Genomic DNA, 56351 nt, shown 5'->3' with positions numbered 1-56351 from the left:
AACCGCTTGATGTGGCGGTCTTCGGCATAGGCATTGATCTTGGCGACTTCCTTGGCGCCGGCGAAGACCTCGGTCTCGACGGTTGCCGACTGGCCGGCCTCGACATTGATCGGGTCGGTGAGGAAGTCGGACTGGTAGCGGTGGCGGCCGTCCACGAAATAGCCGAAGCGCGGCTGAAACGGCTGCTTCTCGCTCGGAACCACCGTCACCGCCCAATATTTGTCGGTAATGCCAAGCCAGCCGTCCGTCGACTTGCCCGGCTTGACTTCCTTGTCCTTCTCGATGGACGCGTATTTGTGTTCCTGGAGGCCTTCCGCACCGGTGAAGCCGATCAGGCCTTCATGCAGCACGTAGGTGCTGGCGACTGCCGGCTTGTCGTAGCGCGTGACGCGGCCGTAATTCGACAGCGTAACCGGGGCCGAACCCGAATTGCGCACCTCGTCGGAAACGGTGAACATGTAGTCGCTGTCCACAGAGAAGGTGCGCTTGAAGGTCAGCCCCTTGTCACTGGTGTAAGTCAGCGTCACCGGCGTCGACGGGGTCAGCGTCGGATTGCCTTCGACGTTCCACACCGTATCCGCGCCCGGTACCGTGCCCGTCTTGTCGTTGCCGACGAAGCCGATCTCGGCGAAGTAGCCGCTGGGCAACTCCGAAGGGTTGAGCAGTTCGATCTCGGGCGAATCCTTGTCGACGGTTTCGGTGTAGTGCTTGAGCTTGAGGTCGTCGAGACGGGCGCCGGTCAGGTTGATCGAGCCTTCGAGGCTCGGCGTGTCGATCTTGACGCGCTTCGAAGCCGCCAGCGCCTGGTCGCGGCTGGCCGCGGTGACGGTGTCGCCGCCGGGCGCGTTGGGGATGGCACCGGGAGCGGTGCCGGCCGGTGCCGGCGTTGCCGCGCCCGGATTGGCTGTCTCTGCCGCCTTCTTCTGCTCTTCCACGCGCTGCTGCTCGACGCGCGCCGCCTCGCGCTGCTGTTCGACGCGCGGGTTCATGTAGAAGACCTGCCACAGGGTCAGGATCAGCACCGACAGCGCGATGGTGATGAAGAAGTTTCGGTTGTTTTCCATCGAGAGCCCTTGGCCTATCGTGTTCCGCGAAGTCGGCGGGAGAGTTCGACCTTCAACTGGCCGAACGGGGCGCGGAGCGCATCATCGCGCCCGACGATGACATAATCATTGCCGGGCATCATGTCATCGGCCGCATGGGTGCGCACGGCCTCTTTCAGCCGCCGCCTGACGCGGTTGCGCACGACCGCGTTGCCGACCTTCTTGGTGACGGTGTAGCCGACGCGCGGCGCGCCGCCGTCGCCGCGGTCGAGGACCTCGACGAGGAAAAACCGCCCGCGACGTTTTTCACCACGGCGGACGGCCAGGAATTCCGCGCGTTTCAGAAGCCGCTTGGGATTTTGTCCCACTGGCTTGCCGGTTGCGGGCAACGATCTTGTCTCGCTCAGGCGCTGAGCCGCTTGCGGCCGCGGTTGCGGCGAGCTGCGACGACGCCGCGACCACCCTTGGTGGCCATGCGGGCACGGAAACCGTGCCGGCGTTTGCGGACGAGTTTGGACGGTTGGTAGGTACGCTTCATTTGTTTTAATACCGCGGGGTGCGGCCCTTCTTGATTCTGTCACTCTGTAACAGGAGCTTTGCCGGGCCGGCTTTGGCGCGATCGAAACCGCGCCGGGACGAATGGCCCGAGCGTGAGCGGGCTTATAGAAAGAAGGGTTTTGGAAGTCAATCCGGTGCCGGGCCGGTGCCGGGCCGGTGTCGCCGGGCCCGGGATGCGCACTTTCGGCGGCAATTATATCTCTCCGACCAAGGGGGAAATTGGCAAAAAAGCCGCAATCGCCTAATCTGGGCTGATCAAGCGATTGTGAAGACAGGACCGCATGAGCGAAACCACGCACGCCGAGGAAGGGACAGGACCAGCGCCAGCCGCCGTCCGCAGCGTACCCTTGTCGCGCGGCCTGTCGACAAAACTGCTGCTGTTGACCATCGTTTTCGTGCTTTTGGCCGAGGTGCTCATCTTCCTGCCCTGGATCGCCAGCTACCGGCTGGCCTGGCTCAAGGAGCGGCTGAGTACCGCCGCGGCCGTATCGATCGTGCTGGTGCAGGGCGAACCGACCTCGCTGTCGCGCACGGCGCAGAACGACGTGCTTATGGCGATCGGCGCCAAGGCGATCGCGGTGCGCGACGGCGGCGTGTCGCGGCTGCTTGTGGTGGCCGACATGCCGCCGCAGGTCGACGAGCACATCGACCTCGCCAGCGTCGGCATGGTCAAGGGCATGACCGGCGCGCTCGACACGCTGTTTTTCGGCGGCAACCGGATGCTGCGCGTCTTCGGGCCGGTCGGCGACAGCGACAAGGAGTTCGAGCTGATCATGCCGGACTACAGCCTGCGCAAGGCGATGCTTATCTATTCGCGCAACGTCGCCTTCGTCTCGCTGCTGATCTCGCTGTTCACGGCCATGCTGGTCTATGCCGCGATCGACCTGATCATGATCGGACCGATCCGCAACATGACGCGCTCCATGCTGTCCTTCTCGCAGGCCCCCGACGACCCCAGCCGGATCATTCATCCCGCCGCTCGCGCCGATGAGATCGGGGTGGCCGAGCGCGAGCTGTCGCAGATGCAGGAGCGGCTGCAGAAGATGCTGACCGAGCAGAAGCACCTGGCCGACCTCGGCCTCGCCGTGTCGAAGATCAACCACGACATGCGCAACATCCTGGCCTCGGCGCAGCTAATTTCGGACCGCCTGCGCCAGGTCAAGGATCCGACCGTGCAGGCCTTCGCGCCGAAGCTCCTGCGTGCGCTCGACCGTGCGGTCTCCTACTCGGAAGGCGTGCTTCATTACGGCCGTACGCAGGAGCCGCCGCCTTCGCGCCGGCGCGTGCGGCTGCGCCAGCTGGTCGAGGACGTGCACGGCCTGCTCGACATCGAGGAAGGCATCGAGTTCATCAACGCGGTCGAAAAGGCGTTCGAGGTGGACGCCGATTCCGACCAGTTGTTCCGCGTGCTCACCAATCTGTGCCGCAACGCCGTGCAGGCGATGGCGGCGGACACGGAGAGCGCCGTGGTGCGCCGGCTGGCGGTTTCGGCCGAGCGCATGGGCAGCGTCAGCCGCATCGTCGTGACCGACACCGGTCCCGGCCTGCCGCCGAAGGCGCGCGAGAACCTGTTCGCGGCGTTCCGCGGCTCTGCGCGCAGCGGCGGCACCGGGCTTGGCCTGGCGATCGCGCATGAACTGATCCGCGCGCATGGCGGCACGGTGGAGCTGGTCGAATCGATCGGCGGGCGCACCACCTTCGCCGTCACCATTCCCGACCAGCCGGTGCGGCTCGACCAGGCCCGCAACGGGCTGCGCCGCCCGGCCTGATAGGCTTGGGCGCTGTTTCGCCCGCAAACCGGTCCGGCCCCCTTCGCCCTGAATGCCGCTTCGAACAACCCGATTTCCGGCCGGATCCAGCGGATGACGCATCGACGACAAAACTTTTGCCGGATCGGCTTGCTTTTCGCGAATTCAGTCGCTAGGGAACTGCACACATTCGCGGCCGGTCCTCGAGGATCGGATCGCGGGGTCATGGAAAGCATGACCTGATGCGCGCCCGTAGCTCAGCTGGATAGAGCACCAGACTACGAATCTGGGGGTCAGGAGTTCGAATCTCTTCGGGCGCGCCATTTTACCCTATTGAAATCAATAGACTTCCAGGCGTTTCCAGCGCGACGCCACTGGCTCGATTTTCGGAATTCAGCCGGTTTTGGCAAGACGGCGGCAGCCGGTGCCAAAATCGCACTATGGGCTAAAGTGCCCTACTTGGAACGGCACAGTCTCTGCCAAGCATTCGAATTTGCTGAGTCTCCTGGCGGTGCACCGTGACAGACTCACATTCCGGGGCCGCGCAGGCGTAGTCGGGATTTGAAATCATTATAGTTCTCCTTTCCGATGGTTCAGTGCGCACCACCTGCCTCGACATGGCCCGGGTTGCGCAACAGCAGCGTGGCGAAGAACGCGACGACAAGGGCTGCTCCGAGCAGATAGAACGCGTCGCTGAAAGCCATGATGAAAGCCTGCTTGCGCACCATCTGTCCGATGGCGATGACGGCCTTGTGCATCGCGGCTGCGCGATCGCCGGCGCCATGCGCCAGGAAGTACCGGGTCAGATGCTCGATGCGCGCGCGAGTGCTCTCTTCGAACAGCGACACCGACCGCACCAGCACGTTGGAGTGGAACTGCTCGCGCTTGGTCAGAAAAGTCTGCAGCATGGCGATGCCGACGGCGCCGCCGAGATTCCGGATCATGTTGAACAATGCGGAGGCAGAGCCGGCGTTCTCCTGCTCGATGCCGGCCGTAGCGACCGCAGCCAGGGGTACCATGACCAGCGCCTGACCGACGGCTCGGACGACATTCGGCCAAAAGAACTGCTCCGACGCGTAGGCCGCCGTCATTTCGATGTTCATGAAATTGCTCGCCGCGAACAGCGCAAAGCCGAAGGCAACGATAATGCGCATGTCGAAACGCTTCATCAACTGCGGCACCAGCGGGATCAGCACCAGTTGCGGCAGGCCTGTCCAGGCCAGCACCATGCCGATCTGCTGAGCGTTGTAGCCCTGGATGCGCGCGAGATAGACGGGCAGGATGAACACCGCCCCGTAGAGCGCAATTCCGAGCAGGAAGCTGGCCAGGATGGAGAACCCGAAATTCCAGCGGGCGAACAGTCTGAGGTTAAGCAAGGGCCTTTCGCTTCTCAACTCGATCCACAGGAAAAGCGAGAGGCTGACGAGGGCGATCATGGACAGCCGCACGATGAAAGGCGAGCCGAACCAATCGTCCTTGTTGCCCTCCTCGAGCACAGTCTGCAAGGAGCCGAGCCCGATCGCCATGGTGATGATCCCGGCCCAGTCGCCCTGGCGCAGCAGCGAGAGCTGCATCGGCGCCCTTTCGAGCGACATCCACAGCATGCCGACCATCAGCGCGCCGGGGACCAAGTTGACATAGAAGATGAACTGCCAACCCCAGTTCTCGGTGAGATAGCCACCGATTGTCGGCCCGATGGCTGGTGCGAAGGTCGCCGACAGCGCGAACAGGGCGAATCCGATCGGCTGCTTCGCCTTCGGCAGGAGGGTTATGGTGATGGTGAAGGCGACCGGAATCAGCACGCCGCCGCAAAAGCCCTGCAAAGCACGCAGAACAATCATCTGCTGAAGGTTTTGCGCGAAGGCGCAGGCAACCGAGAAGGCGAGAAACAGGATTGCATTGGCCAGAAGATAGACGCGGATGGAAAAGACCCGCGACAGCCAGCCGGTGAGCGGAATGACGACGATCTCGGCCACCAGGTAGGCGGTCGATATCCAGCCGCCGTCATCGATGCCCGCGCCGATGGCGCCCTGAATGTCGGCTAGCGATGCGTTGACGATCTGGATGTTGAGGACCGCCATGAAGGCGCCGAGCGTCGAGCCAATGACGGCGATCCAGGTCTTGAGCGGGGCGGAAGAGGCATCGGTCGGCGCCAGGCTCGATGCTTTGGCTGCCATCGGCGCAGGCGTGGGGTTGGTGGTGAGGGTTGCGGGCACGGCTGAATTCCTTGTTTGACGAAGCGCGCGTGAGACACTGGCGTGGCGGCCACCATGCGAGGTCTCGGAGAACCTCGCGCAGCCGCTACGAGTTACCAGCCGGCGATGATCCGGCGGCCGCTGTCCGGTTCACCCCGTTCGGCCAGGATGGTTGCCTTCGTGTCGATCGTCGGTTCCGCCGACATGCCGGCGCGCAGCTTGCCGGCGAGCCTGCCGTCGTTGATCGCGATCTTCACCGGGATGCGCTGCACGATCTTGGTGAAATTGCCGGTGGCGTTATCCGGGGGCAGCAGCGCGAACTCGAGACCGCTGGCCGGCGACACACTGTCGACGCGGCCCTTGAGTGCCACGCCGGGAAAGCCGTCGACGGCGATCTCGACCGGCTGTCCGCTCTGCACATGAGTGAGCTGTGTTTCCTTGAAATTGGCCACGACATAGACCGCATTCAGCGGCACCACCGCCATGAGCAGCGTGCCGGCCTGCACATACTGGCCGACGCGAAGCGAACGGGCCCCGACGGTGCCGTCGACGGGCGCTGTGATCGTGGTGTAGGAGAGATTGAGTTTCGCCTGACGCAGGGCGGCCTGGCTGCTGTCGCGCTCGGCCTCCGCCTTGCCGCGCTCAGTCGTGAGCACGTCGATTGCTTTGCGGGCAGCAACCAGTGCGGCGCGATCCCTCTGCAGTTGGGCTTCGTTTTCGCCAAGGGAGGCTTCGGCCTGCTGGGCGCGTTGGCTGGTGCCGTAGCCGCTTTTCAGCAGGGTTTTATAGCGGTCACCCTCCTGCTGCGCGAATTTGAGCTTCGCCTCGGTTGCGGCGACGTTGGCCTTTTGCTGTTCGACCACCGAATGCTGCAGGCCGATCTGGGCGTCGAGGTTATGCAGCGTCGCTTCGGCTGCTTCGACATTGGCTTGCGCTTGGTCTAGCGCGGTCCTGAAATCGCGATCGTCGATGCGGGCCAGAACCTGGCCCGCCTTGACGTGAGTGTTGTCCTCGACCAGCACCTCGGCGATGTGGCCCGAGATCTTCGGCGCGACAGCCGTATAGTCGGCCTTGACATAGGCATCGTCGGTCGATTGCAGATACTGTCCGACCGTCCAATAGTCATAGCCGTAGAGCGCAGCCGCGGTCAGGCCGGCCACCAGACCCAACCCGATAACGGTGCGTTTGATCATCGTCTTGCGGGACCGCCGCGCGGGTTTTACCTCAACCGGGTATTCCAAGGTGGCGGGGTTGACGCTTACCGTCATCGTAATCTCCTCTCACGGTCGGGCCGAGTGGCCGATTGGTGCAAGGACGATGCAACGGCAATCTTGATGTGATAATCGAGGAAAGAACGGAAGGATCATCCATTAAGAGCGGATAATCGAAATGGACAGGCTCACGAGCTTGACGGTGTTTGGCCGCGTTGTGGAATGCGGAGGCTTTTCCGCGGCGGCCCGACGCCTCAACATGTCGACGACGATGGTCAGCAACCACGTCCAGGCGCTGGAGGAAAGGCTCGGCGTTCGGCTTCTCAATCGCACCACCCGCAAGGTGAGCCTGACCGAGATCGGCCAGGCTTACTATCAGCGTTCCTCGCAGATCCTCGCCGATCTGGAGGAGGCGGACCGCGTCGCGGGAGCACTTCAGGCGACGCCGCAAGGCACGCTTCGCCTTCATTCCAGCATGAGCGTCATCCGTTTTCTGGCGCCGATCGTTTCCGAATTCGTCAACCTTTATCCGGCTGTTTCGGTCGATCTCACCGTCGGCGAAAGAATGGTCGACATGGTGGAGGAGGGCTTCGACCTTGACGTGCGTTCGCTGCCGCTTCCCGATTCAAGCCTGATCGTCCGGCGGCTGACCTCATGGCGCAACATCGTCTGCGGTTCGCCCGGCTATTTCGAACGCCATGGAACACCGCGTCGGCCCGATGACCTCGCACGCCACAATTGCATGCGCCATGCGTCATATCCTTTCGGTAACGAGTGGCGTTTCGAGGACCCCGACGGCGAGCCCGTTTCCGTCCGCGTCGATGGCAACTTATTGACCAACAGCCAGGAGACGCTCAGACGCCTTGCTCTCGACGGCCGCGGTCTGTTCATACCGCCGCCCTTCCTCGTGGCCGACGACCTGAGCGCCGGGCGCCTTGTCCGGGTGCTGGAGGAATATTCAGGAGTCGAGTTCGCGATCAACGCGTTCTATCCGCATCGTCACCATGTCTCGGCCAAGGTCAGGACTTTCATCGATCTGTTGGCCGAGCGCTTTGCCGAACACCGCAGATGGATGGAATTGAAGTACTGAACAGCAGTCCACCGTCCGCGCCGGAAAGTCGGCGGGCTGATGTCTCTTCTGATCTTCTGGCCGGCCACATGCGGGCAAGGGCCGGAGCGATTGCCAGCACCGACATGGCAAAATCCTCGATCCGGGGAGGGGTCAGCGCTGAGGCAGCGCGCCCGCTCATGATCCTATTATCCGCTCTTGGCGGATGATCCTTCCCAATCTTCGATGATTATCATGAGTGGGCCCAAGATGCATCGTCTTGGCGAACAGGCAAGGACCTGTTCTTGAACCCAAGTCCAGAACTCAACCTTAGGAGATTTCCATGAAAAAGATCGCTCTTGCCACCGCCGCGTTCCTGGCCATCACTGGCGCCGCACTCGCCGAGAACCCGAATGTCGGCGGTTCCGACATCAATGCGATTGCCCGGGAACAGCTCGACAACACCCACACGTCCTCGATCGCGCATAGTGCAGCCTACGAACTGCTCAATGCGGGCTCCAATGCGGCCATCGCGCAGGATCAGGCGGTCGAGCGTCGCCGGGACCTTTTCGGCAACCGTTAGACACCGGCTCCGGCCGCCGAACCCCCAAAGCAGCGGGCTCATTCGCCGCCTTCGCCTCGGGGTTCGACCGGTCGCGAAAAAAAGGAGAAATGCGATGGACGCAGTCGTCAACGGCGCCGCCTTGGAGCGGGCCGAAACAAGGAGTGCACCGCAGCGGCGTGGAGTCGAGGCTCTACAGATTCTGATGGCGCGCGTCGCGGCGATCTTGGTCTGGGTCGAAGCCGGTATGGAAAGGCGCCGGAGCCGCCGCATGCTGATGGAACTCACGGACTCGCAATTGCAAGACATCGGTCTTTCTCGCGCCGACGTTGCCGGCCGAGACTGGAAAACCGATCCTTTCCGCCCTGTTCCAGCCGATGGTCGCTAAATAACCATGACAGGCATCAAGCACCCACCGGGACAAACCGGAAAGCCTTACCTTCATCAACAGGAGAAAGAACATGCAGTTCATGGTCTTGACACGTCGGCGGACGGAAAGCTTCAACGACGCGGACTACACGCCCGAGAGACTGGAAGCCGAAGCCGAAGGCGTTCGCCGACTTTTCATGGCGAGCACCGTGCGACAAATCTGGAACCGCGGCGACATGGGCGGCGCTTGTCTTCTCATGGAGGCCGAAACGGAGGAAGAGGTTCGCTCGGTGCTCAATGCCCTTGCGCTGTTCAAAAGCGGCATGCAGGAAACGGCCTCCATTGTTCCGCTACGGCCATATAGAGGCTTTGGGCCGCAGCAATAGAAGATGTCACAAGGCATGCATGGCATATGGGACCTCGGCCAAGCGATCCCTGGCTCCGCAGAGCTTCATTCCCCGCGCGTGCCTGGGAAAAGAACCGTCAGTCTTTGCTCGGCCGCCGCCCAAGCCCGCAGGTGGTAGCTGCGCAGCACGAACACGCTTGCAGCGAAGGCGAGCATCCCGGCTGCCACACCGAGAGCCATTCCGGCGCCGGCTGCCGCTGTGGCGGCTATGCCCGTAAAGACACCTGCGATGGCGCTGCTGATCACGCTCACCATTCCGGCCGTGGTCATGAAATACTGCAACGGCGATGGGCTGAGCCCCTTGTCCACGAGCACCGCCGAGCGATCGTCATGCGTGGAATGAACGAGGTAGCTTTGCATGGCGGGCGCGACTTCGACGTAGTAGTGCCGGATCCGCGCCATTCCACGGGCGTGCACCATGTCCTCGATGGCGACCTGCACGGCGCGGACGAAGGTGACCAGGCCGATGAAGAAAACGCAGGGCAGCAAGATCAGGCTGAACAGCACGAACGGCGTACCCATTTTCGTGACTTGCGCCACGAATGACAGCGCGATCGCCGCGCTTGAGACCGACGTGAGGAACAGATTGGCGCGCTGATTTGCCTCCTGAATGGTGGCCGCGCGAGCGGTCTGCAGCACAAAGTGCTCGGTTGTCATGCATTGCAGGACTACCCGCGCGTCGTTGTCTTCTTCCGCCATCCCATCCGTCCTCCGGTCGGCTCGACCACAGCGCCGCCGAAATCGCTCAGGATCGGCAAGCCGCCTTCAGTCGCGCATATGCGGGCCTGGCGGCCTTCCGTAGCCGCCCATGGAGCCACGCCGGCCCGAGAGGCTGGGTCATTCCACGCGCTCGAACACATCCAGGCTGGTCCCGAAGGCGCGCCATGCCCCAACTCTGACCATCCTGGCAGGCGCCCCTTCCGCCGATGCGGTAAGGGTCTGCCCTGCAACGGTATGCCAAAGCATCTCGAGCTTACTTTCCCGCAGAATACCGGTGTAGCTCACGGCCGCAGGCCCGGCCTTGCCCTGTCCCGCAGCCGTGAAGCCGATTACGTCGCCGCAAGCAGCGCCATGGATCGGAAGTTCCTGACCAAAGAAACTGCTGTCTTCCAACGCCGTCCTGAACGTGCCGCGGATGACGCCTTCCGCATCGTCCTCGATGATGACGGTCGAGCCGTATTGGTTTCGCCAAGTCCCGATCCAATCTGGCATGGAGCACTCCACGAGCGGTTCGGGATCAACGTGCAGGGCCCGCACGCGTTCCGAGGCTGCCTGCGCCGCTCGGCGTCGAGGCCAACCTCTGGGCAGCCGTCGCCGGGCCGAGTGCGGCGCTGATGCCGCAACAGCGCCAATTCCGGCGCCCGCGTCAGCTGACGTCGATGACGACCATCAGCCCGCCGCCGCCCTTTTGCTCGACATTGTTGTTCGTCGTGTGGTGCGGAATGTGGCAGTGGATGAGCCATTTGCCGGGTCGCCGCGCCGTCCAGACGACATCATAGCGCTGGCCCGGACCGACATTGATGGTGTCGGCGAGGAATGGTCTCGCCGTCGCGCGCGACGACCTCGAATGGTCCGCCATGAATGTCGATCGCCGGACCACGATGGGATACGCAGTAGACCGACAATGTGGATCATACTTGAACGGATGCCACTTTCCGGCGCCGCGAATGCGAGACGGTGAGCCAAAGGGCTGAGACGAGGAAATAGAAGGCGCCGAAGCCAGCGTAGCCTGCGATGTTGGCGATCGAGGGCGGTGCGGGCATCTGCGCTTGCGCGATGAAGAATGCGCCGGCGACAGCCGATTGGCCTCCGCTCAAGATCATGGCCCATTGGCCTCCGGCGGTTTTCCAGCGCCGGATTGCGGTTCCGAGCTGCAGCAGGCCGGAGAAGATTGCCCACGCGCCGAAAACGCCGAGAACCCAATTCATGTTCATCGCCAGCGCCATGATGACTGCAAGGGCGACCACCGAACTGACTGCAACGTTGAATGCTTGCGTAGGATTGACGGCAAGCCCGCCGTTGCGGGAAGCATCGACATAATTGGCGGCTGCATCCCAGGCAGGATAGGCAACAAGCAAGACAGCCGCGATGGACGCCGACTGCCGGCCGACCGTCAAAGCGACCACGACCCAGACCACAGAAAAGGCCGTACGGGCGAGGTAATACAGCTTGAGCCACTTGTGCTGGTCATTTGAAGCAACCTCAACGCGATCGCGTCTCATTGGATATCCTTCGGGTATGGTTCAATGTTTGTCCGATGCACCTCGGCGACCACAGGTGGCCGAGGCGCTTGTCAGCCTGCGAACGAGCGGCGACCTGGCTCACATGGGCGGGACCACGCCATTTTTGCCAACGACGACCTGATGACCGATCGTTTCGCTTGCGGCCTTCTCGCCTGTTATGAAGACGACGGCACCCGGGACCAGTTCATCCTGGGTTGCCGGAGCGAGGGTCACGACAGGGGTACCATCCGGGATCGCGATCTTCTTTTCCTTGCCTTGGTAGGACACTGTCACGGTGCGCCCGTCGACGTCCTTGACGGCATCGGCGACTGTTGCGTTGGTCATGCTGCTGTCAGGCTTCAGATCCCACCCGTAGCTTCCCTCACCTGCGCCTTTCAGCGCGGGCGGGAAGATCAGGACTTCCAGAGCGCCGTCACCGCCCTTGTCCTTCGGCAGCGAGGCAATTCCGACGAAGTCGCCTGGCTTGATATCGGCCACCTTCGCAGCAGCGACGCCGGAGATCTTCCAGCCATCAGCCAGCGCAACGTCAACAGTCTCGCCTTCCCGCGTGTTGACCTTCAGCGTCGAAGCGTTGAAGGTCGCCACGCTGCCCCTGATGTGGATCTGCTCGGCCTTCCGGCTTTGAGCCTGAACGGGCGCCGTGAGGGCTAAATTTGCCGGAATACCGACGACCAAGAGAGCCGAGAGGAGTTTGTGAAACATAGGGAATTCCTTTACCTACTAGTTGGCAGTTTACTGCGGCGCATTTATCGATGCTCTGGTCGGGGCGACCCATCGCTTAGCCGCCGGGCACTGATATCATTCGGGCTTCAGCCTCCGCAGGGTCGGGTCGAGAATTGTAGCGAAGACGCCAGGCTGTCCGTATGCCCGAGCCGATAGCATGGCGCCATGAACAGTGGCCATGAGCGCCTCTGCCTCTATCCGCGCCGGGCCAGAGATTTTCAGGGAGCCTTGCTGTTCGCCGCGTTCGATGACCGACGTCAGCCACGCCGAGAGAAACTGAAAATAAGCCCGTACCTCCGAGACGACCTCGTTCGGAAGCGCTGGAAGTTCGCTTGCCAGCAGCGCACATACGCAGAACGGGATGCTTGCATCCTCGATGCATCTGGCCCAATAACCCGCGTAGGCCTGAACGAGTTCGAGCGGTTCAGGCACGCTGCGCTCGAGATCGGCCATGCCGGCTTCGGCGTTCTCGCGGTAACGCGACACAAGCGTACGCACCAGATCGACCTTGCTGGGGAAGTGGTGGTGGATGCTGGCCTTGCGTATGCCGACCAGGGCCGCGATGTCTGCGTAGCTGAATCCATTATAGCCGCCGGCGATGATGAGCTTTTGTGCGGAGGCCAAAATCTCGTCAGATGTCGTTGAAAAGTTGCTCATGCGATCTGTCTACCTTCTAGTAGGCAGACTGTCAAGCGGACGGATACCCCGCGCAATTAACGGGAGTGCGTCGCGCGGCTATCCCGAGCTTTTCCTGCAAAGCAGTCAACCAGCAGGCTACCCGGCCGGCTGAGGATCAACGGCTATTTCGCAATTTTTCGATCAGGGTCGAGCATTAATGTTTTCGGCAACACGGGACACTGCCCGGCCGCCCTCGTACCAGCCTTTGGAGCGGTTCACGATCCAGACCACGGTGAGCATGACCGGCACTTCGATCAGCACGCCGACGACGGTGGCGAGCGCCGCCCCCGACTGAAAGCCGAACAGGCTGATGGCGGCGGCGACCGCCAGTTCGAAGAAATTCGAAGCGCCGATCAGGGCCGAGGGGCCGGCGACGCAATGCTGTTCGCCCGAGACACGGTTGAGTAGGTAAGCGAGCCCTGAATTGAAATAGACCTGGATCAGGATCGGCACGGCCAGCAGCGCGATGATCAGCGGCTGCGCCAGGATCTGCACGCCCTGAAATCCGAACAGCAGCACGAGCGTGGCAAGCAGGGCTATGAGCGAGAGCGGCTGAAGCCGCTCGAGAAATCGCTTCAAGGCGGCTTCGCGGCCCGCGGCGAGCAGCCGCCGACGCAGGAGTTGGGCGCCGATGACCGGCACGACGATGTAGAGCGCGACGGAGAGGACGAGGGTATTCCAGGGTACGGTGATGGCCGAGAGGCCGAGCAGCAAGCCGACGATCGGCGCGAAGGCGAAGATCATGATGGTGTCGTTAAGCGCGACCTGGCCCAGCGTGAAATGCGGTTCGCCTTTCGTCAGGTTCGACCACACGAAGACCATCGCCGTGCAGGGCGCGCCCGCCAAGATGATAAGGCCGGCGATATAGCTGTCGATCTGGTCGACCGGCAGATAAGGCCGGAAGAGATATCCTATGAACAGCCAGCCGAGCGCCGCCATCGAGAACGGCTTCACCGCCCAATTGACGAACAGTGTCACGCCGATTCCGCGCCAATGCTCCTTCACATGGCCGAGCGCGGCGAAGTCGATCTTGATCAGCATCGGCACGATCATCAGCCAGATCAGTGCCGCGACCGGCAGGTTGACCTTGGCAATCTCGGCCTCGCCGACGGCGTGGAAGACGCCTGGCATGAGATGGCCGAGCGCGATGCCGGCGACGATGCACAGCGCCACCCACACGGTCAGGTATTTCTCGACGAAACCAATGCCGCCGCCCGCGCTCAAAGCGTGATCGTTCATGATACTTTCCTTGCTCAGCCGGCTTTCGGAAGGTTGATTATCGCCCCGGCGATGATCGACCTTGCCGAATTGCCCGTGCAGAGGAAAAGAACGTTGTATGGCTCGCTCATGGCGGATGCCTCCTTCTAACACTTGCAGGTGACCGCCTGGATCACGGGCCGACAGAGTTCCGGCGCGCCATTGCAGCAGTCTTCCATAGATAGGCGAGCAGATCGCGGAATCCGGTCATGTCGGCAACATAGCGGATTGTGCGACCATCGCGCTCGGCGCGGACGAGGCCGGCATGGTCAAGAACCTTGAGGTGCGCCGACATCGTGTTCTGCACGATGTCGAGGCGGGAAGCGATCTCGCCGGCGGGGGTCCCCCCGGCGCCCGCCTGGACAAGCAGGCGAAAGACCTCGAGCCTTGTATCCTGGCCGAGTGCCGCCAAAGCGAGGAGAGCTGATTTTTTATCTACGTATCCATAAATCCAGAACTAAGGCTTCGTAGTGCCGACATATGACAGCCGGATGACAATAGGCAAGCGCGCTCATCGCGTTTGAAGCTGGGGCAGAAGTTCGGGAACCGCAAAGCGGGCGCCGACCGAATCTCGGATATTCATTGCCGCGATCACTCCTGAGACCGGCGACAAAAGATGCGTGACCTTCGGGACAGGCATTCGGTTCGCTCAACCCTCTCGTTGCGGCGTCCGCCGCCAGCCGTTAAACAGAGACTGACACACGAGCGTGAGAAGCAGCCGTGAGCGAGCCGACGCAGCGAATGGTCGAGACCAACGGCATCTGCCTCAACGTCGCGGAGCAGGGCGATGGCCCTTTGGTGCTCTTGTGCCACGGCTTTCCCGAATCCTGGTATTCCTGGCGCCATCAATTGAGTGCGCTCGCGGCGGCGGGCTTTCACGCCGTCGCCCCCGACATGCGGGGCTATGGCAAGAGCGATCGGCCGGAGGCGGTCGAACAGTATACGCTCTTCCATCTGGTCGGCGACATGGTGGGCCTTCTTGACGCCCTCGAAGCGCCGACCGTCATCATCGCCGGCCATGACTGGGGCGCCGTCGTCGCCTGGCACGCGGCGCTGATGCGCCCGGACCGATTCCAAGCCGTCATCGGCCTCAGCGTGCCGTTCCGGCCGCGGGCCAAGGTGCGCCCAACCAGCGTGATGCCGCGAACGACGGACTCGCAATTCTACCAGCTCTATTTCCAGCAACCCGGCATTGCAGAAGCCGAGCTGGAGCGGGACCCCCGGACCACGGTGCGGGCCATGCTTTCCGCCGCATCGGGGGATTCCTCGGGCACGAGCGCGGGTGGAATCGGCATGGTTCCACATGATGGAGGTTTCCTGCAAGCCGTCGAGGCACCGCCGGGCCTACCGCCCTGGCTCAGCCAAGGCGACCTCGATTTCTACGCCGGCGAGTTCCAGCGCACCGGTTTTGCCGGAGGTCTCAACTGGTACCGCAACATCGACCGGAACTGGGAGCTGATGGCGCCCTTTGCGGGCGCGCGGATCAAGGTTCCCGCGCTCTATATAGCGGGCGACCGCGATCTGGTGGTCGCCTTCCCCGGAATGGACCAGTTGCTGGCCAATCTCGGAAATTTCGTCCCGCAACTCCGCGACAAGTTGATGCTGCCCGGCTGCGGGCACTGGACCCAGCAGGAACGCCCGGACGAGGTCAACGCCGCGATGATCCATTTCCTCCGGAGCGTGCGGGAACAGCGCTGATCCGAGGACACGACCGGAGCGGAAATCATGGAGATGAGCGTAAAGAGATTTTTTGAACGCTATCAGCGGTTTTTCAAGGAGTCGCTTGGCGGCGGCATGGATATGGATGAGGCCGCGTCGCTCTACACGTCGGAGTTCATAGCCGCCTCGCCTGCCGGCGTCGTGACCGGAAAGAACGACGATCAACTCAAGCAAGTCATGGCTCAGGGCTATGCTCACTACCGGGCAATCGGAACGAAAGAGATGCGGATACGCGACATCGGCATCTCGCCGATCGACGAGCATCATTGCGTTGCCCATGTTGCGTGGACCGCGACCTATGCCCGCGAGGGCCAAGCGGACGTCGGGATAGATTTCGACGTTCACTACCTTGTCCGGAAACTCGACGGGGAGCCGAAGATATTCGGATGGGTGGCGGGCGATGAGCAGGCGCTGTTAAGGAAGCACGGCATCATCTGAGGTCCGCCGCTCCTATTCCCGGTTGTGCTCAGCCCCCTCCTCGGCTTCTGTGTGGTGGCCATCATTGGCTGTGTTTTCGAAGCGCGTCGACAATGACCTTGAAGGCCGGCGAGTTCTGGCGACTGCTTGGATAGTATAGGTAATAGCCGGCGAATTTCGGCGCCCAATCGTCGAGCACGAGTTGCAGCCGGCCGGCGGCAACATGCGCCGTGACCAGATCCTCGGGCACATAGGCAAGCCCGTAGCCGGCAATGGCGGCGTCGACCATCGGCAGGGTCGAGTTGAACACGAGCTGGCCATCGACGCGGACGCGCAGAGCCTGGCCGGCCTTCTGGAATTCCCAGGCATAGAGGCCACCGGCGCTGGTCATGCGCAGGTTGATGCAATTGTGGCCGATCAGGTCCTGCGGCGCCTTCGGCACGCCACGTCCGGCGATGTAGGCCGGCGAGCCTACGGCAACAAGTCGCCAGTCCGGCCCGATGCGCACGGCGATCATGTCCTTCTCCACGCTTTCGCCAAGCCGCACGCCAGCATCGAAACCATCCTCGACAATGTTGCGCAATCCGTTGTCCCGGCTGAATTCGAGCTTGATGTCGGGATAGTCGGCAAGGACAGGCCGCAGTTTCGGCCAGACCAGCTGCTCGAGCGCATGATCGGAGACGGTGATGCGCACGGTCCCCGAGGGTTTGTCGCGATAGGCCGTCAGCGCCGCGATGTCGGTTTCGATATCGACGATGCGCGGCGCCAGGGATTGACGTAACCGCTCCCCCGCCTCGGTCGTCGAGACACTGCGCGTCGTTCGCGCCAGCAGCCGCAGGCCCAGGCGCGTTTCGAGCCGCTTGATGGTGTGGCTGAGGGTCGATTGGGTAATGCCGATCTTGGCGGCGGCCTTGGTGAAACTGCGCTCCTCGGCCACCATCAGGAACCACAGAAGATCGTTGAAGTTTTCGCGCATGGCCTTCTGCCCCGCTGAATACGGCCCGACGTTATTTATGGCCTGCATCGATAAGTTCAAGCGACTTTCAGCCGCTAGTCATTCCAATAGTCCGGCGCTATCTCCTGTCGCGAACAGGCCGCCGATGCGTTTTCCGGCGGCCGGCTTTTTGTGCGTGGTGACGGCTGATGGAAACGACTTACGACGACAGGCTGGTGAAGCCTCGGGCAGCATGGGGTGCGGTGTTCTCGATGACGCTTTGCGTCGCCGTCCTCATCGCTTCCGAGTTCATGCCGGTCAGCTTGCTGACGCCGATCGCCGACGGGCTCGGCATCACCGAAGGCCGGGCGGGACAGGCGATCTCGGTCTCCGGCATCTTCGCGGTCCTCACCAGCCTGTTCATCGCCGGCCTGACGCGGCATATCGACCGCAAGCTGGTGCTGACGTCGTTCTCGCTGCTGCTCGCCGTGTCCGGCTTGGTGGTGACCTTTGCGCCCAACTATGCCGTGCTGATGATCGGCCGCGTCTTGCTCGGCATTGCCATCGGCGGTTTCTGGTTGATGTCCACCGCGATCGTGATGCGCCTCGTGCCGGAGGACTCCGTGTCCGAGGGCTTGGCGATGATCAACGCCGGCAACGCCATCGCGGCAACCATATCGGCGCCGCTCGGAAGCCTGCTCGGCGATTATGTCGGCTGGCGCGGCGCGTTCTTCCTCGTGGTGCCGCTGGCCCTCTTTGCCCTTGTCTGGCAAAGCTTCAGCCTGCCTGCGCTGCCGCCACGCGGCCGCAAGGCGTCGGGCAATGTCCTCCGGTTGCTGCTGCGCCGTCAGGTCGCGCTCGGCATGACCTCGATCCTGTTGCTCTTCATGGGCCAGTTCGCGCTCTTCACCTATCTCAGGCCTTTCCTGGAAACCGTGACCGGTGTCGGCGTTTCGGCGCTCTCGGCGATCCTGCTCGTGATGGGACTAGCAGGCGTCGCCGGCACCTGGACCATAGGCCGGCTGCTCAAGACGCGGCTCTACAGCATCGTCATCATCATTCCGCTGGCCATGGCGCTGTTGGCGGTCGCATTGATCGTGCTTGGATCGATGCCGGTGGCCGTCACCGCGTTGCTCGTCGGCTGGGGCTTTTTCGGAACCGCGGCGCCGGTCGGCTGGGGCACCTGGCTGAGCCGCGCGCTGCGCGACGATGCCGAAGCCGGCGGCGGCTTGCAGGTCGCCGTCATCCAGTTCGCCATCACGCTCGGCGCGGCGGGCGGCGGCCTGCTGCTGGACACGCTCGGCTGGCGAAGCCCCTTCGCACTCGGCGCGGTGCTGCTTGTGGGATCCGCGCTGGCCGCGGCGGCAGCCGCCCATGATCATGGCAAGGACGCGCCATGACACGCAGCCACATGACGCGCCGCACCGCGGTTGCCGCCGCACTGGCAGCCGCGTTCGCGCCCTCCGCCGCGCCAGGCCAAGCCCGCGGAACGGACGGACAGGAGAAATCGTTGATGAGGATTGCTATTGAAGTGGACGCGATGCGCCTGACGGCCTTCCTGTTCGACAATCCGAGCGCGCAGGATTTCGCCGCGATGCTGCCGTTGGACCTGACACTGGAAGACTATGCATCCGTCGAGAAGATCGGCTACCTGCCGCGCAAATTGCGGATCGAGGGCAGCGGCCCGTTCGACAACGAGGCCATCGGCGACATCGCCTACTACGCGCCCTGGGGCAATCTCATCTTCTTTTATGGCCCCTACCGGTATTCGCGCGGCCTGATCCGGCTCGGCCGCGTCGACAGCGGTATCGCGCCGCTGCTGCGCGGCGGACGCTTCAACATACGCATAGAACGCCTGACATAGGCTCAAGGAGAAAACCATGCTCGGAACAGTTCTTTACGGTGCCGGCGACATCCGCTGCGAGGAAGTGGCGGAGCCCGAAATCCTTCATCCCACCGACGCCATCCTCAAGCTCTCGGCCACCTGCATCTGCGGCTCCGACCTGTGGCCCTATCGCGGGCTCCAGCCGCTGAACGAACCGATGCATATGGGCCACGAATATTGCGGCGTGGTGGTGGAAGTGGGCAGCGCGGTGAGAACGGTGAAGCCCGGCCAGTTCGTCGTCGGCTCGTTCTGCACCTCCGACAACACCTGCCCGCATTGCCGCTTCGGCTTCCCCTCGTCCTGCGAGCAGCGCGAGTTCATGAGCCGGGCGCAGGTGCCGATGCTGCGCGTGCCCCTTGCCGACGGCACGCTGGTCGCCACCCCCGGCATGCCCGAGGACGATCTGATCCCGAGCCTGCTGGCGGCATCGGATGTGCTTGGCACCGGCTGGTATGCCGCCGACGCCGCGCACGTCGAGCCCGGCGCGACCGCGGTCGTCGTGGGTGACGGCGCGGTCGGGCTGATGGGCGTGCTTGCGGCCAAGCAGATGGGCGCTGAGCGCATCATCGCCATGAGCCGCCACAAGACGCGCCAGGATCTCGCGCTCGAATTCGGCGCCACCGATATCATTTCGGAGCGCGGCGATGACGGCGTGGCGCGGATCAAGGAGCTGACCCACGGCGTCGGCGCGGAATCCGTGCTGGAATGCGTCGGCACGCAGGAATCCATGATGCAGGCGATCAACTGTGCCCGCCCCGGCGGCTCGATCGGCTTCGTCGGCGTGCCGCATGGCGTCCAGCTCGAAGGCCAGGGCCTCTTCTTCGCCCAGAAGAGCCTGCTCGGCGGCCCCGCGCCCGTGCGCCGTTTTCTTCCGCATCTGATGGATCTGGTGCTGGAGCGCAAGATCAATCCCGGCAAGGTCTTCGACCTGACCCTGCCGCTGGCCGATGTCGCCGAGGGCTACCGCGCCATGGATGAGAGGCGGGCGATCAAGACGCTGCTTCGTCTGTAAGCGCCGCACTGGGTTCAGCCCACAAATGCAGGGGAGCAAACCTTAAGGAGACCAAAATGAAGAAAATCCTGATAGCAACGGCCGCGAGTGTGGCGGGAACCATGCCCGTCCAAGCGCAGGGGATCGAAATCCGGACAAACGGCAGCACGCCGGCGATGATCGGAGCGGCAGAAAACTTTACCGGGCAAGCGGTCATCACTGCGCTGTTTCCCGCCACCGAGATAACGCGCGCAAGCACAGGGCTGGTGAACTTTGCTCCCGGAGCGCGCACCGTCTGGCACACCCATCCTGCCGGTCAGTTGCTGATCGTCACATCAGGCCAAGGCTGGATTCGCGAAGACGGCAAGGAGGCCCGCGTCATCAATCCAGGCGACGTCGTCTGGATTCCCGCCGGGGTGAAGCACTGGCATGGCGCAACCGCCACCAGCCCGATGGCCCATATCGCGTTGAGCTACATGCATGACGGCAAGAATGTCGACTGGCTGGAGGCTGTCTCCGACGAGCAATACCGCTGACCGTACGCAGGAACGAAAGGCATTATCATGAAACCTTCAACCATTCTCGCACTCGCTTTGTCGATGGGGGCTGCCGACGCTGCGGCGCAGACTGGGTCGCAGACCGGCAGCCTGCCTCCAGAGGATTTGCAGGCCGTCTCGCCCGCCCTTGCGCGCTATGCGACGGACAAGCTTGCCAATGACGTTTGGAAGCGCCCCGGCCTGTCGCGGCGCGATCGCAGCATCGTCACCATCGCGGCGGTGGTCACCCGCAACCAGGGCATACTCCTGCCGGAGCAGTTGAGCCTCGCCCTCGACAGTGGCGTGAAGCCGGCCGAGATCTCGGAGATGATCACGCATCTTGCCTTCTATGCCGGGTGGGGCAACGCGATGGCAGCCACGGCCATCGCCAAAGCGGTGTTCGAGGCACGCGGCATCGGGCCGGACCAGCTCCCCAAGGCTGTCGTCGATTTGCTGCCGCTCGACGAAAAGGCGGAGGCCGATCGTGCCGCACGGGTCGAGCAAGGCACGGGACCGGCGTCGCCGGGCCTGGTGCGCGACACGACGGAAGTGCTGTTTCGCGACCTGTGGCTGCGTCCCGACCTCGCGCCGCGCGACCGCAGCCTGGTGACGGTCAGCGCACTGGTCGCCGCCGGTCAGGTGGAGCAGATTCCCTACCATCTCAACAGGGCCATGGATAATGGACTGACGCGCGCCGAGGCCTCGGAGGTGATCAGTCATCTCGCCTATTACGCGGGATGGCCAAACGCTTTCTCGGCAGCCCCGGTCGCACGCTCCGTATTCGAGAAGCGCTCCGCCGACTGACCGTTTTCGACCGTAACGACCCTGCCGTTCGAGCCGCGCGGCCTGACGCGGCCAAGTGGCGATGCGGCGAGCATCTGGAGAACTGCCCAGCGCAAATTCAGGGCGGTCTGGCGGATCGAGGCCGAAAGCCGACGCGGGCGGCATGACCTGACATTGCGCTCAGCCGGCGCGCGATCCCGGCGCTCCCGGCCGGAGATAGACCGTCAGGCAGCAGCAACAGATCGCCAGTCCGGCGATCGGGTATTTCAGGGCGACGACCGCCGCAAAGCCGAAAAGGCACAGCGTCACGATCGAGCGGATGCGCATGACCTTGCGCACTTTGAGCGGAACGGTGTCGGCCGGCATCGGGTCGATGAGTTCCCGGATCAGGAGAATGTAGGTCAGGTTCACCAGGAAGAAGACGACCGCGTAGAACGCCACCGGCTGCGGGGCCAGCTCGCTGACCGCCATCCACGCGGTTGCCAACGGGAGCAGCGACACCGAAAACAGGTGCGCGAAATTGTACCACATCAGGCTGGTCGTCGCCGCCGTGGCGTGGCGCAGGAGATGATGGTGATTCGCCCAGACGATGGCGATGAAGAGATAGCTCACGCCGTAGCTCAGCCATGTCGGCCACAAGGCCAGCAACGCGGTGAAGGTCGGCACCTCCGGTGGACGCAGGTCAAGCACGAGCACGGTGATAAGGACGGCGAACACGCCATCCGAAAATGCGCTCAATCGCTCAAGGCCTGTCGAGGGAAGCACCTGGAGTGTCCTTGTCGAGGTTCGTCCGGCCTATGGTAGCATCGCCACCCGCAATATCCATGGCTGCCCAGTCGAGATCGCTAACGCGTTGCTTCGCGCCAAGTCCAACCCCGCTCACGACGCCTTGGCTAGAAAGCTCTGGTAATCCGATTTGGCCTGCAACGCAGGCGCAGCACGTTCTCGCGCGAGCCGCGCACATGGGCGCGCGCCAGGGCGCCGGCGCGCTTGGCGTCGCCGGCGCAGATCGCCTCGACGATCTCGGCATGCTCGTCGCGGGCGATCTTCCATTCGTCGAGCCACAGCAGTTCCGTCCAGACATAGTGCTGGCACTTGTCGAGGATGCCGCACAGCATGCCGTGCAGCATGGCATTGCCGCTGATTTCGGCGATGACGCGGTGCAGATCGATGCCGACTTCAAGCTCCTGGAATTTTTCCCTTGTGGTTCGATCCGCAATGGCGGCCAGCCTCTCGCATTCGGCCAGCATGGCGCGCAGCCGCGCCTTGTCTTTCTCGGTGGCCGCAGCCGCCGCCAGTTCGGTGGCGTGGCCGTCGAGCAGTTCGCGGATGTCGAAGGCCTCGCGGAACATGTTTATGTCGAACTCGGTGACGGCGTAGCCCTGCCGCGGCCGGCCGGTGACCAACCCGTCGCGCTCGAGGCGGTTGAAGGCCTCGCGCACGGGCGTGCGGCTGACATTCAGCTTTGCCGCAATGTCGCTCTCGGTGACGCGCGCGCCCGGCGGGATCTGACCGGTCACGATCATTGCCTTGAGCGCGGAATAGACCGAGTCGCGCAGCGTGTTTTTTGTTTCCTTCGCCAAGTTCCGTATCCTGTCTCCGGTCCGTGCCGGAAATCGCTGTCTTTCGCGCGTAGCTGTATTCAAAATCGGCGCGTTTTGCCATTCCCCGGCCCGGGTCGGTGGCCCCAAGGCCCCGCCGAGCGGTGTTGACTTCGCTGATCCCCAAGCTACAGCGGGCCTCATGGCAGCGGTCACGGCGCCCGCCGTGGCAGGCGACGCCATCACCGTCGCCTCATGGGGCGGCACCTATCAGGAGGCGCAGGCCAAGGCCTTCTTCAAGCCGACCGCCGATGCGCTCGGCATCACCATCAAGGAAGACACCACCAACGGCCTCGACGACGTGCGCCTGCAGGTGACAGGCAACGCGGTGAAGTGGGATATCACCGAGCTCGGCGCCGACGAATGCGCGCGCGGCTCGAAGGAAGGGCTTTTCGAAAAGCTCGACTACAACCTCATCGACAAGAGCGGCATCGATCCCAAGCTCGTGCATGACGACTGGGTCGGCATCTCCTACACCTCCGTGGTACTCGTCTACCGGACCGACGTGTTCGGTGACAAAGGCCCCAAGACCTGGGCCGATTTCTGGAATGTGGAGAAGTTTCCCGGACGGCGCGCACTGAGCAGCAGCCAGGCGACGGAGACGCTTAGCGTTGCAGCCCTCGCCGAAGGCATTCCGATCGACAAGGTCTATCCTGTCGACATCGACGGCGCGCTGAAATCGGTCGACAAGATTCGTGACCATGTCGATGCCTGGTGGACTTCCGGCGCGCAGGCCATGCAGCTGGTGAAGGACGGCGAGGTCGACATGGCAAGCATCTGGAACGGCCGCGCCGGCACCTTGAAGAAGGAAGGCGCGCCGGTCAGCTTCTCCTTCGACCAGGGCGTACTCACCGCCGACTGCATGGTCATTCCCAAGGGCGCCAAGAACAAGGAGGTCGCGATGAAGGCGCTGGCGATGTTCGTCAGTCCGCAATTGCAGGCCAATCTGCCGCTTTATGTCGACAACGGACCGGTCAACGAGAAGGCGTTCGAGACCGGGAAGATCCCGCCGGAGCGGATCAAGGACATCAACTCGTCGCCTGAGAACGTCAAGAAGCAGGTGCTGCAGGACGCCGAGTTCTGGCGCGACAACCTCGTCGAGGCGACGGAGAAGTTCAACAATCTGATCCAGCAATAGACCGGAAACCCTGACATTGCGGGGCCGCCTGGCCCTGCTTCTTGGAGTCCTGCCTAGGAGAAAACAATCTTGTCCATTGCGCCATCCGCGCTGCCGATCGGCATGCGCGCGATAGAGAAACGTTTTGGCTCCGTATCGGTGCTGCGCGACCTCAATCTCGACGTCGCGGCCGGCGAATTCCTGACGTTGCTCGGCCCTTCCGGCTCCGGAAAGACGACGCTGCTGATGATCCTGGCGGGATTCGTCAGGGCCAATGCCGGCTCAATCAAGGTCGGCGACGAGGAGATCATCACCACGCCGCCGCACAGGCGCAATATCGGCATGGTGTTCCAGAACTATGCCCTGTTCCCGCATATGAACGTCTTCCACAACATCGCCTTTCCGCTGAAGCAGCGCCGCGTTCCGGCCGCCGAGACGGTGGAACGCGTCGAGAAAGCGCTGGAGCTGGTGAAGTTGCAGGGCCTCGGCGAACGGCGCGTCGACCAGCTCTCCGGCGGCCAGCGCCAGCGCGTGGCGCTGGCGCGCGCCCTCGTGTTCGAGCCGCCCATCGTGCTGATGGACGAGCCGCTGTCGGCGTTGGACAAGGGCCTGCGCGAGCACATGCAGATCGAACTGCGCGCCCTGCATCGGCGGCTTGGCATGACGACTGTCTATGTCACGCACGACCAGCGCGAGGCGATCACCATGTCGGATCGTATCGCCGTCATGAATGCCGGGCGCATCGAGCAGCTCGACAAGCCCGAAATTCTCTACGCCGCGCCGCGCACGCGGTTCGTCGCCGGCTTCATCGGGGAATCGAATTTCATTCCCGTCGAATGCCGCAGCGGTTCGGTCTGGTACGAGGACAGGCAAATCCACACCGCGGCGCCGGCGCCGGCATCGGGCCAGCAGCTGATGGTGGTGCGGCCGGAAAAGCTGCGGCTGCTGGCAAATGCAGAGCCGGCCAAGGGCGTCAACGTGCTCAGCGCGACGCTCAGTGACGTGATCTATCAGGGCGACAGCTTCGTCTGCTACGCCGTGCTGCGCGACGGCAGGCAGCTGACATTGCGCGACTATTGCCGCAGCGACGTGCTGGCCAGGTTGCCGGCCGCCGGGCAGCCGATCGCGCTTGGCCTCGATGCGCAGGATACGATCCTGGTGGCGGCGGACTGATGAGCGTGCAAACCGCCACGACGGACGAGGCAATTGGCGCCATGACCCAGGACCTGAACGCGCATGCGTTGCGCGCCGATGCGCGGCGCGAGCAGTTTCGGCTGCTGGCGCTGCTGGCGCCAAGCCTGTTCCTCGTCTTTGCCATCATCATCGTGCCGATCGGCTGGCTGTTCTGGCTGTCGCTGTTCGACGAGGCCGGCATCTTGAGCGCCGCCAACTATGCGCGCCTCTTCGAGCAGGTCTCCTATATCAAGACCTTCCTCACCACCTTCAAGGTCGCCTTCATCGTCACCGCCGCCTGCGTGCTGCTGGGCTATCCCTTGGCCTATATGCTGTCGCAACTGCCGCGCCGGGCGGCGTCGATCTGCCTGATCTTCGTCATCCTGCCGTTCTGGACATCGGTGCTGGTGCGCACCTATGCCTGGCTGGTGATCCTGCAGCGCAAGGGGCTGATCAACAGTTGGCTGATCGACCTCGGAGTCATCAGCCAGCCGCTGCCGCTCGCCAACAATTTGTCGGGCGTCGTCATCGGCATGACGCATATATTGCTGCCGTTCCTGGTGCTGCCGCTCTACGCCTCGATGAAGACCATCGACACCGACTGCCTGCGCGCCGGGATGAATCTGGGCGCCGGCCCCGTCGCCACCTTCCGGCAGATCTTCTTTCCGCTGTCGCTGCCCGGCCTCGCCTCGGGCGTGGTCATCGTCTTCGTGCTGTGCCTGGGCTTTTTCGTTACGCCGGCGCTGATGGGCGGCGGCAAGGTCGTCATGTGGGCGATGCGCATGGAACAGACCACCAGCCTCTATTCCAACTGGGGCGCCGGCGCGGCGCTCGGCGTCGTGCTGCTCGCGGTCACGCTGGCGCTGCTCGGCCTGTTCCAGTGGCTGCTCGGCGCGCGCGCCACAGGTGTGTGGAGTTCGCGATGAGTGGAGATGTCGGCCTGCCGATCTCGCACCGGCAACGTCTGTGGCTCTATGCGCTGGGCGGCCTCGTGCTGCTGTTCCTGATCGCGCCGTCGGTCATCATCGTCATCATGTCGTTTTCGGATTCGACGCTGCTGCAGTTTCCGCCCCAGCAATGGTCGCTGCGTTGGTACCAGACCTACTTCCAGTCGCCGGAGTGGCGCGACGCGACGGTCGTCTCGGTCAAGGTGGCCGTTATGACAGCGCTGGTGGCGACGCCGCTCGGCATGGCCGCCGCCTACGCCATCAATCGCGGCACGCTGCGCTTCAACGGCAGCATCAACGCACTGATGACGGCATCGCTGATCGTACCGGTGATCCTGATCGGCATAGGCACTTTCTTCCTCTATGCGCGCATCGGGCTCAACAACACGCTGACCGGCCTGGTCATCGCGCATACGGTGCAGGCGCTGCCGCTGGTGGTACTGACGGTGCTTTCGGGCCTGCGCTCCTACGACATGAACCAGGAGCGCGTGGCGCGCAGCCTGGGCGCCGGACGCGTAGCCGCCTTCTGGCAAGTTACCGTGCCGCAGATCCGCTTCTCGATCGTCTCGGGCGCGCTGTTTGCCTTCATCACCTCCTTCGACGAAGTGGTGGTTTCGCTGTTCATCTCGGGCGGCGAGACGACGACCTTGACGCGCCGCATGTTCAACGCCCTGCGCGACCAGATCGACCCGTCGATCGCTGCCATCTCGACCTGCCTGATCGTGCTGTCGGTCGTGCTCTTGTCGGTAGCGCAGATCTTCGGCAGGCGGCATTGATTTCACCGGCCCAATTGGCTTCAAGTGACCAGGAGATATTCGGACAGAATGCGTGATTTCCAGTTTCCCGGCCGCTCGCCGGTCCGTGCCACCGAAGCGATCGCCGCGACCTCGCATCCGCTTTCGACGCTTGCAGCCATCGACATGCTGCGCGCCGGCGGCAATGCCATGGACGCCGCTGTCTGCGCCGCCGCCGTGCAGGGCGTGGTCGAGCCGCAATCGACCGGCATAGGCGGCGACTGCTTTGTCCTCTATTGCCCCGCGGGGCAGGGACACGTGCTGGCCTTCAATGGCTCCGGCCGGGCGCCCGCCAAGGCGACCGTGGACTGGTATCGCGACAAAGGCTTCAGCGAACTTCCCAAACAGGGACCGCATGCCGTGACCATGCCCGGCGCGATCGACGCCTGGTGCAGGCTGCTGGAAGACCATGGCAGCAAGGACCTTGCAGAGGTGTTGGCGCCGGCGATCCACTATGCCGAGAACGGCTATGTCGTGCATGACCGCGTCGCCTTCGACTGGGCCGAACCGGAGACCGACCTGTCGGCCGACGAGCACGCCGCGCGCATTTTCCTGCCGGGCGGCGAGGCACCCAGGGCCGGCGACGTGCACCGGCAGCCGGAGCTTGCCGCCACCTTACGCATCATTGCCAGGCATGGCCGCGCCGGGTTCTATGAAGGCGCCGTGGCCGACGACATTGTGAGCCGGCTCAAGGCGTTGGGCGGACTGCATTCGCTTGAGGATTTCGCTTCGACCAAGGGCGATTATGTAGCGCCGGTCAGCGTCTCTTATGGCGGCCACGAGATCCACCAGATGCCGCCGAACAACCAGGGGCTGACGGCGCTCGTGATGCTGAATGTGCTGTCGGGGTTCAAGCTCGGCGGCCTCGACCCCAACGGCGCCGAACGCCTGCATCTTGAGATCGAGGCCGGACGGCTGGCTTACCGCGACCGCGACCGTTTCCTCGGCGATCAGGATCATGTGCCCGTGCCGGTGAAAGAGCTTCTCTCCGCCGCCTATGCCGAGCGGCTGCGCGCCGAGATCGACCGCCAGCGTGCCATGACGCACCTGCCGGATGTGCAGCTGCCCGGCAGCGACACGGTCTACATCTCCATCGTCGACCGCGACCGCAACGCGGTCTCCTTCATCAACTCGACCTATTATTCCTTCGGCAGCGGCGTCGTCGGCCCGAAGACCGGCGTGGTGCTGCAGAACCGCGGCTCGAGCTTCCGCCTCGACCCGGCGCATCCGAACGCGATCGCGCCCGGCAAGCGGCCGATGCACACGATCATGCCCGGCATGGCGACGCGGAACGGCCGCGTGGTGATGCCGTTCGGCGTCATGGGCGGCGGCTACCAGCCGTTCGGCCATGTCCATCTTTTGACCAACATGCTCGATTTCGGCATGGATCCGCAGCAGGCGCTCGATGCGCCGCGGGTGTTCTACAATGACGGCATGGTGGAGGCCGAGCGTAATGTGCCTGCAGAGGCAATCGAAGGCCTGCGCCGGCGCGGCCATGCCATCACCCAGCCGCACCATCCGCTCGGCGGCGGCCAGGCGGTGCTGATCGACTGGGAAAAGGGAACGCTGACCGGGGCGTCGGATCCACGCAAGGACGGAATGGCGCTTGGGTATTGATGGGATCGGGACAGCCGTCGCGGCCCGGATTTGGCTGCAGTTGCCGCAGCAAGCGTCCGCGCCGCCCCACATGAGCAGCATACCCTCACCCCGCCACCAGGTGACCGCCTCCGACATCGCTCAGCGCCAGCCTCTGCGGGCTCTCGCCCAGCCTCCGCGTCGCACTCGGAATCTCCTGGTCCAGCCTTGCGAACCGGCTCCTGCGCTTCGCCGGATCGGGCACCGGCACAGCTTCGATCAGCCGCCTGGTGTAAGGGTGGCGCGGGTTGGAGAAAACCTGGTCGCGCGTGCCCATCTCGACGATCTGGCCGAGATACATGACGGCGACGCGGTCGGAGATGTTTTCGACTACGGCCATATCATGGGAGATGAAGAGGTAGGCGACGCCGAATTCGCGCTGCAATTCCTTCAACAGGTCGAGCACGCGCGCCTGCACGGAGACGTCGAGGGCCGAAACGCTTTCGTCGGCGATGATCAGCTTCGGCCTTAGCGCCAGGGCGCGGGCGATGCAGACGCGCTGGCGCTGGCCGCCGGAGAATTCGTGGGGATAGAGCTCCATCTGGTCGGCCGACAGGCCGACCCGCTCGAACAAAGCCGCCACCCGGTCCCTGCGCTCCTCCTTCGAGGCGACGCCATGGATGACCAGCGGCTCGGCAACGAGATCGCCGACGCGCATGCGCGGGTCGAGCGAAGCGTAGGGGTCCTGAAAAATCATCTGCACGTCGCGGCGCACCGCCTTGCGCTGGTCGCGGCCGAGGCCCGACAGGTTGCGTCCGCCGATGACGATGTCGCCGGTATAAGGCACCAGTCCGGCCAGCGCCTTGGCGGTGGTCGACTTGCCGCAGCCGGATTCGCCGACCAGCGCCAGCGTTTCGTTGGGCGCGATCGAAAAGCTGACGCCTTCGACGGCATGGACGCGCCGGTTGACCCGGCCGAAGAAGCCGCCACGCAGGTCGAACCGGACATGCAGATCGGTGACATCGGCGACGTTCGCCGGCGCAACCGGCTCGGCAATCTCTTTCGATTTCTGGCGGCCGGCGCCAGTGCCGATGCGCGGCACGGCGGCGAGCAGCTCGCGCGTGTAGTCGGCTCGCGGGCGAGCAAAAATGTCCGATGTCTTGCCTTCCTCGACCATGCGGCCATGCCGCATGATGATGACGCGGTCGGCCATTTCGGCGACCACGCCCATGTCGTGAGTGATGAGGATGACGCTGGTGCCGTGCTGGCGCTGCAGGTCGCGCAGCAGTTCCAGAATCTCGCCCTGCACGGTGACGTCGAGCGCAGTCGTCGGCTCGTCGGCGATCAGCACGTCCGGCTCGAGCGCCAGCGCCATGGCGATCATCACCCGCTGGCGCATGCCGCCGGACAGCTCATGCGGAAACTGTTTCAGCCGGCTTTCGGCTTCCGAAATGCGCACTGCCTTCAACGCCTCGATGGCGCGGCTTCGGGCCTCGGCGGGCGAGGGGCTGGTGTGCGCCTCGATGGATTCGGTGAGCTGGCGGCCGATCGAGAGCACCGGGTTCAGCGAGGTCATCGGCTCCTGAAAGATCATGGCGACGCGGTCGCCGCGGATGCGGCGCATCCGGCGCTCGTCGAGCGCTGTGAGATCGGTGTCGCCCGCATCCCCGCCAAGAAGGCGGATCGTGCCCGAAGATATGCGCGCGGCGGGCTGCGGCAGTAGTTGCATGATCGCCAGCGCGGTCATCGATTTGCCGGAGCCGGATTCGCCGGCGATGCAGAGCGTGTCGCCGCGTGAAAGCGTCAGAGAGAGGTTGGAGACGACGTCGCGCTCGCCGTCCTCGCCACGCACGGAGACGGAGAGATTGGCGATGTCGAGAATTGTTTCGGTGGCTGAGGTCATTGCAGACGCAAACCTGCAAGGGATTTATTCTGTGGCGCCCCCCACCCGGACCTTCGGTCCGACCTCCCCACAAGGGGGAGGTAGGGCGCCGGTTTTTTACCCTCCCCCTTGTGGCGAGGGTCGCTGCGAAGCAGCGGGGTGGGGGTGCAGCGCCGACCGAACATCATTCGAACACGCAGCGCGGGAAGTAGAACGACACCACCCAGTTCGGCATGTCGACGATCTCGCTGATCCTGAGATCGCCACAGACCGAGGCCAGCATATAGGCCTCGACCGGATCGATCTGGTAACGGCCGGCGAGCAGGTCGATCATCTGGGCGACCGCCTCTTTCGCGCCGGTCATCAGGTCCGGGCCGATGCCCGTGGTCACCTCGTAACCCTTGGTGTCGAGGTGGCGCGTCACCGGGCCGGGCGTGGTGAAGCGCGGCATCTTCAGCCTGGCGTCCTTGACAAGGTCGAGCTTGAGCACGACGTCCATCGGGCTTTCGATCGCCGTGCCGCAGACCTCGCCATCGCCCTGCGCGGCATGCGTGTCGCCGACCGAAAACAGCGCGCCGGCCACCTCCACCGGCAGATAGAGCGTTGTGCCGGCGGCGAGGTCGCGAATGTCCAGGTTGCCGCCGACGCGGCGGGGCGGCACCACCGAGTGATGGCCCATTTCGCCCGGCGCGTTGCCGATGGTGCCGGCGAAGGGTTTCAGCGGCACGCGGCCGTTCTTGCCGAACAAGGCCGGCTCCAGCGAGGCGGCATCGTATTTCCAGATGTTGAGCGCCGGCTGCTTGAAGTCGTCGGCGAGCAGGCCGAAACCTGGAATGTTCGCCGTCCAGCCGAAGCCGGACGGTTTGAACATCTCGATCGTCACCTTCAGCGCGTCGCCCGGCTCGGCGCCCTCGACGAAAATCGGCCCGGTGACAGGGTTGATCCCGGCGAAGTCGAGCTTGGCGATGTCGGCGACGGTGCTGTCGGGCTTGAGCTGGCCACCGGAGGAATCGAGGCACTGAAACTCGATGGTCGAGCCGGGCGCCACGCGCTGCGCCGGGGCAAAGGAATTGTCCCAGCCGAAATGGTGATGGCGTCCGTGGATGGTGTAGTCGCAGTTATTGCACATCTTTTACGTACACGTTGTCGTAGTTGATCGGGATATGGACCGGGTCGACATAGAGGTTGTCGGCGCCGCCCATGCGCGCGGACTTCATGGTAAAGCGCTGCTCGCTGAAGACCGGCGCCCAGGGCGCGTCCTCCATCACCTTGTCGTAGATGGCGCTCCACATCTTGTCGCGCTCGCCTGATTTGGCTGGGTCGACCACCGAGTCGGCCTCGGCCGCCTTGGCGTCGAGGTCCTTGTTGCAATACCACGACCAGTTCCAGCCGCCAGGCACCGCGCCGGCGCAGCCGAGGATCGGACCGTAAAAGTTCGATGGGTCCGGGAAGTCGGCGATCCAGGCCATGCCGCCCGACCAGATCATCGGCGCGCCGGCCTTGTCGCCGCCGGCGGCGATGACGTTTGCCTGGGCGAGCGACTGGATGCTGGCCTTGATGCCGATCGCCGCCAAGTCCTGCTGGATCGCCTGCGCGATGCGCGGATTGGGATCGGTGTTCATGGCGAAAAGCTGCGTCTCGAAGCCGTCGGGATGGCCGGCTTCGGCCAGCAGCGCCTTGGCCTTGGCGACGTCATAGGGATAACCCTTGTACGCCTTGTCGTAGCCCGGCATCGAGGGCGGCAGCGGCTGGTTGGCCGGCACGGCACGGTTGTTGATGATCTGGACGACGCGCGCCTTGTTGATCGCCATATTAACCGCCTGGCGCACCTTCACATTGTCGAACGGCGCCATGGTGGTGTTCATGGTGACATAGCCGGTGTGCAGCTGCCCGCCCTCCACGACGCGCGCCTTCTGCTCGGGATCGGCCATCACCTCCTGGAACTTGGCCGGCGGAATGCCGTCGCCGGGCACGTCGATCTCGCCCTTCTGAAGGCGCAGCAGCGCCACGATCGGCTCTTGGCCGATCTCGAAGGTGATCTTGTCCAAATGCGGCAGTCCCTTGTGCCAGTAGTCCGCGTTGCGCTCGAAGACGATGCGCTGGCCGAGCGTCCACTCGGCGAGCTTGAAGGCGCCGGTGCCGACCGGATGCTTGCCGAAATCGGCGCCGTATTTCTCGACCTCTTCCTTCGGCACGACATGCGAGAAGTTGATGGCCATGACATGCAGGAAGGTGGCGTCGGGCCGGGTCAGCTCGAACTTGACGGTATAGGGATCGACGACGGTGACGCCGGACAGGCTTTCGGCCTTGCCGGCGGCGACATCGTCATAGCCCTTGATCGAGCCGAAGAAGCCGGCGCCGGGGCTCTGCGTCTTCGGATTGGTGACGCGGTCGAGCGAGTATTTCACGTCGTCGGCGATCATCTCGCGGCCATTGTGGAATTTCACACCATGGCGCAGCTTGAAGGTGAAGGTCTTGCCGTCGGGCGAAATCTCGTAGCTTTCGGCGAGGTCGGGCTTGAGATTGGTGGTGCCCGGCTCGTAGTCCATCAGCCCGTCGAACAGGCTCTTGATCATCGACCAGTTCTGCCAGTCATAGCCGATCGCCGGATCGAGGGTCGCGACATCGTCCTTGTAGGTGATGGTGATGGCGCCGCCCTGCTTGGCGTTGGGATCGATAGTGTCCTCGGCGCGGGCGCTGGTCATGCCGAGCATCAGCGCCAGCGCCGATGCGGCCACGGTTGATGCGAGAAGCTTTTTCATTGTTATGTTCCCTTTCTCTGTTGGTTTTCTGGTTTCATCTGAGCTTGATGCGGGGATCGATGAACGGGGCGATGATGTCGGCCAAGAGATTGCCGAGCACGATGGCGAAGGCCGACACCAGCGTGACGCCCATGATGATCGGAATGTCGACGCGCTGGATCGCCTGCCAGGCGAGCTGGCCGATGCCTGGCCAGCCGAACACGCTTTCGACCACCACGATGCCGCCCATGAAGATGCCGATGTCGATGCCGATCATGGCGATGACCGGCAGGATGGCGTTGGGGAGCGCATGGCGGAACAGGATGGCGCGGCGCGCCAGGCCCTTGGCGCGCGCGGTGCGCACATAATCCTGGCGGAGCACGTCGATCATCGAGGAGCGCATCATGCGCGCGTACCAGCCGGCGCCGAGTATGCCCATGGTTAGCGAGGGCAGCACCAGATGGCGCCAGGTGCCGTAGCCGCCGATCGGGAACCAGCCCAGCCGCACGGCGAACACGTAGAGCAAAAGCAGGCCGACGACGAATTGCGGCGCCGAGACGCCGACGAAGGAGGCGACCATCAGCGTCTGGTCGGTGGCGGTGCCGCGCTTGACGGCGGCGATCAGGCCCATGCTGAGCCCGATCAGCAATTCGCACAGGATGGCGCCGACCATCAGGAGCAGGCTAGCCGGCAGCCGCGAGACGATAAGCTCGGTGACCTCGGAGCGCTGGATGTAGGAGCGGCCGAGATCGCCGCTGGCGAGCTTCGTGAGATAGTGCCAGTACTGGACGACGAAGGGCTGGTCGAGGCCGAGCTGCTGGCGGATGTTCTCGACCGTCTGCGGCGTGGCGCTGCGGCCGGCGATCTGGCGCACCGGGTCGGCAGGCAGCAAATAAAGCAGCGCGAAGGTGATAAGCGAGACGCCGAGCAGGATGAGCAGCGACTGGATCAGGCGGCGGCCGAGATAGGCGATCATGCGCGGCCCCTTTGCGTCGGATCGAGGATGTCGCGCAGCGCGTCGCCGATCAGGTTGAAGGCCAGCGCCAGCGCCAGGATCGCCGCACCCGGGAAGAACACCAGCCAGGGCGCCGCCTGGAAGTAGGTCTGGTTCTCGAAGATGATGTTGCCCCAGGAGGCCGTCGGCGGCTGCACGCCGATGCCCAGGAAGGAGAGCGTCGCTTCCAGCAGCACCGTGGTGGAGATGCCGAGCGTGCCCCAAACGATGATGGTGGGCAGGAGATGCGGCAGGATGTGGCGAAACAGGATGCGCGGCGCGCTCGCCCCGATGGTGCGTTCGGCGTCGATGAACTCGCGTTCGGCGAGCGAAGAGGTTTCGGTGTAGATGACGCGCGCGGTCTGCACCCAGTTGACCAGTGCGATCACCAGAGCGACGATCCAGAGACTTGGTTCGAACACCGCCGCGAGACAAATGGCGAGCAGCAGTGCCGGAAACGCCATCATCAGATCGGTGAAGCGCATGAGAGCACTGCCGATCCAGCCGCGGAAATAACCCGCCGTGACGCCGACCAGCGTGCCGATCAACAGCGCCACGCCGTTGGCGGCGATGCCGATGATCAGCGAGGTGCGGGCGCCGTAGAGGATGCGGGTCAACAGGTCACGGCCGAGCAGGTCGGTGCCCAGCCAGAATTTTGCGTCGGGCGGCAAGGGCGAGCCTTCCAGCGTCAGCCCATCGAACATCTGCTCATTCGGGTCATAGCCGGTCAGCCATGGCGCGAGGATCGCGCCGGCAAGGACGATGGCGACGATGAACAGACCGAGCAGCGCCAGGCGGCGTTTGACCAGCCGGCGCCAGACGCCGGCGCGCGGCTTGACCGGCATGCGTGCGGCCGCCGGAAGATCAGGCGCGATAGGACTGGTCATCGCCGCCTTCCTCGCCCGTTATTTCGTCACTCGTCATCGCCACGATGCGGCGCGCCGCATCCTCGACACTGATCTGCCAATTCATCGCCAGCGAGCGCAGCTGCGCATAGGCGCGATCGTCATCGGTGCCTTTCGAGAGTGCCGCGACCGCGCGCACGATGGTCTGGCGCTCCGCGACACGCTGGCGCAACGAGGCGATCTCGCCGGCCAAATGTTTTCGCGCCTCGAAACTCTGCCTTGCGATCAGCAGCGCGCTGTAGACGCCGGCGGTGCCGACCGGCTTCAGGAGCTGCGCATCGGCCTTGTGCGAGAGCGCCCATTCGATGCGGCCGGGCGCCTCCGAACCGATCAGCGCCACCAGCGGCATCGGCGCCTCGCCGGCCTTCCACGGGAATTGCTCGTCGAAACCGAGATCGGCGTCGAAGAACACGAAATCGGCGGCCAGCGCTTCAGGCGGCAGTTCGGGCCAGCAGTCGACGGTGACCAGGCCGATGGCGGACAACTGCCTGGTGATGGCCTGCACGGTCGGGTGCGGGCGATGCAGGATGAATGCCCTGGCGCCGCCGAGATTCGGGATGCGCGATGGCCTGGTCACGACACCACCCTCAGGCGCGGCCGGCCGAATGTCGTGGCGGGGTCGTAGCGTGACAGGTAAGGATCGGGCGCGACCTCGTGATGCCGGCTGACGACCTCGAAGAAGCCGTCGGCGATCCGGCCGATGATCACCGGCAGCGTTGCGTGCTGGGAATGAGCGTCGATGGCGATCGGGCCGAGCCGGGTGGAGAAGCGCCGTTCGGCGAAGGCCTTGGAAAATTCCGCCGGACCGGCATCGGGATCACGCGAGAGCACGTCGGCCATCACTTGCACGGAGGCATAGGCGGAGGCCTCGAAGGACGAGGCGAAGGCCGCCGGGCGAGGCGCGAAATACGGCCCGACCGACAAATGCCCTTTGCCGGTTTCGCCGATCGCCGGCAGCTCACCCTCGGTGAGGTTGCAGGAGATGACCGGGCACACCTCGGGGCTGAAGGCCGGGTCCTCAACGCCCAAGTCGCGGTAGGCCGCCAGGAAGGCGTAGGAGGAGGTGCCGATCAGATTGTTGAGGACGAAGTTCGGCCGCGTCGCCCGGATCTCGGCGATCAGCCGCGACACGTCGGTCTCGCCGATGCGCAGATAGCGCTCGCCCAGCACCTTGCCGCCGGCGTCCGCGATCAGGTCGCGCGCCACGCGGTTCATCTCCCAGCCCCAGATGTAGTTCGAGCCGAGCAGGAAGCCGTTGGCGCCGAAGCGGGGCACGACATGGGCCATCAGCGGCACCAGATGCTGGTTTGGGCAAGCGTGCATGTAGACGACGTGCTCGTTGGCCTCGAAGCCTTCATAGGGGCAGGCGTACCAGAGCATGCCGCCGGCTTTCTCCAGCACCGGAATGGTCTCCTTGCGGCTCCAGGAGGTGACGCAGCCGACGACATGGCGGGCGCTGCTGGTCTTGAAGATGTCCTCGCAGAGCGTCGCATAGCGATCGGCATTGCTTTGCGGGTCGCGCTCGACCGGCACCAGTTCGATATCCGAGCCGCGGTCGGCATTGATGTCGGCGATGGCGCGCATGGCACCCATCCGGCACGCATCGGAGACGAGCTGGTAGCTTCCCGAGCGGGAATAGAGGATGCCGATCTCGATACGCCGTTTCAAACAGATCCCCAAAAATAACGATGCCCCGCAGCCACCGCCGGAGGGCGAGGCATACGAGGCATTCTTGCCGCCCGGCGACCAGGGCCGGTATTTTCAGCCTAAACTATTCCGTGCCACCGCCCAGTCAAGCGGGAAAGTGCGATCTGTCCGAGTTTGAAATTAGGGCTTGGGCCGCAAGGCGATTGGGCAGGAAGCTTCGACCTAGCGATGGGAAGGTTCTATGAACCCCTTCGACCAGAGGATCCTCTCACAAGCGAAGAAAGCCCACGACGTGATTGACGACGGCAAGGACCCCACCGCGGCGCGCCGAGATCGCCAGGAAGGCGACTGACAAACGTTGGTCGGTTAAGAGATAAGTCTCTCTAGTTCCGCAAGTGTCTCGATACGGTCACGTTCGGAAGCGGCGCGAACGTGTTGGCCTTCTGGACCGGTCGGAATCAGGCCGCCTTGCGCCGTAGAAGAGACGCTAGGATGGTACGCATTCCCGAGTACGCCGGACCGCCGATTGTCACTTCCCAGTCAGTGGCGCGTTTTCGGGGGTACTTAGCACTGCGTAGCGCTTCACGGAATGCGGTCGGCTCAACGCCAACGGTTTGAGCCATCTCTTCAGCGGTTGTGTATTTGGCTATCATGAAATCTCCTGTGCTTTCCTCTAGCCATATAGGGATTCAGAGCGGAATGCGCCAGCAGACCGGCCAGATCTCAAATTGAGACACTACGGAAAAGTGCGTTCGTCAGCTCAACGGCAGCGCTGTGGCCCGCTCGGCGCGGCGGCTAGGCTGGCGTGCTCGCCGTCCAGAAAATTTTGAGAGAATATTCCGGGCTTCCGGGCGAACCGGGGAACGCGGTTCTTTGATAATATCCCTAGAGTTTCTGATGATCTGGACAAGGCTTGGCGTTCCGCCGGGCTTGTGACTTCGCAACCGCAGAGAATCCATCATGTCCGATTTCAGGAACACCTTGTCGTCTTCCCTCTCGTCATATTTCAACCGCCGCGCGGGTCTTGGCTTGCTTTTCGCTTCGGCGGTCGCGGCCGCCGGGCTGATTGCGCCCAGCGCTTCGTTCGCCGAGGACAAGAAGGCGATCAAGGTCGGCATCATCAGCGGCGAGGACGAGGATGTCTGGCGCGTCGTCGTCGCCCAGGCGGCGCAAAAGGGCTTCAGCATCGAGACCGTGGTGTTCAACGATTACACCCAGCCCAACGAGGCGCTGGAACGCGGCGAGATCGACGCCAATGCCTTCCAGCACCAGCCCTATCTCGACAACCAGATCAAGACACAAGGCTACCACATCGTGCGCGTCGGCTATACCGGCGTCTGGCCGATCGGCCTCTACTCCAAGAAATATACGAAGATCGCCGACCTGCCCGAGGGCGCGGTGATCGGCGTGCCGAACGATCCCTCCAATGAAGGCCGGGCGCTGCGCGTGCTGCAGAACGAGGGCGTGATTAAACTGAAGGACGGCACCGGCATTCTCGCCACCACCGCCGACATCGCCGAAAACCCGAAGAAGGTCGAGATCAAGGAGCTTGACGCCGGCATTGTCGGCCGCTCCGTCGAGGATCTCGATGCCGCCGTGGTCAACACCGACTGGGCGCTGAAGAGCGGCCTGACACCGGAAAACCGTATCGCGCAGGAGCCTATCGCCGACAACCCCTACCGCAACTTCATCGCGGTCAAGGTTGGCAATGAGAACGAGCCCTGGGTGAAGACGCTGGTCGCCTCCTACCAGAACGAGGCGGTGAAAGCCGAGTTCGACAAGGTCTACAAGGGCACCGGCCTCAGCGCCTATTGAGGCTGTTAGGGCATTTGACATGAAGGCGGTCCGCGCGATGCGCGGGCCGCGATCGTATTTCGGGATCCGCGCATGAACCAGCATTTCTCAGCAACCGCAGAAGCCGTGGAGGGCACAGGCCCACCGCCGCAAGACGTGGTGCGGCTCGTCGACCTGAAGCGCCGCTTCGGCGCGACGGCGGCACTCGACGGCATTTCGCTGACGGCGCGCAAGGGGGAGATCCTCGGCATCATCGGACGCAGCGGCGCCGGCAAATCGACGCTGATCCGCTGCCTGAACGGACTGGAGCGGCCGGATTCCGGTGAAGTCTTCATCGAAGGCCGCGAGATCAGCCGGCTCGGCGAGCGCGACCTGCAGCCGCTGCGGCGGCGCATCGGCATGATCTTCCAGCATTTCAACCTTTTGTCGGCCAAGACCGTCGAGGACAATGTGGCGCTGCCGCTCAAGATCGAAGGCCGCCCGAAGGCGGAGCGGCTGCGCCGCGCCGCCGAACTGCTTGAACTGGTCGGCCTGTCGGAGAAGGCAAAGGCGTATCCGGCATCGCTGTCGGGCGGGCAGAAGCAGCGCGTCGGCATCGCCAGGGCGCTGGCCGCGCGGCCGGCGCTGCTGTTGTCGGATGAAGCCACCTCCGCGCTTGACCCGGAGACGACGCGGTCCATTCTCGCCTTGCTGAGAGACATCAACCGGCAGCTTGGCCTGACCATCCTTTTGATCACCCATGAGATGGAAGTGATCCGCTCGATCGCCGACCGCGTGGCGGTGATCGACGCCGGGCGCTTCGTCGAGCAAGGCCCGGTCTGGTCGGTATTTGCCGAGCCGCGCTCGGACATTACGAAAAGCCTGCTTGGCGCCATCCGGCCGCAATTGCCGGCCGAGCTCTCGGCCCGGCTGCTGCCCGCGACCGGCGCGGAGACGATCCTGCGCGTGGATGTGGCCGGGGAGGCCGCGCAAAGCCCGCTCTTGTCCGATCTCGCGACGCTCGTGCCTGGCACGTTCCGCCTCGTCCATGGCGGCATCGACCATATCCAGCAGCAGCCGGTGGGCACACTGTTCCTGTCTGTCCCCGGCAGCGATGCAAGCCATCTCGCGCGAGTGATCGCATTCCTGAAATCGCGCGAGGCGCGGGTGGAGGTGCTTGGCCATGTCGCCGATCCTGTTTGAGCTTCTGCTGCGGTCGATCTGGGAGACGGTGCTGATGACGGCCGCTTCCGGCCTCATCTCGCTGGTTTTCGGCCTGCCGCTTGGTCTCGCCTTGATCGCCACCGAACGCGGCGGCATCGCCGAAAGCCTGTGGGTCAACCGCGTGCTCGGCGCAGTCATCAACGGCTTCCGGTCGGTGCCGTTCATCATCCTTTTGGTGGCGCTGATCCCGGTGACGCGGCTGATCGTCGGTACCTCGATCGGCACCTGGGCGGCGATCGTGCCGCTGTCGATCGCCGCCACGCCCTACTACGCGCGCATCGCCGAAGTGTCGCTGCGCGAGGTCGACCATGGCCTGATCGAGGCGGCGCGCGCCATGGGCGGCAACCGCTGGACGATCATCCGCGAGGTGCTGGTGCCGGAAGCGCTGCCAGGCATCGTCGCGGGCTTCACCGTGACGCTGGTGACGCTGGTCGGCGCCTCCGCCATGGCCGGCGCGATCGGCGCCGGCGGCCTCGGAGACCTCGCCATCCGCTACGGCTACCAGCGGTTCGAGACGTCAGTGATGATCGCCGTGGTGATCGTGCTGATCATCCTGGTCTGCGGCATCCAGTGGGTGGGCGACCGGCTGGTGGCGAAGCTGGACCGGAGGGGGTGAGCGGCTGAGCTACGCGATGATGTCTTCGATAAGCGTTTGAAGCGGCGCCTCGGAACCACCGAAGCTGTCAATCATCGCCTGAATAACGCGATCTCGCTCCAGGATATCGGCGTTGAATGTGAAGCCCGCATGTTCAGCAAGCATCGCAAGGAAGGTGAGTTGGGTACGGCCGTTGCCTTCGCGAAAAGGATGAACGGCATTGACCTCCGCAACGATGTGGGCCACGTGCCTCGCAAAACCGAGGCTGTCTAGGTCTGCCAAGGAGTCGGGGTCGCCAAGTTCACGGAACACCCGAACCATCTCGCCGGCGATGTGCTCGGGATAGCAAAACCAGCTGCCACCCTTGCCGATCCGGATGGTGCGCGGCTGACCGGCCCAAGCATACACGTCTTGGAACAGGTGCCGATGCAGGTGGAGATAGTGACGGTAGTCGAGTTCGCCTGCCGGAAGGGGCTCGTCCGCGCGAGTCAGGAACAAGGCGAGCTCGGCCTCATCGAGCTCTGCCTGCTCGCGGATATCAAGCAGATTTATAAGCACGGTCGTGCCGGGGTAGCAGAGTGGATCGAACTCGGCAGCGTAGACCAACGGCCTATTTCTTTTTGCGGATTTCTTCTTTGATCAGCGAGCGCCGCTCGTCACCGGACAACCCTTGCCGCACACCATGGTTGAGTATTTTCGCCATGCGGGACGACAACTTCATACCTTCGACAGCGCTGATTTTCTCGCCATGCGCTCTCGTCAGCACGAAATGACCCGTCTTGGCTGAGCGGCCGGTTCTTGAATTAAGATACTTCATTCGCAAATCATATCATGGACCCGCAGGAGAGGCCAAAACGATTTCCGAGCAAGCCGGACCAGGCCGCGGCCTTACTCCTCCGGGTCGAACAAGGCGCCAGCGAGTTCATGCGGCGCCGAACAAATCCCTGGCCTGTTCAGCCGTATAATAACCAAGCCTGACGTCCTGAGCCACCAGTTCCGGATCGCGCTCACGCGGATTGCCGTAGCCGCCACCACCCGGCGTACCGACGCGGACGCGGTCACCGGCCTTGAGCGCGATGTCCTGCTCCTTGGAGAGGTGCGGCGGCACATGTTCCTTCCCGTCGCGGATGACGGCCACCGTGTTGGGCTCGCCATCCCGGCCGCCGAGCGCGCCTTGCGGGCCGAAGCGGCCATGGTCCATGACGAAGGAGGCGCGGGCTTCTCCACGCAGGATCTCGACCTCGTAGGCAAGGCCAAAGCCGCCGCGATATTTGCCGGCGCCGCCCGAGCCCTCGCGCAACGCATAGTGACGGTAAAGCACCGGAAAGGCCTGCTCCATGATCTCGACCGGCGGCGACTTGGAAATGCCGATGGTCGAGCAGCCATTGGTCAGCCCGTCATGGCCGGCATTGCCGCCATAGCCGCCGCCGGAGATCTGGTACATGACATAGTCGCGGCCGCGCGCCGGATCGTTGCCGCCGAGCGCGAAATTGCCGCTGGAGCCGGCGGGCGCCGCCGTTACCTTGTCGGGCAGCGCCTGCACCATGGCCGCGAACACCGCCTCGGCGATGCGCTGCGAAACCTCCGCGGCGCAGCCCGAGACGGGCCTCGGATATCTGGCGTCCAGGAAGGTACCCTCCGGCCGCTTGACCTCGAGCGGCTCGAAGGCGCCGGCGCTGATCGGCACATCGGGGAAGATATGGCGCATGGCGAGATAAACCGAGGACAAGGTGGTCGCCAGCACGCTGTTCATCGGCCCCGCGCAGGGTTTTGACGAGCCGGCGAAATCGAAAGTCAGGGTGTCGTCCTTCTTCTCGACGGTGAGCGCGATGGTGAGCGGCTCGTTGACCACGCCGTCGGAATCGACGAAGGCCTTTGAGCAGTAGGTCCCGTCTGGAATGGCCGATATGTTGGCGCGCATCTGCTCGGCGGCGCGGCGGCGCAGTTCTGCGATCGCCTCGAGAACAGTTTCGTCTCCGTAACGATCTAAAATTCCATCGAGCCGATCCTGGCCGATCAGCAGTGCGGCAGCCTGCGCCCTGATGTCGCCGATGCGCTGGTCGGCGACGCGGATGTTCGAACAGATAATGGCGTAGATCTCCGGGTCGAGTACGCCTTTCTTGAACAGTTTGACCGGCGGCAGCCGCAAGCCTTCCTGCTCGACCGCCGTCGCCGAAGCCGAGAAGCCGCCGGGCACCGAGCCGCCAATGTCGGGCCAATGGCCGGTGTTCGACAGCCAGCAGAAAATCTTCCCGTCTCGGTAGGCCGGCATGACGAAGCGCACGTCCATCAGATGCGTGCCGCCGAGATACGGGTCGTTGACGATGTAGATATCGCCCGGCTCCGGGGCCAGGCAGCGGCCGTCGGCGATCATCTCGATCACCGTCCTGGTCGAATATTGCATGACGCCGACGAATACCGGCAAGCCCTGGCTGCCTTGCGCGATCAGCGAGCCGTCGACGGCCGAATAGATGCCGTCGGAGCGGTCGTTGGCCTCGGCGATGACAGGTGAGAAGGCGGCGCGGGAAAAGGTCAGGTCCATCTCATCGCAGACCTGCTGCAGGGCTGCCTGGAGGACCGAGAGCGTGATGGCGTCGAGCTTTTGCATCTCAGGCCTCGCCGATGTCGATGATGATGTTGCCGTCGGCGTCCGAGCGGGCGCGGTCGCCGGGTTCGAGCACCGTGGTAGCGTCCATCTGTTCGAGGATCGCGGGCCCTTCGATGATCGCATCGAGCGGCAGTTCTTCGCGTGCGTATACCGGCGTGTCATGCCAGCGCCCGCTGTACCAGACCGGCCGGATCTCGCGCCGGGCCTCGTCGAGTGTCTTTGCCCGCCCGGCGGGGTCGATCAGCCGCGACAGATCGATCGCCGGCCTGACACCCGTCACCGAGGTGTTCAAGTTGACCAGATTGGCGCGGATTTCCGGCAGCTCGACCTTGAAGCGCGCGAAATAGGCCTTTTCGAACAGCGCCTGCAGCTCCTGCCGGGTCACCGACGAGGACGGCAGCGGCACGTTGATGATGTGGGTCTGCCCGACGAACTGCATGTCGGCGGACTGGCTGACGCGGATGATTTCCGGTTTCACCGCCTCCTTGGCGATCAGCTCCTCGCCTTCGTTTCGATGCCGTTCCAATACTTCATGGAGGCGGCTTTCATCAAAAACGCCTACCGGCTGGTTGATGGTGTTGACGAAATCGTGGCGCAGGTCCGCGACAACGCAGCCGAGCGCGTTGGTGATGCCCGGCCGGGCCGGCACCAGCACCCGGGGCAGTCCGAGTTCGCGTGCCAAAGCGGTGGCGTGCAGCGGGCCGGCGCCGCCGAAGGCGAACAGCGCGAAATCGCGCGGATCGTGACCGCGCGACACCGACACCATGCGGATGGCGCCGGCCATCTTCATATTGCCGAGCCTGAGCACCGCGCCGGCTGCTTCGACGCCGGACAAGCCCGTCGCCTTGCCGATCCTGTCGGCGAAAATGCCGGTGACACGCTCTGATGTGACCGGATTGTCAACGGCAAGCAGCTTCTTCGACGCCAGCCGGCCGAGCACCAGATTGGCGTCGGTGATGGTCGGCTCCAGGCCGCCGCGGCCGTAGCAGATCGGGCCTGGATTGGCGCCGGCACTTTCCGGGCCGATCTGGATCAGGCCTGCCGCGTCGACGCGCGCGATCGAGCCGCCGCCGGCCCCGACCGTGTGCACCGCCACCATCGGCACATGGATGGGCATGGCGTATTCGATCTCGATCTCGTTCGAAACCGCCGGTTCGGCGTTGCGGATCAGCGCCACGTCGGTCGAGGTGCCGCCCATGTCGTAGGTGACGAGGTTTTCGAAGCCGGCGCGCTTGCCCGTGTAGGCGGCGGCGATGACGCCCGAGGCCGGGCCGGACATCACGGTCTTGGCCGATTCACGTGTGACGAAGCGGGCCGAGATCATACCGCCATTGCCGTTCATGATCAGGAAGTCGCGGGCGTAGCCTTTGTCGGCGAGTTCCTTGCGCAGCCGCTCGACATAGCGCTCGAGGATCGGCTGCACCGAAGCGTTGACCGAGGCGGTGACGCCGCGCTCGAATTCGCGCGCTTCCGACAGCAGCGCATGACCCGCGGTGATGTAGTCGTTCGGCCAGAGTTCGGCGGCGATCTCGGCGGCGCGCCGCTCGTGCGAAGGGTTAGCGTAGGAATGCAGGAAGTGGATGACCAGAGATTCGCAGCCGGCATCGATCAGCGCCTTCACCGCCTCGCGCATTTCGGCTTCGTCGAGTGGCATGCGTACCGCTCCCGACGCCTCGACGCGCTCGGACACTTCGAGCCGCAGGTTGCGCGGGATGACCGGAACAAAGGTGCCGGTCATGCCATAGGGCTGCGGCCGCGTGCGCCGGCCGAGCTCGATCACGTCGCGAAAGCCGCGCGTGGTGATCATGCCGGTCTTCGCCAGCCGGCGTTCGAGCACCGCGTTGGTGGTTGTCGTCGTGCCATGCACGATAAGATCGATGCCGTCGATCGGAAAGCCGGTGGTATCGAGCGCCGAAACGACGCCGAAGGCTTGGTTGTCGACGGTCGTGGGCGTCTTGGCGATATGTACCCGCCCGCCATCCTTGCCATCAATCAGAAGCAGATCGGTGAAGGTTCCGCCGACGTCGATGCCGGCGACAACACTGCCCAGGGAATCCGGCGGCTGCACCGAAAAATTCTCTTTCATTGTCGAAACCCGAAATGCTGGGACTACGGATATGTCACAGTTTGGAAAGGTGTTTTACGGCGGCATCTTGACGCAAATATCGTTTGTATACTAATAAATTCCGGACACAAGAGCTTACCGCTTTGGAGTGTGCGAGCAGCACGCCGGAACCTGAACGGTCCGGGCGCGCAGGAATAAGGTTTGGCGCCCGCGTTCGTGAGTTGGGCCAGAAGGTTGGATTTGATGAACACCACATCCGCGTTCAACACCGCCGGCGCCCGCCCGCTGCAATTTCCGATTCCAGCCAATGTCTATGCCGAAACCGTGGTCTCGGTGAAGCACTACACCGACCGGCTGTTCTCGTTCCGCATCACCCGTCCGCAGTCGCTGCGCTTCCGTTCCGGCGAATTCGTCATGATCGGCCTGCCCAATGCCGAGAAGCCGGTGTTCCGCGCCTATTCGGTGGCCAGCCCGGCCTGGGACGAAGAGCTGGAATTCTTTTCCATCAAGGTACCGGACGGCCCCCTGACCTCGGAGTTGCAGAAGATCCAGGTCGGCGACACCGTCATCATGCGCCAGAAGTCGACCGGCACGCTGGTGGTCGACGCGCTGACGCCGGCCAAGCGGCTGTTCATGATCTCCACCGGCACCGGCATCGCGCCCTTCGCCAGCCTGCTGCGTGACCCTGACACTTATGAAAAATTCGAGCAGCTGATCCTGACCCACACCTGCCGTGACAATGCCGAGCTGACCTATGGCCAGGAACTGGTGGCGGCGCTCGAAAGCGACCCGCTGATCGGTGAACTGACCGGCGGCCGTGTCACGCTTTACAACTCCACGACCCGCGAGGAGTCGGCGCGCATGGGTCGCATCACCGCGCTGATCGGCTCCGGCAAATTCTACGCCGACCTCGGCATAGAGAAGCTCAATCCCGAGACCGACCGCATCATGATCTGCGGCTCGATGCATATGCTGAAGGACGTCAAGGAAATGGCCGAGAGCCTCGGTTTCCAGGAAGGCTCGCTCAGCCATCCCTCGACTTTTGTCGTCGAGCGCGCCTTCGTCGGCTGAGGCCTGCTCTTCCCGGCGATCGACCTTTTGACCTTCTGGTCAAAAATTAGCTGCTTTCGCGGCCTTTTTTCAGCTACCCTCGCTTGAGGACTCGTGAAGCGCGGCTTCGCGGGCTATCTTCGTGCGTGTCGCCCAAAAGTGCCGAGCGGTTTGGGAAGACGATACACACCAAGACATAGGCGCAGTCGCTGAGTGAAAGGGCAGGAGATGAGCAGCACAATCCGCGAGGCCGAGGCCAAGGTGATGCCGCTGCCGGCGCGCGCCGCCGCCAACACCGCCCTCCCGCTGGATCATCGCATCGCGCGCAATCCCGGCATGAAGCTCGACCTCGGCTTTCTGGAGTCGGTGCGCAGCGTCAACCGCTCGGCGCTGGAACGGCGCGTCGCCAGCCTGACCAAGCGGCGCTCGATCAAGGCCGACAACCAGGCGGCCTGGCTGCTGCGGGCGATAGCCTGCATGGACCTGACGACGCTCAACTCGAACGACACGGAAGAGCGCGTGCGCCGGCTTTGCGCCAAAGCGATCAATCCGCTGCGCCGCGACATCGCTGAGGGCCTGGGCATTGCGGGCGAACCCATCCGCCCGGCCGCCGTCTGCGTCTATCATCCGTTCGTCGCCACCGCGGTCGACGCCGTGCGCGGCACCGGCATCCATGTCGCCGCCGTCTCCACCGCCTTCCCGCACGGTCTTGCGCCACTGTCGACCCGCCTCCAGGAGATCGAGGCCTCGGTGCGCGACGGCGCCGACGAGATCGACGTCGTCATCCCGCGCGGCCTGGTGTTCGGGGCCAAATGGCGCGAGCTCTACAATGAGATCGTCTCGATGCGCGCTGCCTGCGGCGATGCGCATCTGAAGGTCATTCTCGGCACCGGCGACCTCGCCACGCTGCGTAATGTGATGCTGGCCTCTATGGTGGCAATGATGGCGGGCGCCGATTTCATCAAGACCTCGACCGGCAAGGAAAGCGTCAACGCCACGCTGCCCGTCGGCCTTGCCATGGTGCGCGCCATCAGGGCTTATTTCGAGGAGACCGGCTATCTCATCGGCTTCAAGCCGGCCGGCGGCATTTCTACCGCCAAGGTGTCGCTCGACTGGCTGGTGCTGATGAAGGAAGAACTCGGCCGGCCATGGCTGGAACCGGAGCTGTTCCGCTTCGGCGCCTCGAGCCTGCTGACAGACATCGAGCGGCAGCTCGAGCATCACCTGACCGGGCACTATTCGGCCAATCATCGCCACGCGATGGCTTGAGTCAGGGCTCGAACGTGGAGCCCTACGGCGCCCCCTCTGTCCTACCGGACATCTCCCCCACACGGGGGGAGATCACGCGCTTCCTTGTTTTCGTCCATTTTCAACGTCGCAAGGGCAGCGACACGCTGAAACTGCCAATCTCCCCCTTGTGGGGGAGATGTCCGGCAGGACAGAGGGGGGCGCGACAGAGCGCTTGCCGAGGCAATTATCTGGAGGGCCCCATGAACATTCTCGAACGCTATCACGCCATGGAATACGGTCCGGCGCCGGAAGCCCGCAACGAGGCCGACGCCTGGCTTGCCGCGCGCGATTTTTCCAAGGCGCTGTTCATCGACGGCACCTGGAAGGCGGCTGGCGGCGGCAAGACCTTCGAGACCAGCGAGCCTTCTTCCGGCAAGCTGCTGGCCAAGGTTTCGGACGCGGGCGCCGTCGATATCGACGCGGCGGTCGCGGCGGCCAGCAAGGCGCTGCCGAAATGGTCGGCCTCCTCGAGCTATACCAGGGCCAAAGTGCTCTATGCCATCGGCCGCGCCATGCAGCGCCACCAACGCCTGTTCGCGGTGCTTGAGACGATCGACAATGGCAAGCCGATCCGCGAGAGCCGCGACATCGACGTGCCGCTGGCGATCCGCCACTTCATCCATCATGCCGGCTGGGCGCAGGCGCTGGACAGGGATTTCCCCGGCCAGAAGGGCGTCGGCGTCGTCGGCCAGATCATCCCGTGGAACTTTCCGCTCTTGATGCTGGCCTGGAAGATCGCGCCGGCACTTGCCGCCGGCTGCACGGTGGTGCTGAAGCCGGCCGAGTTCACGCCGCTGACAGCCATCCTGTTCGCCGAAATCTGCGAACGCGCCGGCGTGCCGAAAGGCGTCGTCAACATCGTGCAGGGCGGCCCGGAAGCGGGTGCGGCCATCGTCAAACACCCCGGCATCCAGAAGATCGCCTTCACCGGGTCTTCCGAAGTCGGCAAGATCATCCGCAAGGCTACCGCCGGCTCGGGCAAGAAGCTGTCGCTGGAGCTTGGCGGCAAGTCGGCCTTCATCGTGTTCGAGGATGCCGATCTCGACAGCGCCGTCGAAGGCCTGGTCGACGGCATCTGGTTCAACCAGGGACAGGTGTGCTGCGCCGGTTCGCGGCTGCTGGTGCAGGAAGGCATCGCCGACGCATTCATCGCCAAGGTCAAGGTCAGGATGAGCCGGCTGCGCGTCGGCAGCCCACTGGACAAGAACACCGATATCGGCCCGCTGGTCGATCTGACGCAGCTCGACCGCGTCAAGGGCCTAGTTGCCGAGGGCGCAAAACAGGGGGCGGTCTGCTGGCAGCCGGATGCGGCGCTGCCTTCATCCGGCTATTACCATCTGCCGACCCTCGCTACCGGCGTTTCGCCGGCTAATATTCTCGCCCAGGAAGAAGTGTTCGGCCCCGTTCTGGCGACCATGACGTTCCGCAACACCGAGGAAGCGATCGAGCTCGCCAACAACACCCGCTATGGCCTTGCCGCTTCGGTGTGGAGCGAAAACGTCAACCTCGCTTTGCACGTCGCACCGCAATTGAAGGCCGGCGTGATCTGGGTCAACGGCACCAATATGTTCGACGCCGCCTGCGGCTTCGGCGGCTACCGCGAGAGCGGTTTCGGCCGCGAGGGCGGGCGCGAAGGCATGTTCGAATATCTCACGGCAAAGCTGCCGCTCGGCCCGGTCATCAAGCCGGCGACAGTCTCGGCACAACCCGTTGAACAGGCGGATGGCGCACCAATCGACCGCACGGCCAAGCTGTTCATCGGGGGGAAGCAGACGCGGCCGGACGGCAATTACTCGCTGGCGATAGCCGCCGCCAAGGGCAAGCTCGCCGGCGAGGTTGGGCTCGGCAACCGCAAGGATATACGCGACGCCGTCGCAGCTGCGCGAGCCTGCAAGGCATGGCCGGAGGCGACCGCCTACAACCGCTCACAGGTGCTCTACTATCTGGCGGAAAACCTCTCCGGCCGGGCGGAGGAGTTCGCCGCCCGTCTCGTCCAGCTCACGGGCGCGACCGCCAAGGCGGCACGCGAGGAGGTCGACCAGTCGATCGAGCGGTTGTTCCTCTATGCCGGACTTGCCGACAAGTTTGAGGGGCGCGTGCACCAGCCGCCGGCACGGGCGGTGACGCTGGCATTGCATGAGCCGGTTGGCGTCGTCGGCATCGTCGCGCCCGACAATCAGCCGCTGCTCGGGTTTATCTCGCTGGTCGCGCCGGCGCTGGCTATGGGCAACACGGTGGTGGCGGTGCCATCGGAACGATATCCGTTGCTGGCCACCGATCTCTATCAGGTCATCGAATATTCCGACGTTCCGGCCGGCGCCATCAACATCGTCACCGGCCGCAGTGCGGAGCTTGCCGGCGTGCTGGCCAAGCATAACGATGTCGACGGGCTCTGGCTGTTCGCCGATGCCGAGACCTGCGCCAAGGCGGAGGCCGCGTCCGTCGGCAACCTCAAACGTATCTGGAGCGGCAATGGCCGTAGCCTCGACTGGGCCTCGGAAGAAGCCGCTGGCGATGCTTTGCTGCGCCGCGCCGTCGAGGTGAAGAATGTCTGGGTGCCCTACGGCGACTAAGCCGCCGTTGAGACAGACCGGGCAACGGCAGCAACAAGCCCGAGGATGGCGACCCACCTGGGCCGATTCCGAAGCTGCCGGCCTGCTGTCACAATGGAGATCGGGTTCGGGCTTGACGCTAGGACTTATGTTCTTTAACGAGAAAAAACATCTTTATCTGTGAACTGACAGAGCAGGCCACATCATGGCCTGTGACTGGCACATGACGCCTTCGCAGGCCGCCGATAAAGGCAGTTAACCCAGGAGGAGAACAGCATGGCGGATCTGGCAGGCAAGGTCGTCGTCATCACGGCAGCGGCGCAAGGCATCGGCAAGGCAAGCGCGCTGGCCTTCGCCAAGGCAGGTGCCGTGGTCCACGCCACCGACATCAACGAGACGCTGCTGGCGGAACTCGCCAAGACTGCCGGGATCAAGACACGCAAGGTCGACGTGCTCAATGACGAGGCGGTCAACACCGCCTTCGCCGGGATCGGCCGCGTCGACGTGCTGTTCAACTGCGCCGGTTTCGTCCACTCCGGCTCGATCCTGGAGATGAAGGACAGCGATCTCGATTTCGCTCTCAACCTCAACGTCCGCGCCATGATCCGCACCATCCGCGCCGTGCTGCCCGGCATGCTGGAGCGCGCAGACGGGTCGATCATCAACATGGCCTCGCTGGCGAGCTCGCAGAAGGGCGTGCCGAACCGTTTCGCCTATGGTGTCACCAAGGCTGCGGTGATCGGCCTGACCAAGGCAGTCGCGGCCGACTATGTCGGCAAGGGCATACGCTGCAACGCCATCTGCCCCGGTACGGTCGAGAGCCCGTCGCTGCAGGATCGCATGCACGCGCAGGGCGATTACGAAGCCGCGCGCGCCGCCTTCATCGCGCGCCAGCCGATGGGCCGGCTCGGCACGCCGGAGGAAATCGCCGATCTGGCCGTCTATCTGGCCGGCGCCACCTACACATCCGGGCAGGCTTACAATATCGATGGTGGCTGGTCGATCTGACCGGATCGAGGAGTCTGAAAATCCCGCTCACCGGCGATCACTATATGGTGTCCGCGCTTGCCCTGGATCAGGCCGGTGGTACGGTCCGCCGGCTTCCCCCAACGGGAGCCATTCGTTTCGGTGAAGAGTTTGCAAAAGGCCGCGAGGCCGCAACCAGGAGAAGGGTCTAAATGAAACTGCTGCGCTATGGCGAGGTGGGGAGCGAACGTCCCGGCCTGCTCGATGCGGATGGGACGATCCGCGACCTCTCCGCCCATGTCGCCGACATTGCCGGCACCACGCTTCACCCGGCCTCACTGGAGATGCTGTCCAAGCTCGACGCAAAGTCGCTGCCGGCGGTTTCCGGCAAGCCGCGGCTCGGCGCCTGCGTTGCCGGCACCGGCAAGTTCATCTGCATCGGCCTCAACTATTCCGATCACGCCGCCGAGACCGGCGCCACCGTGCCGCCGGAGCCGATCATCTTCATGAAGGCCAGCTCGGCCATCGTCGGACCGGACGATGACGTGCTGATCCCGCGCGGCTCGGAAAAGACCGACTGGGAGGTCGAGCTCGGCGTGGTCATCGGCAAAACGGCAAAATATGTCAGCCAGGCCGATGCGCTCGATTATGTCGCCGGCTACTGCGTCGCGCACGATGTCTCCGAGCGCGCCTTCCAGGCCGAGCGCCAGGGCCAATGGACCAAGGGCAAGAGCTGCGACACGTTCGGCCCGACCGGCCCATGGCTGGTGACCAAGGACGAGGTCTCGGATCCGCAGAACCTGAAGATGTGGCTGACCGTCAACGGCAAGACCATGCAGGACGGCTCGACGAAGACCATGGTCTACGGCGTCGCCTATCTTGTGTCCTATCTCAGCCAGTTCATGTCGCTGCATCCTGGCGACATCATTTCGACGGGCACGCCGCCCGGTGTCGGCCTGGGCATGAAGCCGCCGGTGTTCTTGAAGGCTGGCGACGTGGTGGAGCTGGGCATCGAAGGGTTGGGCCAGCAGAAGCAGACGTTCAGGGCTGACGAGTAAGCGCAACTTCTCGCTTCTCCTTTTGGTGCTCCGGAAGGATAGAAGACCGTTTCGCGCCTTTCCTCTCCCCCGTCGATCGGGGGATAGGTGTCGAGCGAAGCTCGACGGAGTGGGGGTCGACTGCTCGGCGAGAGACTAAGCCCTCGCTGAGTTGTGCCTGCTTTTCAGCGACTGCGCTTGGAAGAAGCGCCTTCCCCCACTCCGTCGCCGCTTCGCGGCGCCACCTCCCCCTCCGGAGGGAGAGGAAAGAAGACGCGCCGACATATCTACTTCAGCACCTTCCCATCCGCGCCAAACCGATAGGTCTTCGCCGGATCCGGCGTTGCATAAAGTGTCGCCCCCGGCTCGGCGTCATAAACACCGAAAATGCGCACGGTGATCAGCCCGGCCTTCTCGCAGTCGAGATAGAGATTGGTGTCGGCGCCGAGGTGCTCGGCATGCACGACCGTGCCTTTCCAGGCGCCGGATTTCGGGTCGACAGTCAGATGCTCCGGCCGCACGCCGATGCTCTTGGCGGTTTCCCCAAGCCTGGCGCCGTCGATGAAGTTCATCTTCGGCGAGCCGATGAAGCCCGCGACAAATTCGTTCGCCGGCGAATTGTAGAGTTCCATCGGTCCGCCGATCTGCTCGATTTTCCCGGCATTGAGCACCACGATCTTGTCTGCCAGCGTCATCGCCTCGACCTGGTCGTGGGTGACGTAGATCATCGTCGCCTTGAGGCGGCGATGCAGCTGCGCGATTTCCAACCGCGTATTGACGCGCAGTGCCGCGTCGAGATTGGACAACGGCTCGTCGAACAGGAACAGCTTTGGCTCGCGCACCACGGCGCGGCCGATGGCGACGCGCTGGCGCTGGCCGCCGGAGAGTTCGGCGGGACGCCTTTCCAGATAAGGCTCAAGCGACAGCATGGACGAAGCGATGCCGATGCGGCGGTCGATCTCGGCCGCCGGCGTGCCGGCCTGCTTGAGGCCAAGACCCATATTGTTCTTGACCGTCAGATGCGGATAGAGCGCATAGGTCTGGAACACCATGGCGATGCCGCGCTTGGCCGGCGGCGTGGCCGAGACATCCGCGCCATCGATGACCACCCGGCCCGAGGTCGAATCCTCCAGCCCGGCGATCACCCTCAGCAAAGTCGACTTGCCGCAGCCCGAGGGGCCGACGAAGACGACGAATTCGCCATCCGTCACTTCGAGGTCGATGCCCTTCAGCACCTCGACCGGGCCGAAGGCCTTCTTCACATTCTCGATCTTCAGCGAGCCCACGGCAGTCCTCCAAATTGATGAGTGGGCGCCAAGACGCCCCCCTCTGTCCTGCCGGACATCTCCCCCTCAAGCGGGGAGATTGGCAGCTTTGACGCTGAAACACTCTTTTTGACGTTTGTGATCGGCGAAGGCCATGCCGACAGCTGATCTCTCTCCTTGATTGGGAGATGGCCGGCAGGCCAGAGGGGGCGCCGTAGAGCGCAACCCCTGCCGCTAGCTCCCTTTTCACAATCGCACCGCCTTCCCGCTGCGCACGCTCTCGTCGGCGGCAAGGCAGACGGCGAGCGATTTCACGGCGTCGTCCATATGGCGGGTGAGATCGATATCCTCGCGGATCGCCTTGAGGACAAAAGCTTGTTCGAGATCGCAGAGATCCTGGTGGCCGGGTTCACCCGCCATCGACAGCATCTCGTCCGGCTTGGCGAACGTGCCGTCCGCGCCGATTTCCGCACTGTGCAGGCGGATGGTCGAGGTCTTGGTGTGGGTGTCGATGTCGTCGGACTTCACGCCTTCCTTCATGACAATCGACACGCAGCCCTTCGGCGAGATGACATCCTTCACGAAGAAAGCGGTTTCCGAAATCATCGGTCCCCAGCCGGCCTCGTACCAGCCGACCGAGCCATCATCGAACAGCACCTGGAGGTGGCCGTAATTGTACATCGTGGGCGCGACCTCGTCGGTCAGCCGCACGCCCATGCCGCGCACCTCGACCGGTCTGGCGTCGGTGATCTGCAGCATGACGTCGAGATAATGCACGCCGCAGTCAACGATCGGCGAGGTCGTGCGCATCAACTGCTTGTGCGTCTCCCAGGTATGGCCAGAGGACTGCTGGTTGAGGTTCATGCGGAAGACATAAGGGCCGCCGAGCTTGCGCGCCTCGGCGATCAGCCTGATCCAGGACGGGTGGTGGCGCAGTATGTAGCCGATCACCAGTTTCCTGCCATTGGCCTTGGCGGCCGCGACGACGCGCCTGGCGTCGGCCACCGTCGTCGCCAGGGGCTTTTCGACGAAGACATGGCAGCCGGCCTCGAACGCCCTCACCGCATAGCCGGCGTGGCTGTCGGAATAAGTGGCTATGCAGGCGACATCGGGCTTTTCGTCGCGCAGCGCATCGTCGAAGGAGCGCCTGATGCCGTAGCCCGACAGCTCATCCGGCAGCGGCACGTCGGAGCGGTTGATCAACGCGGCGATCTCGAAGCCCGGATTGGTGTGATAGGCGAGCGCATGGCTGCGGCCCATATTGCCGAGGCCGGCGACGACGACGCGAAGGGGCGATTGCGAATTCACTTGACGGCTCCTGACGTGATGCCGCGGATCAACTGCCGCGAGAAGATGACGTAGAGGATCAGCACCGGCATGATCGCCAGCGAGAGCGCGGCCAGGATGGCGTTCCAGTTGGTGACGAACTGGCCGAGGAAGAGCTGCGCGCCGAGGGTCACAGTCTTGGTCTCTTCCGACGGCGCCAGGATCAGCGGGAACCACAGATCGTTCCAGATCGGGATCATGGTGAAGACGGCGACTGTCGCCATCGATGGCCGCACCAGCGGCAGCACCAGCCGGAAGAAGATGGTGTATTCCGACAGGCCGTCGATGCGGCCGGCGTTCTTCAGGTCGTCCGACACCTGCTTCATGAATTCCGACAGAATGAAGACGGCCAGCGGCAGGCTTTGCGCGGTGTAGACCAGGATCAGCGCCGTCAGCGTGTTGACCAGCCCGCTCGCCACCATCAATTGCAGGATGGCGACGGTGGCCAGCCGGATCGGGATCATGATGCCCAGCGCCAGATAGAGGCCCATCAGCGTATTGCCGCGAAAACGGTATTCCGACAGGGCGAATGCCGCCATGGCGCCGAACAGCAGCACGAAGAACAGCGAGGCGACGGTGACGACGAGGCTGTTCTGGAAATAGTGGATGAAATCGCCCTGGCCGATCACCGTGGTATAGCCGATCAGGTCGAAGGTCTTTGGCGTCGGCGGTGTCAGCGGCGCGCCGAATATGCCGGCGCGGGATTTGAACGAATTCATGATGACCAGGATCACCGGGAACAGCGCAATCGCCGTGTAGGTCAGGAGGATCGCATGGGCGCCGATCGTGCGGGGCAGCGAACGGGTGGCGGTGCTCATTGGATGGTCTCCTGAGGAGCTACTTTGCCGAGGAACAGCACCCAGCCACCCCCTCTGGCCTGCCGGCCATCTCCCCCGAAAGGGGGAGATTGGCAGCTTTGGCGCCGACACATCTCCTGCATCGCTGGTGGCTGGCGAAGGCCGTGACAACAGCTGATCTCCCCCTTGCGGGGGAGATGTCCGGCAGGACAGAGGGGGGTGCTCAAGCTCGACATATCGCCCCCTAAAACTGATATCGACGCAGGCGCGTCTGGATGAGGAAGAGGTAGACGCAGACACCGCCGAGGATGATCAGGAACATGATCGTGGCGATGGTCGCGCCCATGTTAGGGTCGCCGACCTGCAGCTGGAAGCCGAAGAATGCGCGGTAGAGGAAGGTGCCGAGAATGTCGGTCGAATAATTCGGCCCGGCGAGCGCGCCCTGCGCGGTGTAGATCAGGTCGAAGGCGTTGAAATTGCCGACGAAGGTCAGGATCGAGATGATACCGATCGAGGGCAGGATCAGCGGCAGCTTGATCTTCCAGAACTGCGACAGACCGGTGATGCCATCGCATTCGGCCGCCTCGATCACCTCGTCGGGGATCGACAGCAGCGCGGCGTAGATCAGCATCATGGGGATGCCGACGAACTGCCACACCGAGACCAGGCTAAGCGCGGTCAGCGCATACTGCTCCTTGCCTAGCCACGGCGTGAACAGGCTTTTGAGGCCGACCAGATCCATCATATGCGGTGCCACGCCCCATAGCGGCGACAGGATCAGCTTCCAGGCGAAGCCGACGATGACGAAGGACAGGATGGTCGGCACGAAAATCGCCGTGCGGTAGAAGGCCGAAAAGCGCAGCCTGGGGCTGGACAGAAGTGCGGCCAACAGTACGCCGATCGGGTTCTGCACCAGCATGTGGATGATGAAGAACCAGACATTGTTGCGCAGCGCATTCCAGAAATTCACCGACCAGTTGGGATCGCCGAACAGGGTGCGGAAGTTTGCCAGCCCGACGAAGACCTGGGATTGCTCGATGTTGCGGAACAGCGACAGCTGCAAAGTGCCGGCGAGCGGCAGAATCATGATCGCCGTATAGACGAGCACCGCCGGCGCCAGG

Annotated in this window: 55 protein-coding genes, 1 tRNA gene and 2 pseudogenes (2 of these 58 cut by a window edge); 26 read left to right on the top strand and 32 right to left on the bottom strand. The window is 63.8% G+C overall.

The genetic code is table 11. The features are described from left to right. The 3 genes in view from yidC to rpmH are tightly spaced (at most 14 nt apart) and all read right to left on the bottom strand, a layout consistent with a single transcriptional unit that may run on beyond the window. A protein-coding gene (gene yidC / locus ACIU1A_RS28925; protein ID WP_140554640.1) for a membrane protein insertase YidC crosses the window boundary here: on the bottom strand, positions 1-1064 show its 5' portion. Its footprint begins 757 nt before the window's first position; the window shows 1064 of its 1821 coding nt (coding positions 1-1064); the start codon lies at positions 1062-1064; the stop codon falls past the left edge of the window. A gap of 14 nt (positions 1065-1078) precedes the next feature. Next, entirely contained in the window at positions 1079-1432 is a 354-nt protein-coding gene (gene rnpA, locus ACIU1A_RS28920; RefSeq protein ID WP_140491500.1) for a ribonuclease P protein component, read from the bottom strand. Positions 1433-1446: 14 nt separating this feature from the next. Continuing rightward, the gene (gene rpmH / locus ACIU1A_RS28915) at positions 1447-1581 is read right to left on the bottom strand and encodes a 50S ribosomal protein L34 (RefSeq protein ID WP_008833937.1); all 135 of its coding nucleotides are present in this window, start codon (positions 1579-1581) and stop codon (positions 1447-1449) included. A 301-nt stretch (positions 1582-1882) separates the two neighbouring features. On the opposite strand from rpmH, the gene ACIU1A_RS28910 reads away from it, so the two are divergent. Then, a complete protein-coding gene (locus tag ACIU1A_RS28910; RefSeq protein ID WP_140551653.1) occupies positions 1883-3370 on the top strand; it encodes an ATP-binding protein in 1488 nt (495 codons plus the stop codon). Between the two features lie 225 nt (positions 3371-3595). Beyond that, a tRNA-Arg gene (locus ACIU1A_RS28905) sits at positions 3596-3672 on the top strand. Between the two features lie 270 nt (positions 3673-3942). Here the strand turns inward: ACIU1A_RS28905 and ACIU1A_RS28900 are convergent. Continuing rightward, positions 3943-5526: an MDR family MFS transporter gene (locus ACIU1A_RS28900; protein ID WP_404928029.1), complete on the bottom strand. Its 1584-nt coding sequence runs from the start codon at positions 5524-5526 to the stop codon at positions 3943-3945. Positions 5527-5657: 131 nt separating this feature from the next. Then, positions 5658-6812, bottom strand: coding sequence for an HlyD family secretion protein (locus tag ACIU1A_RS28895; RefSeq protein ID WP_404925879.1), 1155 nt, complete (start codon positions 6810-6812; stop codon positions 5658-5660). A gap of 121 nt (positions 6813-6933) precedes the next feature. On the opposite strand from ACIU1A_RS28895, the gene ACIU1A_RS28890 reads away from it, so the two are divergent. From ACIU1A_RS28890 to ACIU1A_RS28875, 4 genes are all read left to right on the top strand, one after another. After that, positions 6934-7845 (top strand): LysR family transcriptional regulator, encoded by a 912-nt coding sequence (locus ACIU1A_RS28890; RefSeq protein WP_140524242.1) that lies wholly within the window; start codon positions 6934-6936, stop codon positions 7843-7845. 301 nt (positions 7846-8146) lie between these two features. Then, positions 8147-8386 carry a DUF680 domain-containing protein gene (locus ACIU1A_RS28885; RefSeq protein ID WP_140554644.1) on the top strand — a complete coding sequence of 80 codons (240 nt, stop codon included), beginning with the start codon at positions 8147-8149 and terminating at the stop codon, positions 8384-8386. A 94-nt stretch (positions 8387-8480) separates the two neighbouring features. Next, positions 8481-8753: a DUF1127 domain-containing protein gene (locus tag ACIU1A_RS28880; protein ID WP_226880488.1), complete on the top strand. Its 273-nt coding sequence runs from the start codon at positions 8481-8483 to the stop codon at positions 8751-8753. Between the two features lie 73 nt (positions 8754-8826). Further along, entirely contained in the window at positions 8827-9120 is a 294-nt protein-coding gene (locus tag ACIU1A_RS28875; protein ID WP_404925878.1) for a hypothetical protein, read from the top strand. A 65-nt stretch (positions 9121-9185) separates the two neighbouring features. On the opposite strand, the gene ACIU1A_RS28870 is transcribed toward ACIU1A_RS28875, so the two are convergent. The 9 genes and pseudogenes from ACIU1A_RS28870 to ACIU1A_RS28830 form a co-directional block, all read right to left on the bottom strand. Beyond that, positions 9186-9839: a hypothetical protein gene (locus tag ACIU1A_RS28870; RefSeq protein WP_404925877.1), complete on the bottom strand. Its 654-nt coding sequence runs from the start codon at positions 9837-9839 to the stop codon at positions 9186-9188. A 138-nt stretch (positions 9840-9977) separates the two neighbouring features. Continuing rightward, the gene (locus tag ACIU1A_RS28865) at positions 9978-10352 is read right to left on the bottom strand and encodes an avidin/streptavidin family protein (RefSeq protein ID WP_140514279.1); all 375 of its coding nucleotides are present in this window, start codon (positions 10350-10352) and stop codon (positions 9978-9980) included. A gap of 154 nt (positions 10353-10506) precedes the next feature. Continuing rightward, a complete protein-coding gene (locus ACIU1A_RS28860; protein ID WP_404925876.1) occupies positions 10507-10719 on the bottom strand; it encodes a multicopper oxidase domain-containing protein in 213 nt (70 codons plus the stop codon). A gap of 52 nt (positions 10720-10771) precedes the next feature. Then, on the bottom strand, positions 10772-11362 hold the full coding sequence (locus tag ACIU1A_RS28855; RefSeq protein WP_404925875.1) for a DUF308 domain-containing protein: 591 nt from the start codon (positions 11360-11362) through the stop codon (positions 10772-10774). 99 nt (positions 11363-11461) lie between these two features. Beyond that, a complete protein-coding gene (locus tag ACIU1A_RS28850) occupies positions 11462-12085 on the bottom strand; it encodes a hypothetical protein (protein WP_404925874.1) in 624 nt (207 codons plus the stop codon). Between the two features lie 96 nt (positions 12086-12181). After that, positions 12182-12763, bottom strand: coding sequence for a TetR/AcrR family transcriptional regulator (locus tag ACIU1A_RS28845; protein ID WP_404925873.1), 582 nt, complete (start codon positions 12761-12763; stop codon positions 12182-12184). A gap of 162 nt (positions 12764-12925) precedes the next feature. After that, positions 12926-14023, bottom strand: coding sequence for an ACR3 family arsenite efflux transporter (gene arsB / locus ACIU1A_RS28840; protein ID WP_404925872.1), 1098 nt, complete (start codon positions 14021-14023; stop codon positions 12926-12928). Between the two features lie 17 nt (positions 14024-14040). Further along, positions 14041-14133: pseudogene (locus ACIU1A_RS28835) on the bottom strand (arsenate reductase ArsC); the annotation flags it as partial. Positions 14134-14148: 15 nt separating this feature from the next. Beyond that, positions 14149-14492: pseudogene (locus ACIU1A_RS28830) on the bottom strand (ArsR/SmtB family transcription factor). A gap of 269 nt (positions 14493-14761) precedes the next feature. On the opposite strand from ACIU1A_RS28830, the gene ACIU1A_RS28825 reads away from it, so the two are divergent. Both ACIU1A_RS28825 and ACIU1A_RS28820 read left to right on the top strand, forming a co-directional pair. After that, on the top strand, positions 14762-15739 hold the full coding sequence (locus ACIU1A_RS28825; protein ID WP_404925871.1) for an alpha/beta fold hydrolase: 978 nt from the start codon (positions 14762-14764) through the stop codon (positions 15737-15739). A gap of 27 nt (positions 15740-15766) precedes the next feature. After that, positions 15767-16198, top strand: a complete 432-nt coding sequence (locus ACIU1A_RS28820; RefSeq protein WP_140514275.1) for a nuclear transport factor 2 family protein — start codon at positions 15767-15769, stop codon at positions 16196-16198. A 61-nt stretch (positions 16199-16259) separates the two neighbouring features. On the opposite strand, the gene ACIU1A_RS28815 is transcribed toward ACIU1A_RS28820, so the two are convergent. Beyond that, the gene (locus tag ACIU1A_RS28815; protein ID WP_140514273.1) at positions 16260-17153 is read right to left on the bottom strand and encodes a LysR family transcriptional regulator; all 894 of its coding nucleotides are present in this window, start codon (positions 17151-17153) and stop codon (positions 16260-16262) included. 167 nt (positions 17154-17320) lie between these two features. Here ACIU1A_RS28815 and ACIU1A_RS28810 point away from each other — a divergent pair, with 167 nt between their 5' ends. The 5 genes from ACIU1A_RS28810 to ACIU1A_RS28790 all read left to right on the top strand — a co-directional run bounded on the left by ACIU1A_RS28810 (position 17321) and on the right by ACIU1A_RS28790 (position 21327). Next, on the top strand, positions 17321-18511 hold the full coding sequence (locus ACIU1A_RS28810; protein WP_404925870.1) for an MFS transporter: 1191 nt from the start codon (positions 17321-17323) through the stop codon (positions 18509-18511). Positions 18512-18624: 113 nt separating this feature from the next. After that, the gene (locus ACIU1A_RS28805; protein ID WP_404925869.1) at positions 18625-18975 is read left to right on the top strand and encodes a cyclophilin-like fold protein; all 351 of its coding nucleotides are present in this window, start codon (positions 18625-18627) and stop codon (positions 18973-18975) included. Between the two features lie 16 nt (positions 18976-18991). After that, on the top strand, positions 18992-20008 hold the full coding sequence (locus ACIU1A_RS28800) for a zinc-dependent alcohol dehydrogenase family protein (RefSeq protein ID WP_404925868.1): 1017 nt from the start codon (positions 18992-18994) through the stop codon (positions 20006-20008). Between the two features lie 56 nt (positions 20009-20064). Next, positions 20065-20523: a cupin domain-containing protein gene (locus ACIU1A_RS28795; RefSeq protein WP_404925867.1), complete on the top strand. Its 459-nt coding sequence runs from the start codon at positions 20065-20067 to the stop codon at positions 20521-20523. A 27-nt stretch (positions 20524-20550) separates the two neighbouring features. Beyond that, positions 20551-21327: a carboxymuconolactone decarboxylase family protein gene (locus ACIU1A_RS28790; protein WP_140649611.1), complete on the top strand. Its 777-nt coding sequence runs from the start codon at positions 20551-20553 to the stop codon at positions 21325-21327. A 159-nt stretch (positions 21328-21486) separates the two neighbouring features. Here ACIU1A_RS28790 and ACIU1A_RS28785 read toward each other — a convergent pair whose 3' ends face one another. Together ACIU1A_RS28785 and ACIU1A_RS28780 are read right to left on the bottom strand one after the other, a co-directional pair. Beyond that, entirely contained in the window at positions 21487-22044 is a 558-nt protein-coding gene (locus tag ACIU1A_RS28785; protein WP_404925866.1) for a TMEM175 family protein, read from the bottom strand. Between the two features lie 155 nt (positions 22045-22199). Continuing rightward, complete coding sequence (locus ACIU1A_RS28780; RefSeq protein ID WP_404925865.1) at positions 22200-22889, bottom strand: GntR family transcriptional regulator; 690 nt, start codon at positions 22887-22889, stop codon at positions 22200-22202. A 160-nt stretch (positions 22890-23049) separates the two neighbouring features. On the opposite strand from ACIU1A_RS28780, the gene ACIU1A_RS28775 reads away from it, so the two are divergent. From ACIU1A_RS28775 to ggt, 5 genes are all read left to right on the top strand, one after another. Further along, positions 23050-24045 carry an ABC transporter substrate-binding protein gene (locus ACIU1A_RS28775; protein WP_404925864.1) on the top strand — a complete coding sequence of 332 codons (996 nt, stop codon included), beginning with the start codon at positions 23050-23052 and terminating at the stop codon, positions 24043-24045. A gap of 69 nt (positions 24046-24114) precedes the next feature. Beyond that, positions 24115-25197, top strand: coding sequence for an ABC transporter ATP-binding protein (locus tag ACIU1A_RS28770; protein WP_404925863.1), 1083 nt, complete (start codon positions 24115-24117; stop codon positions 25195-25197). Further along, the gene (locus ACIU1A_RS28765) at positions 25197-26123 is read left to right on the top strand and encodes an ABC transporter permease (protein ID WP_404925862.1); all 927 of its coding nucleotides are present in this window, start codon (positions 25197-25199) and stop codon (positions 26121-26123) included. Before ACIU1A_RS28770 ends, ACIU1A_RS28765 begins: the two co-directional genes overlap by 1 nt. Further along, a complete protein-coding gene (locus tag ACIU1A_RS28760) occupies positions 26120-26920 on the top strand; it encodes an ABC transporter permease (protein ID WP_404925861.1) in 801 nt (266 codons plus the stop codon). The genes ACIU1A_RS28765 and ACIU1A_RS28760 overlap by 4 nt, the downstream gene beginning before the upstream one ends. A gap of 48 nt (positions 26921-26968) precedes the next feature. Continuing rightward, the gene (gene ggt, locus ACIU1A_RS28755) at positions 26969-28555 is read left to right on the top strand and encodes a gamma-glutamyltransferase (RefSeq protein WP_404925860.1); all 1587 of its coding nucleotides are present in this window, start codon (positions 26969-26971) and stop codon (positions 28553-28555) included. An 85-nt stretch (positions 28556-28640) separates the two neighbouring features. On the opposite strand, the gene ACIU1A_RS28750 is transcribed toward ggt, so the two are convergent. The 7 genes from ACIU1A_RS28750 to ACIU1A_RS28720 form a co-directional block, all read right to left on the bottom strand. Next, complete coding sequence (locus tag ACIU1A_RS28750) at positions 28641-30416, bottom strand: ABC transporter ATP-binding protein (RefSeq protein WP_404925859.1); 1776 nt, start codon at positions 30414-30416, stop codon at positions 28641-28643. A 163-nt stretch (positions 30417-30579) separates the two neighbouring features. After that, a complete protein-coding gene (locus ACIU1A_RS28745; protein WP_140491553.1) occupies positions 30580-31524 on the bottom strand; it encodes an acetamidase/formamidase family protein in 945 nt (314 codons plus the stop codon). After that, entirely contained in the window at positions 31514-33157 is a 1644-nt protein-coding gene (locus ACIU1A_RS28740) for an ABC transporter substrate-binding protein (protein ID WP_404925858.1), read from the bottom strand. Before ACIU1A_RS28740 ends, ACIU1A_RS28745 begins: the two co-directional genes overlap by 11 nt. Before the next feature lie 34 nt (positions 33158-33191). Further along, complete coding sequence (locus tag ACIU1A_RS28735; protein WP_140491557.1) at positions 33192-34112, bottom strand: ABC transporter permease; 921 nt, start codon at positions 34110-34112, stop codon at positions 33192-33194. Continuing rightward, positions 34109-35017, bottom strand: a complete 909-nt coding sequence (locus ACIU1A_RS28730; protein ID WP_140673712.1) for an ABC transporter permease — start codon at positions 35015-35017, stop codon at positions 34109-34111. The genes ACIU1A_RS28735 and ACIU1A_RS28730 overlap by 4 nt, the downstream gene beginning before the upstream one ends. After that, positions 34995-35612, bottom strand: coding sequence for an ANTAR domain-containing response regulator (locus ACIU1A_RS28725; protein ID WP_404925857.1), 618 nt, complete (start codon positions 35610-35612; stop codon positions 34995-34997). Before ACIU1A_RS28725 ends, ACIU1A_RS28730 begins: the two co-directional genes overlap by 23 nt. Further along, entirely contained in the window at positions 35609-36703 is a 1095-nt protein-coding gene (locus ACIU1A_RS28720; RefSeq protein WP_404925856.1) for a transporter substrate-binding protein, read from the bottom strand. The genes ACIU1A_RS28725 and ACIU1A_RS28720 overlap by 4 nt, the downstream gene beginning before the upstream one ends. A 939-nt stretch (positions 36704-37642) precedes the next feature. On the opposite strand from ACIU1A_RS28720, the gene ACIU1A_RS28715 reads away from it, so the two are divergent. The 3 genes from ACIU1A_RS28715 to ACIU1A_RS28705 all read left to right on the top strand — a co-directional run bounded on the left by ACIU1A_RS28715 (position 37643) and on the right by ACIU1A_RS28705 (position 40295). Beyond that, on the top strand, positions 37643-38497 hold the full coding sequence (locus tag ACIU1A_RS28715; protein ID WP_404925855.1) for a MetQ/NlpA family lipoprotein: 855 nt from the start codon (positions 37643-37645) through the stop codon (positions 38495-38497). Positions 38498-38569: 72 nt separating this feature from the next. Continuing rightward, a complete protein-coding gene (locus ACIU1A_RS28710) occupies positions 38570-39658 on the top strand; it encodes a methionine ABC transporter ATP-binding protein (RefSeq protein WP_404925854.1) in 1089 nt (362 codons plus the stop codon). Continuing rightward, positions 39639-40295: a methionine ABC transporter permease gene (locus ACIU1A_RS28705; protein ID WP_140491569.1), complete on the top strand. Its 657-nt coding sequence runs from the start codon at positions 39639-39641 to the stop codon at positions 40293-40295. Before ACIU1A_RS28710 ends, ACIU1A_RS28705 begins: the two co-directional genes overlap by 20 nt. Positions 40296-40304: 9 nt before the next feature. On the opposite strand, the gene ACIU1A_RS28700 is transcribed toward ACIU1A_RS28705, so the two are convergent. From ACIU1A_RS28700 to ACIU1A_RS28685, 4 genes are all read right to left on the bottom strand, one after another. Continuing rightward, positions 40305-40880: a Fic/DOC family protein gene (locus ACIU1A_RS28700; protein WP_404925853.1), complete on the bottom strand. Its 576-nt coding sequence runs from the start codon at positions 40878-40880 to the stop codon at positions 40305-40307. A 4-nt stretch (positions 40881-40884) separates the two neighbouring features. After that, positions 40885-41091: a hypothetical protein gene (locus ACIU1A_RS28695; RefSeq protein WP_140514236.1), complete on the bottom strand. Its 207-nt coding sequence runs from the start codon at positions 41089-41091 to the stop codon at positions 40885-40887. A gap of 105 nt (positions 41092-41196) precedes the next feature. Then, complete coding sequence (locus tag ACIU1A_RS28690; RefSeq protein ID WP_404925852.1) at positions 41197-42882, bottom strand: hydantoinase B/oxoprolinase family protein; 1686 nt, start codon at positions 42880-42882, stop codon at positions 41197-41199. 1 nt (position 42883) lies between these two features. After that, positions 42884-44968, bottom strand: a complete 2085-nt coding sequence (locus tag ACIU1A_RS28685) for a hydantoinase/oxoprolinase family protein (protein ID WP_404925851.1) — start codon at positions 44966-44968, stop codon at positions 42884-42886. 222 nt (positions 44969-45190) lie between these two features. Here ACIU1A_RS28685 and ACIU1A_RS28680 point away from each other — a divergent pair, with 222 nt between their 5' ends. The 5 genes from ACIU1A_RS28680 to ACIU1A_RS28660 all read left to right on the top strand — a co-directional run bounded on the left by ACIU1A_RS28680 (position 45191) and on the right by ACIU1A_RS28660 (position 51863). Beyond that, a complete protein-coding gene (locus ACIU1A_RS28680; protein ID WP_140514230.1) occupies positions 45191-46018 on the top strand; it encodes a ferredoxin--NADP reductase in 828 nt (275 codons plus the stop codon). A 207-nt stretch (positions 46019-46225) separates the two neighbouring features. Further along, a complete protein-coding gene (gene deoC, locus ACIU1A_RS28675; RefSeq protein ID WP_140662495.1) occupies positions 46226-47266 on the top strand; it encodes a deoxyribose-phosphate aldolase in 1041 nt (346 codons plus the stop codon). A gap of 221 nt (positions 47267-47487) precedes the next feature. Continuing rightward, positions 47488-49860 carry an aldehyde dehydrogenase family protein gene (locus ACIU1A_RS28670; protein WP_404925850.1) on the top strand — a complete coding sequence of 791 codons (2373 nt, stop codon included), beginning with the start codon at positions 47488-47490 and terminating at the stop codon, positions 49858-49860. A 255-nt stretch (positions 49861-50115) separates the two neighbouring features. Continuing rightward, positions 50116-50847, top strand: a complete 732-nt coding sequence (locus ACIU1A_RS28665; RefSeq protein ID WP_140625250.1) for an SDR family oxidoreductase — start codon at positions 50116-50118, stop codon at positions 50845-50847. 170 nt (positions 50848-51017) lie between these two features. Next, positions 51018-51863: a fumarylacetoacetate hydrolase family protein gene (locus ACIU1A_RS28660; RefSeq protein ID WP_404925849.1), complete on the top strand. Its 846-nt coding sequence runs from the start codon at positions 51018-51020 to the stop codon at positions 51861-51863. Positions 51864-52129: 266 nt separating this feature from the next. Here ACIU1A_RS28660 and ACIU1A_RS28655 read toward each other — a convergent pair whose 3' ends face one another. From ACIU1A_RS28655 to ACIU1A_RS28640, 4 genes are all read right to left on the bottom strand, one after another. Beyond that, positions 52130-53128 (bottom strand): ABC transporter ATP-binding protein, encoded by a 999-nt coding sequence (locus ACIU1A_RS28655; protein ID WP_140491591.1) that lies wholly within the window; start codon positions 53126-53128, stop codon positions 52130-52132. A 225-nt stretch (positions 53129-53353) separates the two neighbouring features. Next, entirely contained in the window at positions 53354-54415 is a 1062-nt protein-coding gene (locus ACIU1A_RS28650; protein WP_404925848.1) for a Gfo/Idh/MocA family protein, read from the bottom strand. Then, positions 54412-55251: a carbohydrate ABC transporter permease gene (locus ACIU1A_RS28645; protein ID WP_404925847.1), complete on the bottom strand. Its 840-nt coding sequence runs from the start codon at positions 55249-55251 to the stop codon at positions 54412-54414. Before ACIU1A_RS28645 ends, ACIU1A_RS28650 begins: the two co-directional genes overlap by 4 nt. A 223-nt stretch (positions 55252-55474) precedes the next feature. Further along, positions 55475-56351, bottom strand: partial view of a carbohydrate ABC transporter permease gene (locus ACIU1A_RS28640; protein WP_404925846.1) — the 3' portion only. It continues 53 nt past the right edge of the window; only the last 877 of its 930 coding nucleotides appear in the window; the start codon falls outside the window, past its right edge; the stop codon is at positions 55475-55477.

It is taken from the genome of Mesorhizobium maamorense (assembly GCF_044998965.1).
GTDB lineage: Bacteria > Pseudomonadota > Alphaproteobacteria > Rhizobiales > Rhizobiaceae > Mesorhizobium.
The sequence above is the reverse complement of the archived record's forward strand: the minus strand, read 5'-3'. Positions and strand labels throughout refer to the sequence as shown.

Bases quoted from the DNA above. Each gene is read 5' to 3' on its own strand.
- ACIU1A_RS28885 (WP_140554644.1), top strand. From the start codon at position 8,147: ATGAAAAAGATCGCTCTTGCCACCGCCGCGTTCCTGGCCATCACTGGC.
- ACIU1A_RS28865 (WP_140514279.1), bottom strand. From the start codon at position 10,352: ATGCCAGATTGGATCGGGACTTGGCGAAACCAATACGGCTCGACCGTC.
- ACIU1A_RS28670 (WP_404925850.1), top strand. From the start codon at position 47,488: ATGAACATTCTCGAACGCTATCACGCCATGGAATACGGTCCGGCGCCG.
- ACIU1A_RS28910 (WP_140551653.1), top strand. From the start codon at position 1,883: ATGAGCGAAACCACGCACGCCGAGGAAGGGACAGGACCAGCGCCAGCC.
- ACIU1A_RS28705 (WP_140491569.1), top strand. From the start codon at position 39,639: ATGTCGCCGATCCTGTTTGAGCTTCTGCTGCGGTCGATCTGGGAGACG.
- ACIU1A_RS28645 (WP_404925847.1), bottom strand. From the start codon at position 55,251: ATGAGCACCGCCACCCGTTCGCTGCCCCGCACGATCGGCGCCCATGCG.
- ACIU1A_RS28710 (WP_404925854.1), top strand. From the start codon at position 38,570: ATGAACCAGCATTTCTCAGCAACCGCAGAAGCCGTGGAGGGCACAGGC.
- ACIU1A_RS28790 (WP_140649611.1), top strand. From the start codon at position 20,551: ATGAAACCTTCAACCATTCTCGCACTCGCTTTGTCGATGGGGGCTGCC.
- ACIU1A_RS28810 (WP_404925870.1), top strand. From the start codon at position 17,321: ATGGAAACGACTTACGACGACAGGCTGGTGAAGCCTCGGGCAGCATGG.
- ACIU1A_RS28695 (WP_140514236.1), bottom strand. From the start codon at position 41,091: ATGAAGTATCTTAATTCAAGAACCGGCCGCTCAGCCAAGACGGGTCAT.
- arsB (WP_404925872.1), bottom strand. From the start codon at position 14,023: ATGAACGATCACGCTTTGAGCGCGGGCGGCGGCATTGGTTTCGTCGAG.
- ACIU1A_RS28890 (WP_140524242.1), top strand. From the start codon at position 6,934: ATGGACAGGCTCACGAGCTTGACGGTGTTTGGCCGCGTTGTGGAATGC.
- deoC (WP_140662495.1), top strand. From the start codon at position 46,226: ATGAGCAGCACAATCCGCGAGGCCGAGGCCAAGGTGATGCCGCTGCCG.
- ACIU1A_RS28665 (WP_140625250.1), top strand. From the start codon at position 50,116: ATGGCGGATCTGGCAGGCAAGGTCGTCGTCATCACGGCAGCGGCGCAA.
- ACIU1A_RS28690 (WP_404925852.1), bottom strand. From the start codon at position 42,882: ATGCAAAAGCTCGACGCCATCACGCTCTCGGTCCTCCAGGCAGCCCTG.
- ACIU1A_RS28750 (WP_404925859.1), bottom strand. From the start codon at position 30,416: ATGACCTCAGCCACCGAAACAATTCTCGACATCGCCAATCTCTCCGTC.
- ggt (WP_404925860.1), top strand. From the start codon at position 26,969: ATGCGTGATTTCCAGTTTCCCGGCCGCTCGCCGGTCCGTGCCACCGAA.
- ACIU1A_RS28860 (WP_404925876.1), bottom strand. From the start codon at position 10,719: ATGGCGGACCATTCGAGGTCGTCGCGCGCGACGGCGAGACCATTCCTC.
- ACIU1A_RS28745 (WP_140491553.1), bottom strand. From the start codon at position 31,524: ATGTGCAATAACTGCGACTACACCATCCACGGACGCCATCACCATTTC.
- ACIU1A_RS28805 (WP_404925869.1), top strand. From the start codon at position 18,625: ATGAGGATTGCTATTGAAGTGGACGCGATGCGCCTGACGGCCTTCCTG.
- ACIU1A_RS28800 (WP_404925868.1), top strand. From the start codon at position 18,992: ATGCTCGGAACAGTTCTTTACGGTGCCGGCGACATCCGCTGCGAGGAA.
- ACIU1A_RS28870 (WP_404925877.1), bottom strand. From the start codon at position 9,839: ATGGCGGAAGAAGACAACGACGCGCGGGTAGTCCTGCAATGCATGACA.
- ACIU1A_RS28795 (WP_404925867.1), top strand. From the start codon at position 20,065: ATGAAGAAAATCCTGATAGCAACGGCCGCGAGTGTGGCGGGAACCATG.
- ACIU1A_RS28815 (WP_140514273.1), bottom strand. From the start codon at position 17,153: ATGCGCGAAAACTTCAACGATCTTCTGTGGTTCCTGATGGTGGCCGAG.
- ACIU1A_RS28760 (WP_404925861.1), top strand. From the start codon at position 26,120: ATGAGTGGAGATGTCGGCCTGCCGATCTCGCACCGGCAACGTCTGTGG.
- ACIU1A_RS28900 (WP_404928029.1), bottom strand. From the start codon at position 5,526: ATGGCAGCCAAAGCATCGAGCCTGGCGCCGACCGATGCCTCTTCCGCC.
- ACIU1A_RS28820 (WP_140514275.1), top strand. From the start codon at position 15,767: ATGGAGATGAGCGTAAAGAGATTTTTTGAACGCTATCAGCGGTTTTTC.
- ACIU1A_RS28740 (WP_404925858.1), bottom strand. From the start codon at position 33,157: ATGAAAAAGCTTCTCGCATCAACCGTGGCCGCATCGGCGCTGGCGCTG.
- ACIU1A_RS28660 (WP_404925849.1), top strand. From the start codon at position 51,018: ATGAAACTGCTGCGCTATGGCGAGGTGGGGAGCGAACGTCCCGGCCTG.
- rpmH (WP_008833937.1), bottom strand. From the start codon at position 1,581: ATGAAGCGTACCTACCAACCGTCCAAACTCGTCCGCAAACGCCGGCAC.
- ACIU1A_RS28775 (WP_404925864.1), top strand. From the start codon at position 23,050: ATGGCAGCGGTCACGGCGCCCGCCGTGGCAGGCGACGCCATCACCGTC.
- ACIU1A_RS28845 (WP_404925873.1), bottom strand. From the start codon at position 12,763: ATGAGCAACTTTTCAACGACATCTGACGAGATTTTGGCCTCCGCACAA.
- ACIU1A_RS28765 (WP_404925862.1), top strand. From the start codon at position 25,197: ATGAGCGTGCAAACCGCCACGACGGACGAGGCAATTGGCGCCATGACC.
- ACIU1A_RS28680 (WP_140514230.1), top strand. From the start codon at position 45,191: ATGAACACCACATCCGCGTTCAACACCGCCGGCGCCCGCCCGCTGCAA.
- ACIU1A_RS28895 (WP_404925879.1), bottom strand. From the start codon at position 6,812: ATGACGGTAAGCGTCAACCCCGCCACCTTGGAATACCCGGTTGAGGTA.
- ACIU1A_RS28850 (WP_404925874.1), bottom strand. From the start codon at position 12,085: ATGTTTCACAAACTCCTCTCGGCTCTCTTGGTCGTCGGTATTCCGGCA.
- ACIU1A_RS28715 (WP_404925855.1), top strand. From the start codon at position 37,643: ATGTCCGATTTCAGGAACACCTTGTCGTCTTCCCTCTCGTCATATTTC.
- ACIU1A_RS28875 (WP_404925878.1), top strand. From the start codon at position 8,827: ATGCAGTTCATGGTCTTGACACGTCGGCGGACGGAAAGCTTCAACGAC.
- ACIU1A_RS28730 (WP_140673712.1), bottom strand. From the start codon at position 35,017: ATGACCAGTCCTATCGCGCCTGATCTTCCGGCGGCCGCACGCATGCCG.
- ACIU1A_RS28880 (WP_226880488.1), top strand. From the start codon at position 8,481: ATGGACGCAGTCGTCAACGGCGCCGCCTTGGAGCGGGCCGAAACAAGG.
- ACIU1A_RS28685 (WP_404925851.1), bottom strand. From the start codon at position 44,968: ATGAAAGAGAATTTTTCGGTGCAGCCGCCGGATTCCCTGGGCAGTGTT.
- ACIU1A_RS28735 (WP_140491557.1), bottom strand. From the start codon at position 34,112: ATGATCGCCTATCTCGGCCGCCGCCTGATCCAGTCGCTGCTCATCCTG.
- ACIU1A_RS28855 (WP_404925875.1), bottom strand. From the start codon at position 11,362: ATGAGACGCGATCGCGTTGAGGTTGCTTCAAATGACCAGCACAAGTGG.